Annotated in this window: 41 protein-coding genes, 1 tRNA gene and 1 pseudogene (1 of these 43 running past the window's edge); 25 read left to right on the top strand and 18 right to left on the bottom strand. The window is 63.4% G+C overall.

All coding sequences use genetic code 11. The features are described from left to right. From EWM57_RS01940 to EWM57_RS01930, 3 genes are all read left to right on the top strand, one after another. Window positions 1-1,532: the 3' portion of an ATP-binding protein gene (locus EWM57_RS01940; protein ID WP_129919444.1), read on the top strand. The gene continues 382 nt to the left of window position 1, outside the view; 1,532 of the gene's 1,914 nt are visible here — the last part of the coding sequence; its start codon lies off the left edge, out of view; the stop codon is at window positions 1,530-1,532. A gap of 71 nt (window positions 1,533-1,603) precedes the next feature. After that, window positions 1,604-2,374 carry an alpha/beta fold hydrolase gene (locus EWM57_RS01935; RefSeq protein WP_129919443.1) on the top strand — a complete coding sequence of 257 codons (771 nt, stop codon included), beginning with the start codon at window positions 1,604-1,606 and terminating at the stop codon, window positions 2,372-2,374. 77 nt (window positions 2,375-2,451) lie between these two features. Further along, on the top strand, window positions 2,452-3,156 hold the full coding sequence (locus tag EWM57_RS01930; protein ID WP_129919442.1) for an SAM-dependent methyltransferase: 705 nt from the start codon (window positions 2,452-2,454) through the stop codon (window positions 3,154-3,156). Window positions 3,157-3,226: 70 nt separating this feature from the next. Here EWM57_RS01930 and feoB read toward each other — a convergent pair whose 3' ends face one another. Next, window positions 3,227-5,419: a ferrous iron transport protein B gene (gene feoB, locus EWM57_RS01925; protein ID WP_129919441.1), complete on the bottom strand. Its 2,193-nt coding sequence runs from the start codon at window positions 5,417-5,419 to the stop codon at window positions 3,227-3,229. Between the two features lie 10 nt (window positions 5,420-5,429). Continuing rightward, entirely contained in the window at window positions 5,430-5,693 is a 264-nt protein-coding gene (locus tag EWM57_RS01920) for a FeoA family protein (RefSeq protein WP_129919440.1), read from the bottom strand. Between the two features lie 218 nt (window positions 5,694-5,911). Between EWM57_RS01920 and EWM57_RS01915 the strand changes: the two genes are divergently transcribed. Next, window positions 5,912-6,814 (top strand): carboxypeptidase-like regulatory domain-containing protein, encoded by a 903-nt coding sequence (locus EWM57_RS01915; RefSeq protein WP_129919439.1) that lies wholly within the window; start codon window positions 5,912-5,914, stop codon window positions 6,812-6,814. Between the two features lie 104 nt (window positions 6,815-6,918). On the opposite strand, the gene EWM57_RS01910 is transcribed toward EWM57_RS01915, so the two are convergent. The 3 genes from EWM57_RS01910 to EWM57_RS01900 all read right to left on the bottom strand — a co-directional run bounded on the left by EWM57_RS01910 (window position 6,919) and on the right by EWM57_RS01900 (window position 11,622). Further along, window positions 6,919-7,518, bottom strand: coding sequence for an OmpA family protein (locus EWM57_RS01910; protein ID WP_129919438.1), 600 nt, complete (start codon window positions 7,516-7,518; stop codon window positions 6,919-6,921). 74 nt (window positions 7,519-7,592) lie between these two features. Next, window positions 7,593-8,987, bottom strand: coding sequence for an alpha/beta hydrolase family protein (locus tag EWM57_RS01905; RefSeq protein WP_165370379.1), 1,395 nt, complete (start codon window positions 8,985-8,987; stop codon window positions 7,593-7,595). Between the two features lie 139 nt (window positions 8,988-9,126). Then, window positions 9,127-11,622 carry a bifunctional UDP-N-acetylmuramoyl-tripeptide:D-alanyl-D-alanine ligase/alanine racemase gene (locus EWM57_RS01900; protein ID WP_129919436.1) on the bottom strand — a complete coding sequence of 832 codons (2,496 nt, stop codon included), beginning with the start codon at window positions 11,620-11,622 and terminating at the stop codon, window positions 9,127-9,129. A gap of 369 nt (window positions 11,623-11,991) precedes the next feature. Between EWM57_RS01900 and EWM57_RS01895 the strand changes: the two genes are divergently transcribed. From EWM57_RS01895 to EWM57_RS01885, 3 genes are all read left to right on the top strand, one after another. Then, window positions 11,992-14,547, top strand: a complete 2,556-nt coding sequence (locus tag EWM57_RS01895; RefSeq protein WP_129919435.1) for a YfhO family protein — start codon at window positions 11,992-11,994, stop codon at window positions 14,545-14,547. Between the two features lie 154 nt (window positions 14,548-14,701). Further along, the gene (locus EWM57_RS01890; protein ID WP_129919434.1) at window positions 14,702-15,652 is read left to right on the top strand and encodes a 1-aminocyclopropane-1-carboxylate deaminase/D-cysteine desulfhydrase; all 951 of its coding nucleotides are present in this window, start codon (window positions 14,702-14,704) and stop codon (window positions 15,650-15,652) included. A gap of 62 nt (window positions 15,653-15,714) precedes the next feature. Then, the gene (locus tag EWM57_RS01885) at window positions 15,715-16,344 is read left to right on the top strand and encodes a DUF4230 domain-containing protein (RefSeq protein ID WP_129919433.1); all 630 of its coding nucleotides are present in this window, start codon (window positions 15,715-15,717) and stop codon (window positions 16,342-16,344) included. Here EWM57_RS01885 and EWM57_RS01880 read toward each other — a convergent pair. Continuing rightward, window positions 16,341-16,841, bottom strand: a complete 501-nt coding sequence (locus tag EWM57_RS01880; RefSeq protein WP_129919432.1) for a regulatory protein RecX — start codon at window positions 16,839-16,841, stop codon at window positions 16,341-16,343. The two genes, EWM57_RS01885 and EWM57_RS01880, sit on opposite strands and share 4 nt — an antisense overlap. 169 nt (window positions 16,842-17,010) lie before the next feature. On the opposite strand from EWM57_RS01880, the gene EWM57_RS01875 reads away from it, so the two are divergent. Beyond that, on the top strand, window positions 17,011-17,892 hold the full coding sequence (locus EWM57_RS01875) for a DMT family transporter (RefSeq protein WP_242509949.1): 882 nt from the start codon (window positions 17,011-17,013) through the stop codon (window positions 17,890-17,892). Between the two features lie 86 nt (window positions 17,893-17,978). Next, window positions 17,979-20,609 (top strand): DUF5686 and carboxypeptidase regulatory-like domain-containing protein, encoded by a 2,631-nt coding sequence (locus EWM57_RS01870; RefSeq protein ID WP_129919431.1) that lies wholly within the window; start codon window positions 17,979-17,981, stop codon window positions 20,607-20,609. A gap of 76 nt (window positions 20,610-20,685) precedes the next feature. On the opposite strand, the gene EWM57_RS01865 is transcribed toward EWM57_RS01870, so the two are convergent. From EWM57_RS01865 to EWM57_RS01850, 4 genes are read right to left on the bottom strand one after another with little or no spacing between them, the layout of a single operon-like run. Then, window positions 20,686-20,976 (bottom strand): DUF4834 family protein, encoded by a 291-nt coding sequence (locus EWM57_RS01865; protein WP_129919430.1) that lies wholly within the window; start codon window positions 20,974-20,976, stop codon window positions 20,686-20,688. 15 nt (window positions 20,977-20,991) lie between these two features. Continuing rightward, window positions 20,992-21,756 carry an FkbM family methyltransferase gene (locus EWM57_RS01860; RefSeq protein WP_129919429.1) on the bottom strand — a complete coding sequence of 255 codons (765 nt, stop codon included), beginning with the start codon at window positions 21,754-21,756 and terminating at the stop codon, window positions 20,992-20,994. A 32-nt stretch (window positions 21,757-21,788) separates the two neighbouring features. Beyond that, on the bottom strand, window positions 21,789-22,613 hold the full coding sequence (locus tag EWM57_RS01855) for a hypothetical protein (protein WP_129919428.1): 825 nt from the start codon (window positions 22,611-22,613) through the stop codon (window positions 21,789-21,791). Between the two features lie 28 nt (window positions 22,614-22,641). Further along, window positions 22,642-23,106: a hypothetical protein gene (locus EWM57_RS01850; RefSeq protein ID WP_129919427.1), complete on the bottom strand. Its 465-nt coding sequence runs from the start codon at window positions 23,104-23,106 to the stop codon at window positions 22,642-22,644. 172 nt (window positions 23,107-23,278) lie between these two features. Here EWM57_RS01850 and EWM57_RS01845 point away from each other — a divergent pair. After that, window positions 23,279-23,351: transfer RNA gene (locus tag EWM57_RS01845), tRNA-Thr, on the top strand. A gap of 69 nt (window positions 23,352-23,420) precedes the next feature. Here the strand turns inward: EWM57_RS01845 and nhaA are convergent. Next, window positions 23,421-24,737 carry a Na+/H+ antiporter NhaA gene (gene nhaA / locus EWM57_RS01840; protein ID WP_129919426.1) on the bottom strand — a complete coding sequence of 439 codons (1,317 nt, stop codon included), beginning with the start codon at window positions 24,735-24,737 and terminating at the stop codon, window positions 23,421-23,423. 222 nt (window positions 24,738-24,959) lie between these two features. On the opposite strand from nhaA, the gene EWM57_RS01835 reads away from it, so the two are divergent. The 6 genes from EWM57_RS01835 (at window position 24,960) to EWM57_RS01810 (ending at window position 31,938) form a co-directional block, all read left to right on the top strand. Beyond that, window positions 24,960-25,514, top strand: coding sequence for a hypothetical protein (locus tag EWM57_RS01835; protein ID WP_129919425.1), 555 nt, complete (start codon window positions 24,960-24,962; stop codon window positions 25,512-25,514). 237 nt (window positions 25,515-25,751) lie between these two features. Continuing rightward, complete coding sequence (locus tag EWM57_RS01830) at window positions 25,752-28,088, top strand: TonB-dependent receptor (protein ID WP_165370378.1); 2,337 nt, start codon at window positions 25,752-25,754, stop codon at window positions 28,086-28,088. A 151-nt stretch (window positions 28,089-28,239) separates the two neighbouring features. Next, window positions 28,240-29,115, top strand: a complete 876-nt coding sequence (locus tag EWM57_RS01825) for a heme/hemin ABC transporter substrate-binding protein (protein WP_129919423.1) — start codon at window positions 28,240-28,242, stop codon at window positions 29,113-29,115. Further along, a complete protein-coding gene (locus EWM57_RS01820; protein ID WP_129919422.1) occupies window positions 29,115-30,191 on the top strand; it encodes a FecCD family ABC transporter permease in 1,077 nt (358 codons plus the stop codon). The genes EWM57_RS01825 and EWM57_RS01820 overlap by 1 nt, the downstream gene beginning before the upstream one ends. A gap of 5 nt (window positions 30,192-30,196) precedes the next feature. Beyond that, window positions 30,197-30,994, top strand: coding sequence for a heme ABC transporter ATP-binding protein (locus EWM57_RS01815; RefSeq protein WP_129919421.1), 798 nt, complete (start codon window positions 30,197-30,199; stop codon window positions 30,992-30,994). 125 nt (window positions 30,995-31,119) lie between these two features. Then, a complete protein-coding gene (locus tag EWM57_RS01810; RefSeq protein ID WP_129919420.1) occupies window positions 31,120-31,938 on the top strand; it encodes a phosphatase PAP2 family protein in 819 nt (272 codons plus the stop codon). Between the two features lie 86 nt (window positions 31,939-32,024). On the opposite strand, the gene EWM57_RS01805 is transcribed toward EWM57_RS01810, so the two are convergent. After that, entirely contained in the window at window positions 32,025-32,840 is an 816-nt protein-coding gene (locus EWM57_RS01805) for a hypothetical protein (RefSeq protein ID WP_129919419.1), read from the bottom strand. Window positions 32,841-33,087: 247 nt separating this feature from the next. Between EWM57_RS01805 and EWM57_RS01800 the strand changes: the two genes are divergently transcribed. Next, window positions 33,088-33,822 carry an SDR family NAD(P)-dependent oxidoreductase gene (locus EWM57_RS01800; RefSeq protein WP_242509948.1) on the top strand — a complete coding sequence of 245 codons (735 nt, stop codon included), beginning with the start codon at window positions 33,088-33,090 and terminating at the stop codon, window positions 33,820-33,822. Between the two features lie 268 nt (window positions 33,823-34,090). Here the strand turns inward: EWM57_RS01800 and EWM57_RS01795 are convergent, their stop codons facing one another. After that, window positions 34,091-34,480 (bottom strand): hypothetical protein, encoded by a 390-nt coding sequence (locus EWM57_RS01795; RefSeq protein WP_242509947.1) that lies wholly within the window; start codon window positions 34,478-34,480, stop codon window positions 34,091-34,093. 293 nt (window positions 34,481-34,773) lie between these two features. On the opposite strand from EWM57_RS01795, the gene EWM57_RS01790 reads away from it, so the two are divergent. Together EWM57_RS01790 and EWM57_RS21815 are read left to right on the top strand one after the other, a co-directional pair. After that, window positions 34,774-35,385, top strand: a complete 612-nt coding sequence (locus EWM57_RS01790) for a C40 family peptidase (protein WP_129919418.1) — start codon at window positions 34,774-34,776, stop codon at window positions 35,383-35,385. Between the two features lie 204 nt (window positions 35,386-35,589). Beyond that, window positions 35,590-35,943, top strand: a pseudogene (locus EWM57_RS21815) (YkvA family protein); the annotation flags it as partial. A gap of 511 nt (window positions 35,944-36,454) precedes the next feature. On the opposite strand, the gene EWM57_RS01780 reads toward EWM57_RS21815, so the two are convergent. The 5 genes from EWM57_RS01780 to EWM57_RS01760 all read right to left on the bottom strand — a co-directional run bounded on the left by EWM57_RS01780 (window position 36,455) and on the right by EWM57_RS01760 (window position 43,875). Continuing rightward, window positions 36,455-36,733: an acyl carrier protein gene (locus EWM57_RS01780; protein ID WP_129919417.1), complete on the bottom strand. Its 279-nt coding sequence runs from the start codon at window positions 36,731-36,733 to the stop codon at window positions 36,455-36,457. A gap of 123 nt (window positions 36,734-36,856) precedes the next feature. Then, window positions 36,857-40,327, bottom strand: a complete 3,471-nt coding sequence (locus EWM57_RS01775) for an efflux RND transporter permease subunit (RefSeq protein WP_129919416.1) — start codon at window positions 40,325-40,327, stop codon at window positions 36,857-36,859. Between the two features lie 39 nt (window positions 40,328-40,366). Further along, window positions 40,367-41,509, bottom strand: a complete 1,143-nt coding sequence (locus EWM57_RS01770) for an efflux RND transporter periplasmic adaptor subunit (protein WP_129919415.1) — start codon at window positions 41,507-41,509, stop codon at window positions 40,367-40,369. 44 nt (window positions 41,510-41,553) lie between these two features. Next, on the bottom strand, window positions 41,554-43,236 hold the full coding sequence (locus EWM57_RS01765; protein ID WP_129919414.1) for a TolC family protein: 1,683 nt from the start codon (window positions 43,234-43,236) through the stop codon (window positions 41,554-41,556). Between the two features lie 24 nt (window positions 43,237-43,260). After that, window positions 43,261-43,875 (bottom strand): TetR/AcrR family transcriptional regulator, encoded by a 615-nt coding sequence (locus tag EWM57_RS01760; RefSeq protein ID WP_129919413.1) that lies wholly within the window; start codon window positions 43,873-43,875, stop codon window positions 43,261-43,263. A 246-nt stretch (window positions 43,876-44,121) separates the two neighbouring features. Between EWM57_RS01760 and ispF the strand changes: the two genes are divergently transcribed. The 6 genes from ispF to EWM57_RS01730 form a co-directional block, all read left to right on the top strand. Continuing rightward, the gene (gene ispF, locus EWM57_RS01755) at window positions 44,122-44,601 is read left to right on the top strand and encodes a 2-C-methyl-D-erythritol 2,4-cyclodiphosphate synthase (RefSeq protein WP_129919412.1); all 480 of its coding nucleotides are present in this window, start codon (window positions 44,122-44,124) and stop codon (window positions 44,599-44,601) included. Between the two features lie 81 nt (window positions 44,602-44,682). Continuing rightward, window positions 44,683-46,371 carry a M28 family peptidase gene (locus EWM57_RS01750; RefSeq protein WP_129919411.1) on the top strand — a complete coding sequence of 563 codons (1,689 nt, stop codon included), beginning with the start codon at window positions 44,683-44,685 and terminating at the stop codon, window positions 46,369-46,371. A 189-nt stretch (window positions 46,372-46,560) separates the two neighbouring features. Then, window positions 46,561-48,234, top strand: a complete 1,674-nt coding sequence (locus EWM57_RS01745; RefSeq protein ID WP_129919410.1) for a M28 family peptidase — start codon at window positions 46,561-46,563, stop codon at window positions 48,232-48,234. Window positions 48,235-48,327: 93 nt separating this feature from the next. Beyond that, window positions 48,328-49,704: a LutB/LldF family L-lactate oxidation iron-sulfur protein gene (locus EWM57_RS01740; RefSeq protein WP_129919409.1), complete on the top strand. Its 1,377-nt coding sequence runs from the start codon at window positions 48,328-48,330 to the stop codon at window positions 49,702-49,704. An 86-nt stretch (window positions 49,705-49,790) separates the two neighbouring features. Beyond that, entirely contained in the window at window positions 49,791-50,852 is a 1,062-nt protein-coding gene (locus EWM57_RS01735) for a hypothetical protein (protein WP_129919408.1), read from the top strand. A 537-nt stretch (window positions 50,853-51,389) separates the two neighbouring features. Further along, window positions 51,390-57,671, top strand: a 6,282-nt coding sequence (locus tag EWM57_RS01730; protein ID WP_129919407.1) for a beta strand repeat-containing protein, incomplete at its 3' end; no start/stop codon positions are given.

The raw sequence follows: 57,671 nt of genomic DNA, 5'->3' as shown, positions 1-57,671 counted from the left end.
CCATGGCCGGCGTCCACCACGAGCGGGGCGACACCACCATTGCCTGGCGCAACTACAAGGAAGCCCTGCGGCTGGTAAACCGCCCCGGCGTGAGTGAGCACACCCAGCTGATTCTGTACGGCAACCTGTCGAGCTTCTACTTTTACCTGGAGCGCCACCCCGAAGCCCTGCGCTACATGCACAAGGCCCTGTACCTGGCCCGCCGCAACCACGACCGGTCGGGAGAGGCCCTGCACCTGGCCAACCTGGGCACCTACTACTGGCAGAAAGGCCGCGTGGAAATGGCCGAGGGGCTGATCCGGCGGGCCCTGGAAATAACCCAGGACCTGCACGAGCCCCGCTACGAAGCCGGCAACCTGGAATTGCTGAGTTTGATTCTGCTCCAAAGCCACCGCACCGACGAAGCCGCCGACTACGCCCAGCAGGCCTTGCAGAAATCCCGACAGAGCCACTATCTGGAGCGGGTGCTCGATGCCTACAACGTGCTGGCCCAGGTGAACACCCAGCAACAAAATTTCAAGCAGGCCTACCAGTGGCAGGAACGCTACCTGGCCCTGAACGATACGCTCAACAACCGTCAGCGCCTGAACACCCTCATGGCCCTGCAAACCCGCTACGACCTGCTCGACAAAGAGCACCAAATCCGGCTGCTGACCGAGCGGGCCCACCTGGAGCAGCTTCGCAACCGCACGCTGTGGGCCGTGGTGGCTTTTCTGGTGCTGCTGGTGGCCGGCGTGGGCGTGCTGTACTGGCAGCTGCGCCGCAACCGGGCCGCGCTGCGCGTCAACAACCGGGCCCTGCAGGAAACCACCGCCGAGCTACGCCGGGTGGCGGCCTCCAAAGACCGGCTGTACGCCATTGTAGCCCACGACCTGCGCGGCCCCGTTACCTCGTTTGTGGGCGTCACGGAGCTGATTGGCTTCTACCTTTCCCGCCGCGACGAGGACGGCCTGCGCCGTCTGCCCGAGTTGGTGCGGCAATCAGCCCATAGCCTCAACGGCCTGCTCGACAACCTGCTGAACTGGGCCGTGAGTCAGACCGGGGAGCTGGCCTTCCGCCCCGAGAAGCTGGAAGTGGCCGAGCTGTTTGCCGAAAACGCCCAGCTCTACCAAACCACGGCCGAAGCCAAGCAGATCCGCTTCGAGACCATGCACGACCCCAACCTGCGCCTGTGGGCCGACCACAACATGACCCGGACCATTCTGCGCAACCTGGTCGGTAATGCCCTGAAGTTTACGCCCCCCGGCGGCCGGATTCTGTTTTGCGCCGCCGCCAACCCCGACAACGGCACCATCACGCTCACCATTTCCGATTCGGGCCACGGCATGGCGCCGGCCCTGGTGGCCGAGGTGCTGCACTCCCAGGAAATGCCCCAGATGCCCGGCCCTGCCCACGGGCCGCGGGCCGGCACGGGGCTGGGTTTGCTGCTGTGCCGGGCCTTTGTGAAGCGCCAGGGCGGCTCGTTGAGCATTCAGAGTACGCTCGGGGCCGGCACCACGGTGCAGGTGCAGCTGCCGGGCGTGCGGGCCTAAAGCAGGTCCATTTCGCAGGCATCCGGGCCGGGTTGGTGGCAATTGCTGCCTTCTTCCGACCTTTGCCCGCTATGCAACTACACTTCCGCGAACTAGGCCAGGGCACGCCGCTGGTTATCCTGCACGGGCTCTTCGGCACTTCCGACAACTGGCAGACCCTGGCCAAGCGCTGGGCGGAGCACTTCCGCGTTATCGTGGTGGACCTGCGCAACCACGGCCGCAGCCCCCACTCGGCCGAGCATTCCTACGAGCTCATGAGCCAGGACGTGCTGGAACTTCTCGACCAGCTTCAGCTGCCCACCGTTACGCTCCTGGGCCACAGCATGGGCGGCAAGGTGGCTATGCGCTTCGCCCTCGACCACCCCGAGCGCCTCACCCGCCTCATCGTGCTCGACATTGCCCCCCGCCTCTCCGATATGCGCCACCAAGACGATATTCTGGCCGGGCTCAACGCCGTGGATTTGGCCGCGCTGGAAAGCCGGCAGCAGGCCGACGAGGCCCTGGCCCGCACGATTCCCCAGCTGGGCGTGCGGCAGTTTCTGCTCAAAAACCTGTACCGGCGCGAAGACAACTCCTTTGCCTGGCGCCAGAACCTGGCGGCCCTCACCGCCCAGATGCCCGCCATCGGCGCCGAAATCACTGGTCAGCACCCCTTCCTCAAGCCGGCTCTGTTCGTGCGCGGCGGCAAGTCGGACTACATCAGCACCGAAGACAAACTCTACGGCATCCCGGCCCTGTTTCCCAACTCCCAGGTCGAAACCGTGGTGGATGCCGGCCACTGGCTGCACGCCGAAAAGCCCGATGAGATATTCGCCCTGGTCGAGGCCTTTATGAATAGTTAGGCACTTGTTGGTAGGTATCCGTTTGTCGTTGAGCGACCTAGCAATTACCACCTGACAATTATTAACGAACAACGAAAATGAAGGGTACGCTTTACCTTATTCCTACCGTGCTGGCCGAAGCCACCGCCGCGCAGGTGCTTCCGGCCCAGGTGGCGGCCCGGGTAGCGGACCTCACCTACTTTCTAGTGGAAAATGCCCGCACGGCCCGCCGCTTTATCAAGAGCGTAGCCCCCCAGCACGTCATCGAGGAGCTGGCCATTACCGTTATCGACAAAGATTCCCCGGAATCCGACATCAAGGCGGCGCTGAAGCTGGTGACGGCCGGGCAGGACGCGGGCATTATTTCCGAAGCCGGCTGCCCCGGCGTGGCCGACCCCGGCGCCGAAATCGTGCGTCTCGGGCACCAGCTCGGCATCCGGGTGGTACCGCTGGTCGGGCCCTCCTCCCTGCTGCTGGCGCTGATGGGCTCGGGCATGAACGGGCAGAGCTTCGCCTTTCACGGCTACCTGCCCATCGAGAAGGCCCCGCGGGCCGCGGCCATCAAAAATCTGGAGCGGCTGGCCCTGACCCAGCACCAGACCCAGCTGTTTATCGAGACACCCTACCGTAACATGCCGCTGCTGGAGGATTTGTTAACCCAGCTCAGCCCCGGTACCCGCCTCTGCATTGCCGCCAACCTCACCGCCCCCGACGAATATGTCCGCACCGACACGGTAGCCGGCTGGAAAGGCAAGCTCCCCCAGATTCACAAGCAGCCGGCGGTATTTCTGATTGGACGGTAGTCCTTAGTTGTTCGTTGTTCGTTGTTAGGTCGTCCAACGATGCTAACAACTGACAACGAACAACCGACAACTACTTAAACACTTGGTACACGACTAGGGAGGACACGTAGGCCAGGCCGGTCATGTAGAGCAGCTGCAGCAGCGGCCATTTCCAGCCCTTGGTTTCGCGGTAGACCACGGCCAAGGTGCTCATGCACTGCATGGCAAACACGTAGAATACCAGCAGAGAAAACGCTCGGGCGGGGGTGAAAAACGGCTGACCGTTGTCGTCCTTCTCGGCGGCCAGCTTCTGCTGTACCGTGCGCATGTCGGCGTCCTGACCCACGCTGTAGATGGTGGAAATTGTGCCCACGAATACTTCCCGGGCCGCAAACGAGGTAATCAGGGCAATGCCGATTTTCCAGTCGAAGCCCAGGGGGCGGATGGCCGGCTCCAGGGTGCGACCAAACAGGCCGGCGTAGGAGTTTTCGAGCTTTTCGGAGGCCACCCGGGTTTCGGTTTCCCGCTGGCTGAGTTGCTGGGCGGCCGCCGTAGCCCGAACCCGAGCTTCGGCCTGCTCCAGGGCGTTGCCCGGCCCATACGAAGCCAGCACCCACAGAATCACAGAAATGGCCACGATAACCTTGCCGGCCTGAAACACGAAGGTCTTGACCTTCTCCACGATGGTAATGCCCACGTTTTTCCAGCGCGGCCAGCGGTACACCGGAAACTCCATGATAAAGTAACTCCGCTCCTGGGTGCGCAGTAGCAGTTTCAGCGCCAAAGCCGAGAAGATGGCCGCGAAGAAGCCCAGTAGGTACAGGCCCATCAGGGCAATACCGCGCAGGTTGAAAATGCCCAGCACCGGCACGTCGGGCACGACCAGGCCGATAAGCACCGTGTAGACCGGAATCCGGGCCGAGCAGCTCATCAGCGGGGTCACGAAGATGGTGATGATGCGGTCCTTCCAGTTTTCGATGGTGCGCGCGCTCATGATGGCCGGCACAGCGCAGGCCACGCCCGAAATCAGGGGCACCACGCTCTTGCCGTTGAGCCCGAACTTGCGCATGATCCGGTCCATCATAAACGTGACCCGGGCCATGTAGCCGGTTTCCTCGAGCACGGCAATGAAGGCGAAGAGCAGGGCAATCTGCGGAATGAAAATCAGCACGCCCCCGAGTCCGGCCAAGATGCCTTCGGTGAGCAGGTTGATGAGCGGCCCGTGGAAGTTGGTTTGAATCAGCCCGTTGATCCAGGCCACGCCCTGGTCGATGAGCTCCATGGGGTAGCTGGCCCAGGCGAAGACGGCCTGGAACATCAAGAACAGCACCCCGAAGAAAATCAGGTAGCCCCACACCGTGTGGGTGAGAACCTTATCGAGCCGGTTGCTGTAGGGCTCGTTCTTCTCGGTGCGCGTCACGGTCACGGCATTCAGCAGAATGGCGTTGATGCGGGCGTAGCGGGCAATGGTTTCCTGGGCCTGCTGGGGCGTGGGCTGGAAGTCGTACTGCTGCACCAGCTCCCCGATGTAGGCCCGGTCGTCGGCGGTCAGGAAGTTGATCTGCCGAAACTGGTGGGCGTAGTGCAGCGCCAGGTAGTCGTTGTGCAGGTTGAAGTAGTAGCGGATCTGCCGGATCATGGGCAGCAGCGCCTCGGTGGGCTCGTAGAACCGCTCCGTGGACGCACTCATCTGCTGGGCCATGACGATTTTGAGCGCCGCCACCCCGATGCCCTTGCGGGCATTCATCGGAATAACCGGTACGCCCAGCTCCTGCTGCAGGGCCGGCACGTCAATCTTGACGCCGTGCTGCTCGGCCACGTCCATCATGTTCAGGGCCAGCACGATGGGCAAGCCCAGGTCGGCCAGCTGAGTGAACAGTAGCAGATTGCGGCGCAGGTTGGAGCTGTCCACCGTCACGACCACGAAGTCCGGGAACTGCTCGGAGGCCCGGTCGTAGAGCAAATCGGTGATTACCTTCTCGTCGAGGCTCTTGGGGTAGAGCGAGTAGGTGCCGGGCAGGTCAATGATTTCGGCCCGGTGCTGGGGCGTGAGCTGACTGATGCCGGTTTTGCGGTCCACCGTCACGCCGGGGAAGTTGCCGACCTTCTGGTTGAGGCCGGTCAGCTGGTTGAACAGCGAGGACTTGCCCGAGTTGGGGTTGCCAATCAGGGCAATGCGCGTCAGCTCCCGCGGACCCCGGGGCGGAAAGTCGCCGCGTGATTCGAGGGCTACTGCGGAAGCAGCCGTACCAGCGGGGTCGGTAATCAGAGCAACGCGGGCCATGCGGCAGCGGCTAAGCTTTCAGAAGAATAGTGGCCGCCTCGCTCACGCGCAACGACAACGTGTAGTCATCATCCCCGAGCACCAGCGTAATGGGGCAGCCCAGCGGGGCCCGGCTGTTGAGGCGCACCTGCGTGCCGGGAATGCACCCCATTTCTAACAGCTTCAGGGCCATTTCCGGGTCCTCGAGGCAGCAAATTGTTCCACTTTCGCCGAGGCGCAGGTCTTTCACGCTGCGGGGCGCATCGGACGGGAGATGGGTGGAACGATTGGACACGGGCGGGGGTGGTTATTTAGATTCTGTTCAAACAAAGGTACAACCGATTTAGTTTTCGGCCAAAACCCTTACCCAGCAAACGCCCGGCCCTACGGAAGGGTAACCCGCTGGTTTTGAATTATTCCCCCTTGCAATTGCATATTTATAAATATTCGGAGAGGACTTGCAAAAATCACTGCAATTGATTGTAATTTTGAGGTAGAATAATCTGCCTAACTATGCTCAAACGCGTACTTGCCCTGCTCACCTTCGTGACGCTGTTTCCAGTTCTGGGCTTCGCTCAGGAAACCAATAAGCTTTCCGGGCGAATTGTCGACTCCAAAACCAAGGAACCGATTCCGTTTGCCTCTATTCAGCTGAAAGAAGAGTCCACCGGCGCTCTGACCAACGAGTACGGCTTCTTCCAGATGGCCATGCCCGAAAAGAACGCCCAGGACTCCCTGCTCGTGCTGGCGCTGGGCTATTTCCGCAAGGCGGTAGTCATTAAAAAAGGCGGCAACCTCACCGACCTCATCATTGAAGTGCCGAAGCGTGTAGTAGAGCTGGGCAACGTAACGGTAAAAGGCGGCAAGGTGAAAGACCTGTCGCTGGGCTCCAAGACGACTACCCCCGGCGAAGGCATGATTCAGGGCATGCCCGGCCAGCAGTACGCTTTCTACGTGAAAAACGAGAAGGGCAAGAAGCTCGGCAACATCCGCTCGGCCTCGTTCTACATTGGTGAAAACGGTTTCCCGCGGGAGCCGTTCCGCGTCCGGATCTACAAAGCTGATGGCAACTACAACTCGCCCAACACCGACCTGCTCACCGAAAACGTGGTGGTTTCGGCCCCGGGCGGCGGGCAGTGGTACACCGTCGACTTGACGCCCTACAACATCGAAGCCCCGGCCGAGGGCTTCTACGTGGCCATGGAGTGGATTGTGAGCGGCGACAAGTTTTACACCACTAACTTCATGGACACCTACACGCCCTACGGACAGATCATGCGCCCCACCTTCGAGTTCAAGGAAAGCCGCACCTGGTCGTACTCCCTGGGCAAAGGCTGGAGCCTGATTACGCTGGCCAACAACGGCATGCGCTACAACGCCATGATCAAGGCCGAAGTAGACATGATTAAAGACTAACTGAGCGCCTCTTTTTAACAGGCAACTCAGACGCAAAAAAGGCTGCCCCGCATCGGGGGCAGCCTTTTTTGTTGGCTCTAAGCGTAGCTAAATTGGAGGGTCGGCTACTTGGTGCGCACGGCAATTTCCACCCGGCGGTTCTGCTGACGGCCGGCGGCGGTGGCGTTGGAAGCAACCGGCTGGCTTTCGCCCATCGGCTCCAGACTCACGCGGCTGGCGTCAATTTTACCATTCTTAGTCAGCCAGTTTTTCACGGCTTCGGCGCGCTGGGCGCTCAACTCCTTGTTGTAGTTCTTGTCGCCGCGGGAGTCGGCGAAGCCCATGATGCGGACGGGGCCAGTGGCGTAGCGCTGCCCGATGGAGGCCGCAATCTGCTCCAGAGCCTTGCTGGCGCTGGCTTTGATGTCAGCCTTGTCGGTGTCGAACAGCACGGCTTCTTCCAGGCCATACACGCTGTACTCGTCGTTGCCGCGCACGGTCACGTCCGAAACGCTTACCTCGGGGTATTTCACGTCCGAGAGCTTGGCCTTGGTCATGTCCCAGCCGTTATCGATGGCATCGGCGGCCGTTTTACCGTCGCGGTACACTACGGCCGTATCCTGAGTAGCTTCCTGGGGCTGGTCTTTGGTTTCGGGGTTCTTCAGGTTGTCGCAGGCCGAGAGCAGCGCGACCAGGGCCACGATTGAAAGCAGTTGTTTTTTCATGGTTGTGGAAAGGAGGATGGGGAACAGGTAGCCCCTTTACGCACAACTCATCGGGAAGTTGGTAACCGCTCCGGCTACTTAAGCGAGCGGGCCATTATCCAGGCCCGGATGGTTTCCTGGGCCGCGGGTGAGAAGGTAGGCCGGGGCTCCCCGCCCACCAGGGCCCACTCCCCGGGCGGGGCCTGAAACAGGTGGTTGACGCCCGGCAGCTTCTTGCTGGTCAGGTCGCGGGAGTTGCGCAGGGCCTTGGCCAGCACGGTCATGTTAGCGTCGGCGGCCACGTCGAGGTCGGCGGCACCGTTGAGCAGCAGCACCGGGCACTTCACTTCCGAGAGGTGCTCCAGCGGGTTGTAGCCCAGAAAATACCGGTAGCGGAATGACGTCAGCTTAGCGGCGCTATCCTGGGCGGCGGCCGGCGTCAGCGCGGGGCTGTTCTGGCGCAGCATGTTGGCCACCATCGCCTGGGCCTGACTTTCGTCGGGGGTCTGGCGGATGACTTCGAAGAGGGCCTGCTGCTGCTTGAGGGCCGCCTCCACCTGCGGGGCCGCCACGCCTTTGGCGCGCAGCAGCGCGGCGTGCTGCTGGGTAGCCAGCACCGGACCGGGCAGGCCGGCCGCGCCCATGGCCACCACAAACGCCGGGGGCAAGGCCTGGGCGGCGGCCAGCAGCGCCACGTTGCCGCCTTCCCCGTGCCCGACGATGCCGATGTGGGAGAAGTCGATTTCGGGGCGGGTACGCAGGTAGTTCATGCCGGCCTGCACGTCGGTCACGAGGGCTTCGGTAGTCGTCGCGGTGAAGTCGCCGGTGGAGCCCGCCACGCCCCGGTCGTCGAAGCGCAGCACGGCAATACCGCGGCGGGTCAAATAGTCCGCCAGGGTACCCAGCAGCCGGTACTCACCGGTGGTGGCATCCCGGTCATGGGCGCCGGCATCCGACACCAGCACCACGGCCGCGAAGGGCCCCGGGCCAGCCGGCACGGTCAGCATCCCGTTCAGGCGCAGATTAGCAGTAATGTTGGTATACGTCACTTCCTCCTCGCGGTAGGGCGGCGTCAGGCGCACCTTGGCCCCAGCCGGGGCTGTCGGCGGGGGCGAAAACGTGAGTGTGAGCGGGGCATCGAGGCCGGGCTGGTGCCAGGCCCCGACGATCTGCTTGCCGTCGGCCGTGATCTGGCCCGTGAAGCGGCTGCCGGCTTCGGCGGCGGCCAGCAGCACCGTGTCGCCGTGCAGCTCGGCTTTTACAGCCATGCGGCTCACCTTCTGCAGGGGCACATCCAGGGTGGCGAAGTAAGTGCCATCGGCGAGACCGACCAGCCGGAAAATGATTTCCAGCTCCCCGCCGGGCATTTTCAATGGGCCTTTCCAGAGGCCGTCGAGCTTAGGCGCGGCCGGGGCCGAAAAGGAAGCCAGTCCGAGGCAAAGCAGCAGCACCCAGTAGCGGGCGGCGCTAACGTAACGAATTGTTTTCATGTGCAATAAGGGCGCGGTCAGAGGAGCAAACCAACCGTCCGTCGCCGCCCAGTGGCAACCGGGGATGGTTGGGGGCATAAAGATACGGCTATTCTTTTGCTCGGCATGCCGACTTTTTTTTGCCAGCCCACCCCGGCCTTTATTCGGCGAAAAACACGCGCTTTACCCGCTCACTCACGTTGGTCAGCAGCTCGTAGGGAATGGTGCCGATGCGGCCGGCCAGCTCCACCAGCGGCACCTCCTCCCCGAAGACCACCACCGAGTCGCCGGCCCGGCAGGCGGGAATGTGGGTCACGTCGGCCATGCACATGTCCATGCACACGTTGCCGATGATGGGGGCCCGCTGCCCGCGGATGACGACCTCGCCCCCGCCGTTGCCGAAGCGCCGGTCGTAGCCGTCAGCATAGCCAATGGCCAGCGTGGCAATGCGCCGCTCGTAGTCGGTGGCCTGGCCGCGGCGGCCGTAGCCCACGGTTTCGCCCGGGGCCAGGGTTTTGATCTGGGAAATGGTGGTGTGCAGGCTGCTGACCGGCCGCAGGGCCCGGGGTTCCTGCCCGCTGGCTTCCACCCCGTAGAGGCCGATGCCGAGGCGCACCATGTCGAAGTGGGCCTCGGGGAAGCGCACGATACCGGCCGAGTTCAGGGCGTGCTTGAGAATGGGGTAGCTCAGAGCGGCTTCCACCAGGGGCGTCATGCGCTGGAAGGCGGCCAGCTGGCGGCGCGAGAAGTCGTTGTGCTGCTCTTCGTCGGCGCCGGCCAGGTGGGTCAGGGCGCTGGCCACGCGCAGGTGGGCGGCATTCTCGCGCAACAGGGCGCACAGCTCGGGCAAATCTTCTTCGGCGAAGCCCAGGCGGCGCATGCCGGTGTCGAGCTTGAGGTGGATGGCGGGCAAAGGCTGCTCCCCAGCGGCCCGCAGGTAGTCGCGCAGGCGCTCGAAGGAGTAGATTTCAGGCTCCAGGTGGTACTGCCGCAGCTTCTGAAACGAGTCCGGCGACGGGTTCATCACCATGATGGGCAGGCTGATGCCGTGCTGGCGCAAATCCACGCCCTCATCGGCGTAAGCCACGGCGAGGTAGTCGGCGCGGTGGAATTGGAGCATGTTGGCTACCTCGTAAGAGCCGCTGCCGTAGGCGAAGGCCTTGACCATCACCATGAGCTTGGTGCCGGGCTGGAGGCGGGCGCGGTAGAAGTTCAGGTTGTGAACCAGCGCGTCGAGGTTGACTTCGAGCACCGTGCCGTGAATCTTCTGCTGGAAGGCCGTCACGATCCGCTCGAACTCGTAGCGCCGGGCGCCTTTCACCAAGATGGTTTCGTGCTGAAACTGGTCGGGGCGGAAGTCGCGCAGGAAGGCTTCGGTATCGGTAAAGAACTCCTTGGCGCCGAGGTCGAAAGCCTGCTGAAACTGGCTGATTTCGGGCCCGACGCCAATCAGGCGCTCCACGCCGTGGGCGGGTAGCAGGGCCGCCACCCGGGCGTAGAGCTCAGCCGCGGGCAGCCCGGATTCGAGCACGTCGGACAAAATCAGGGTGCGGCGGCCGCGGCGGGGCTGGCGGGCCAGCGCGTCGAGGGCCAGGCTCAGGCCGGCCAGGTCGTTGTTGTAGGTGTCGTCCAGCACGTAGCAGTCGTTGAGGGCCTGCTTCATTTCCAGGCGCATGGCCACGGGCTGGAGCCGGTCGAGGCGGCGCTGGATTTCGGGGGCCGCGACCTGCCGCCAGAGCAGCACGCAAAGGCAGTGCAGGGCATTTTCCACCGAGGGCTCGTCGGCGAAGGGCACCGTGAAGGTATGCTCCTGGGGCAGGGGCTTATCGACAACGATGCGGACCAGGGTGCGGTCGGCCAGGGCTTCGAGCACGGTCACGGCCACGTTGGCATCGTGGGGATACTGCCGGCTCCAGGTGAAGCGGCGGTGGGTGGGCAGCAAAACTTCGGCAGCCTGGTGCACCAGGGCCTGGTCGCGGCAATAGAATAAGGTGTCGACGTCGGCAAAGAGCGCCATCTTCTCCCCTACTTTCTCCTCGGGCGAGGCAAAGCCGGCATCGTGGGCGGTGCCCAGGGTGGTAAAGAGGCCCAGCGTGGGCTGAATGACCCGGGCCAGGCGCGGCATTTCGCCCCGCTCCGAAATGCCGGCCTCGAAGATGCCCAGCGTGTGCGTCGGGTTCAGCTCCCACACGCTCAGCGGCACGCCCACCTGGGAGTTGAAGCTGCGCGGGCTTTTGCACACCAGCTCGTCGGGGCTCAGCAGCTGGGCCAGCCACTCCTTGACGATGGTCTTGCCGTTGGAGCCGGTAATGCCAAAGACGGGCAGATGAAACTGCCGGCGGTGGTGGGCCGCCAGCGCCTGCAGGGCCGCCAGGCTGTTTGGCACCAGCAGCACGCCAGCTTCGGGAAAAGCAACCAGCCCGCCGGGAATTTCGGCCTCGTCTTCCACCACGAACAGGCGCACGCCCTTGGCGTAAAGCTCGGGCAGGTAGCGGTGGCCGTTGTGCTGGGGACCGCGCAGGGCAAAGAACAGCGAGCCGGCCGGCTGACCCACCCGGCGGCTGTCGAGCAGCAGGTGGTGGACCGGCGCCGGGACGGCCGGAGCTTGCAGAAGAGTGCCGCCGAGCAGGGCGGGCAGGTCGGGGAAGTGCGGCATGGCAAGGAGGATAACCCGCGCAAAGGTACTGGGGTTTGGCCGGGCTAGCGGCGGAGTGCCGGCTGCCAATAGCCACCCACCCTGGTTTTATACTATTTACGCTATCTGCTACCTGGCAGCCAGTCCCTGGCCAGCCGAGAAGCTTCCGAGAACCCACAGAGCAGGGCCCCCGAAAGCAGAGCATCGGAATTATCCACTTATCCGCCTCCTACTGCCCCGTCTGGCGACAAACCGACCAGTACCGAGTCAACGGGCCGCGCGGATCCAGGGCTCGGTGGGCTTCGTGGTGCCGGGGAAAACGGCTACCTTCGGGCTGCTTTGCTGCGCCTCGGGGCGGAGCGAGCCATTTTCCGATTCTTTCCCCGTCTGATGACTACTGTTTCCCCTGCGGCCGTGCCGCTCTGGCGCCGGGCTTTGCCCCACCTGCTGGCCATCGTGTTTTTCGTGGCCCTGGCTTCGGTGTACTTCTCCCCCATCGTGTTCGACCACAAAACGCTGGCCCAGCACGACGTGGTGCAGTTCAACGGCGGGGCCCACGAGGCCCAGGTGTACCGGGAGCAAACCGGCAAGGAGGCCCTGTGGACCAACTCCATGTTCTCGGGCATGCCGACCTACCTGATCAGCACCCACTTCACCGGCGACCTGTCCATCTACCTGCACCAGCTCTTCACGCTGAATTTGCCGGCGGTGGTGGCCAACATGTTTCTGGCCCTGCTCTGCGGCTACATTCTCTTTATTGCCCTCGGGGTCAGGCCGCTGATTGCGGTGGTGGGGGCCGTGGCGCTGGGCTTTACCAGCTACAACCTCGCCATCCTGGCCGCCGGGCACAACACCAAGTCATTGGCGTTGGCTTACGCCCCGCTGGTGCTGGGCGGGCTGCTGGTCACGTTCCGGCGCAACAAGTGGCTGGGTGCGGCCCTGTTTGCCCTGGGCCTGGCCATGAACGTGCGCTCCAACCACCTGCAGATTACCTACTACCTGATGCTGCTGGTGGCGGTGTTCGGTATCGTGGAGCTGGTGGCGGCCGTGCGCGAAAACCGCCTCAAGGACTTCTTCGGCCGCACCGCCCTGCTGCTGCTGGCCGCCGCGCTGGCCGTGGGCGTGAGCTTCGGCCGCCTCTACGTCACGGCCGAATACAGCAAATACTCCAACCGGGGTAAGTCGGAGCTGAAGCCCCTGCCGGCCCAGCCCGGGCAGACGGCTCCCTCCACCGACGCCGACGGCCACGACCCGGACTACGCCTTCCACTGGAGCTACGGGGTGGGCGAAACCATCACCCTGCTGATTCCCAACTATTTCGGCGGCGCTTCCTCGGGTAAGCTCAGCGAAACCTCGGCCACGGCCAAAGCCCTGGAGGGGCTGGGCGTGCCGCCGGTGCAGATGCGCGACTACCTGCAAAACATGCCGACCTACTGGGGCAATCAGCCCATTGTGAGCGGGCCGGTGTACGTGGGCGCGGTGGTGTGCCTGCTGTTCGTGTTGGGCTTGTTTGTGGCCGACCGCCGCACCCGCACCTGGCTGCTGGTGGGTACGCTGCTTTCCATCGTGCTGGCCTGGGGCAAGAACTTCGAGTCGTTCAACCTGCTCATGTTTAACTACTTCCCGGGCTACAACAAGTTCCGCTCGGTAAGCATGGCCCTGGTTATTGCCCAGCTGGCCATGCCCCTGTTGGCGGTGCTGGCCCTGGCCCGGGTGCTGCGCACCCGCCCCGCCGCGGTGCCGGCCGCTGGCGCCAGCACCCACCCAAGCCTGGCGGCGCTGGCGGCGCCCCAGCCCCTGGACTCGGCGGAAACGGCCGATGTGAAGCGCAAGCTGCTCTACGCCGTGGGCATCACGGTGGGCATCTGCGTGCTGGCATTCGTGGCCGGCCTGGGAGCCGACTTCGCCTCGCCGATTGACGCCCAGATGCAGCAGCAGGGCTTCCCCGTAGACGCCATCCGCAGTGACCGGGCCTCGCTGATGCACGCCGACGTGCTGCGCTCCATCGTCTTTATCCTGCTGGCCGGGGGCGTGCTCTACTTCTATTTGCAGCGCAAGCTCAGCGTCGCGCTGGCTGCCGGGCTGATCGGGGTGCTCACGCTGGTGGACCTGTGGAGCGTGGACAAGCGCTACCTCAACGACAACAACTTCCAGCGCGAAACCATTGCCCAACAGTTTCAGCCCAGCCCCGCCGACCAGCAGATTCTGCAGGACAAGGACCTGAGTTACCGGGTGCTGAACCTGGCGGCCGGGGACCCGTTCAGCGAGGCCAACACCTCCTACTTCCACAAGAGCATCGGGGGCTACCACGGGGCCAAGCTGCACCGCTACCTGGATTTGATCGAGCGCCAGATTTCGCAGAACAACCTGCAGGTGCTCAACATGCTCAACACCCGCTACATCATCCCGCAGGACCCCAAGCTCCCCGTGCAGCGCAACCCCGGCGCGCTGGGCAACGCCTGGTTTGTGAGCAAGGTGGAGAAGGCCCAGAGCCCGGACCAGGAAATGGCCGCCCTGAGCACGCTCAACCCCGCCACTACCGCCGTGGTCGACGTGACCAAGTTTCCGCTGACCAAGACCGACTACAACGCGGCCGGCTCCACCATCACGCTCACCAAGTACTCGCCCGACGAGCTCACCTACCAGGCCAAGGCCGCCCAGGATGGCTTGGCCGTCTTCTCCGAAATCTATTATGCCGACGGCTGGAACGCCTACATCGACGGCAAGCTGACGCCCCACCTGCGGGCCAACTACGTGCTGCGGGCCCTGCCCATCCCGGCCGGCACCCACACCGTCGAGTTCAAGATTGAGCCCAAGGAGTACGCCATCGGCAACACCATCTCGCTCATCTCGTCCGTGCTGCTGATTGTGGCGCTGCTGGGCGCCATCTTCTACGCCCTCAAGCGCCGGCCCGCGGCGGTGGAGGAAGCCCAGCTGGTGGCCTAGCGGCACCTTTGGTAGCTTTAACGCCGGGCTAGACCTTTTTCAGCTGCCCTGCCAACCTTCCCGCACAGCCCTTCACCGCCCCGGTGAAGGGCTGTGCGCATTTAAGCGAACTTTGCCGGGGGTGAAAAGCAAAGTCCTTCGCCCGCAACCCAGGATGACAGACGAACAAGACGCCCCCCGCCCCCTGCTGCTCCAGGAGCTGTCGGAGCCCGTGGCCGCCCGGCACGGCGTGCGCCTGCTGCTGCTCCGCGACGACCTGACTAATCCCGAGCTGCCCGGCAACAAGTGGCGCAAGCTCAAGTACAACCTGCAGGCCGCCCACCAGCAGGGCCACGATACGCTGCTGACCTTCGGCGGGGCCTTTTCCAACCACGTGGCCGCCGTGGCCGCCGCGGGCCGGCTGCGGGGTTTTCGCACCATCGGCCTGATTCGGGGCGAAGAAACCCTGCCCCTGAATCCGACTCTCGCCCAGGCCGCCGCCGACGGGATGCAACTGCGCTACCTTGACCGGGAAGCCTACCGCCGCCGGGCGGAGCCGGCTTTTCTGGCCGACCTGCTCACTCAAACCGGCCCGGCCTACGTGCTGCCCGAAGGCGGCACCAACGCCCTGGCCCTGCCGGGCTGCGCCGAACTCATAACCGAGCTGCGCACCCTGACCAGCTTCGACGTGGTAGCCGTGGCCTGCGGCACGGGCGGCACGCTGGCCGGGCTGCTGACGGGGCTGGCCGGCCAGCAAGAGGCTATTGGCGTGGCTGCGCTGAAAAACGGGGGTTTTCTGCGCGAGGAAGTCAACGCGCTGACCCGGGCCGCGGCGGGGCAGGAGTACGCCAACTGGAGCCTGCACCTCGATTACCACTTTGGCGGTTACGCCAAATTCTCAGCCGAGCTGCTGGGCTTTATCAGCGCCTTTCAGGCCCGGCACGGCGTGCTGCTCGACCCGGTATACACCGGCAAACTACTCTGGGGCGTGCTGGACTTGGTGGCCAAGGGACATTTCCGGCCCGGCAGCACGGTGGTGGCGGTGCACACCGGCGGCCTGCAGGGCTGGGCGGGATTCCGGCAGCGTTTCGGGCACCGGAGCGCCGCGTGGCCCGCGCTGCCGTAAAAGGCCCGGGACAGCCAAAACCCAAGCTGAGCCGTATTTGCTTAAACTCCCTGTCCGTTCGTATGCCGCTTACCCGTTTGCTCCGTCGTCTGCTCCCGCTGCTGTTTCTGGTGGGCCTGGGCTGGTTTCTGTGGAAGAAAGTGCAGCCCGCGCTGTTTGAGAACCCGCTCAACCCCACCCCGCGCATCACCGTGACCCACAACACGGTGCTGCAGAAAGTGGAGTCCCTGGGCCGGCTCGAGCTGGTGCGCTACCATTTCAAGGACGTGGTGGAGTACAAAAAGAGCACCTACCGTTTTCTGCCCGACGCCAAGGTGGCCCTCATCGTGGCCGGCGACGCGGTGGGCTGCCTCGATTTGCGCAAGATGCAGCCCCAGGACGTAGTATTTGAAGGCGACTCCGTGGTGCGCATTGCTCTGCCGGCCGCGGAAATCTGCACCTGGCAGGTCGACCACAGCCAGAGCCGGGTGTACAGCGTCGAAAATGGTTTTTTCCAGGACGCCGAGCTCGTTGATGCCGGCTACAAGTACGCCGAGAAGAACGTACGTGCGGCCGCCCTGCAGTCGGGTATTCTGGCCCAGACCGAGCAGAACGCCGAGAAAATTCTGCGGCCCATGCTCGAAACCATGACCGGCCGCCGGGTGGTGCTCACCCGGCAGATGGCGCTGCCCCAGCTGCCCGGCCGGCGCTAGTCCTCGCCTTCCTCCGCTTCCTTGCCCAAATCGTCAAGGGCCATGCGGATGAGGTCGTTTTCGTATCCTTTTACGGTCAGAAACATCGTCAGCTTCTGGCGGCGCAGGCGCTGGTTGCGCTCCTTTTCGACGCGGTTGCGCTTTTCGAGCGTGTCGAGCAGGTTCTGGTAGTACTCGTCGCCGTCAATTTCCTTCATCCCGACCTTGATGCAGTAGTCGGAAATACCCTTTTGCTTGAGCTCCTGGGTGATGCGGCGGCGGCCCCACTTCTTGATGTGCACCTTGCCCCGCACGAAGGCCTTGGCAAACCGCTCTTCATCGAGCAGCTTTTCCCGGCTCAGACGGATGATAATTTCGCCGGCTTCGTCTTCGTTGAGGCCGTACTCGCGCAGCTTGGCTTCCACTTCCTTCTGGTTGCGCTCCTGGTAGGCGCAGAAGGCGGCAATTTTGGGCAGGGCTTCGGAGGGAGTATAAAACTTGCGCTTGGGCTGATCCATGGGGGAAAAATACGGCGGATTGAGAAAGGGTAGCTTATGCTAACGCCGAAAACAGCCGAGTCGTTCGGCCCTCCGGAGCCGGACAAACCTCCCGGCCGGCGCGGCGGTTAGCCCTTCGAAGCCGACCTTTGCGCCGCGTCCCGACTGCCCCACCTGCCTTTCCCGCCCGATGCCCCTGACCCGCGGTGCCCGCTACATGCTGCTTGCCACGCTGCTGTTTGCCCTCATGAACGTGTGCGTGAAGCTGCTGCCCCACCTGCCGGCCCTCGAAATCATCTTGTTTCGCTCGGCGCTGTCGGTACTCGTGAGTTACCTCACGCTGAAAGCCCTGGGCATCCGGCCCTGGGGCTCCAACCACTTCTTTCTTATTGCCCGGGGCATCACCGGGGCCGCGTCCCTGATTCTGTACTTCTTCACCATCCAGCACATGCCCCTGGCCACGGCCGTGACGGTGCAGTACCTGGCGCCCATTTTCACGGCCGTGCTGGGCATCTTTATCGTGCGCGAAAAAGTGCAGCCCTGGCAGTGGCTGTTTTTCCTGGTTTCCTTCGCCGGCGTGCTCGTGGTGGAAGGCGTCGATACCCGCGTCGACCCGCTGTATCTGGCCTGCGGGGTGGCCTCGGCGCTGTTTGCGGGCTTTTCCTACAACTCCATTCGCCGCCTCAAGGGCAAGGAGGACCCGCTCGTAGTCGTGTTCTACTTCCCGATGGTGGCCCTGCCCATTGCCGGGGTGTATTGCCTGTTTCACTGGGTGACGCCCCAGGGGCTCGACTGGCTCTGGCTGCTGCTCACGGGCCTGCTCAGCCAGGGCGCCCAGGTGTGCATGACCAAGGCCTACCAGGCCGAAAAGCTCTCCAGCGTGGCCAATCTCAACTACATCGGTATTCTGTACGCGGTGGGCTTCGGCCTGCTGATCTTCAACGAAACCTTCGACTCAGGCTCCTACGTGGGCATGGCCCTGGTGCTGCTGGGCGTGGGGCTCAACACCTGGTACACGGCCCGCCAGCCCCGCGCCGTGCCCGTGGCGCCTACCGAGGAAGTGGTGGCCTGACGAAGAAAACCACCTTTTGGCGGCGGCGGACAACTTTTGCCGACCGGTTTCTATCTACCTTCACAACGTCCGTGAACTGTGCCGCTATGCCCCGCTATCTACTCGTTCTACTGCTGATTGTCCTCTCTGCTGGCGCCCGCGCGGGCATCGTCCGCGGCCACATCACCGATCCGCAAGGCGCGGCTCTGCCTTTCGCCAACATTGCCGTGCGGGGCTCGGCCACCAGCACGGCCTCCAACGAGCAGGGCAACTACCAACTGCGCCTCGAGCCCGGCCGCTACGAGCTCGTATTTCAGTACGTGGGCTACCGGCCGCGCATCGAAAACGTGCGCGTGGCCGGCGCCGACTCAGCCACGGTGCTGAACGTGACGCTGACGCCCGAAAACTACAAGCTGGGCGAGGTGGTGGTGCGCGGCTCCGACCGGGACCCGGCCTACGCCATCGTGCAGCAGGCTATCAACTGGCGCCCCTACCACCAGCGCGAGGTGGCCGCCTTCAAGGCCCGCAGCTACATCAAGGCCCTGGGCCGGCTGATTGACGTGCCGGGTCGGGTGCTGGGCTTGATGAAAATCGGGCCCGACATCAAGCCGGGTATCTTTTACCTGTCGGAATCGGTGTCGGAAATGACGTTTCGCCAGCCCGACGTGATTCGGGAGCGGATGATTTCGTCGCGCATCAGCGGCGACGCGAAGGGCATCAGCTTCAACTCAGCCAACTCCGGCAAGGGCCTCAACTTCTACAACAACCTGCTCAAAAGCGGCTTTTCGGAGCGCGGGTTCGTCTCGCCCATTGCCAGCAATGCCATGCTCTTCTACAAGTATGAGCTGGAGGGCAGCACCCGGCAGGGCAACCTAACCATTCATAAAATCAGGGTGACGGGCCGCCGCCGCAACGACCCGGTGTTCTCCTCGGGCCACATCTACATCGTGGACGGCACCTGGCGCCTGCACTCCGTGTCGCTGGATTTGACCGCCGACGCCCAGCTCAAGTACCTCGACCGCCTCCACATCGAGCAGCAGTTTGCCCCCGCTCCCGGCCCTTCCGACGTGTGGGTGATGCAGTCCCAGAAAGTGACCATGGGCTTCGAGAAGTTTGGCTTCAAGGGCAACGGCTACATCACGGCCATTCTGTCGAATTACCAGGTGACGCCGACTTACCCCAACCGCCCGGTGGCCACCGCGCCGGCCGCCAACCCAGCTTCGACGGCCGCGCCCGCGCCAGTGGGCCGCGAAACGGTGGCGGAAGTTAAAAAGCAGAAACCGTCCTTCAGCGGCCTGGCCCGGCAGGTGCGCCAGCGCGTGAAGCGCGCCACCGTGGACTCCCTCACCGGCCAGCCTATCGAGCGGGTGCCGAAGGGCGAGGTACTGCTGGTGGATAAGAGCGCCAACGAGCGGGATTCGAGCTATTGGGCCGAAGTGCGCCCGATTCCGCTCACCGACGAAGAAAAAAAGGACTACCAGGTCAAGGACAGCACCGAGGTCATCCGCAAGTCGCGCCCCTACCAGGACTCGCTGGACCACGTGCGTAACAAGCCCGACCCGAAAAGTATGCTGCTGCTGGGCTACACCCACTCCAACACGTTCGAGAAGCGCCGCCTCTACGTGGCGCCGGTGTTCAACATCGTGCAGTACAACACGGTGGAGGGCGCAGTGGTGAATGCCTACGCCACCTACACCCAGGACACCGACGACCGGCGCTTTTACAGCCTGACGCCCACGCTCCGCTACGGCTTTGCCAATAAGCTGCTCAGCCCGAGCCTGACCGGCTCCTGGCAGCACGACCCGGTGCGGCTGGCGCGGGTGGGTTTCACCGTGGGGCAAACCATCGAAAACTTCGACCGCAACACCCAGCTCACGCCCTTCATCAACTCGGCCTATACCCTGCTCGACAACCGCAACCTGGCCAAGTACTACCGCCGCACCGGGGCCGAGGTGAGCTACCTGCGTGAACTGTTCAACGGCTTCACCCTGCGCACGGCCCTGGGCTACGACGACCGGCGGGAGCTGCAAAATGCCACCACCGAGCTGCTGCGCGACGTGCCGGGCCGCGCCTTTACGCCCAACCGCCCGCTCAACGACGAGACGCCCGACCCCGGCTTCGGACGCAACCAGGCCCTGACCTTCGAGTTGAACGCCTCCTTCCGGCCCGGGCAGCGCTACATCACCCGCCCCGACGGCAAGTACAACCTGAGCACTGCCGCGCCCACGTTTCGCGCCACCTACCGCCAGGGCGTGCCCACTTTGCTCGGCTCCGACGTGCGCTACACCCTGCTGGCCGTGGGCATCAACCAGACCATCAGCATGGGGCTGCTGGGCACGGGCACCTACAACGTGGCCGCGGGCCGGTTTCTGGGCACGCCGCGCCTCTCGTTTATGGACTACCGCCACTTCTCGGGCAACCGCACCCTACTCACTGGCAACTTCGCCCAGTTCCAGCTGCTCGACTATTACCAGTTCAGCACCCGGGACCGGTACGTAGAGGCCCACTACAACCAGCATTTCAACGGCTTCTTCGTGAACAAGCTCCCGCTGCTGCGCCGGCTGAAGTGGCAGGAAGTGGCCTCGTTCAACTACCTGCACACGCCCCAGGCCGGCCACTACGTGGAGCTGGGCGTGGGCATCGAGCACATCTTCGGAGCCCTGCGCGTCGATTTCTACTCCGCCTTACAATCGGGACGGCAGCTGGGCACGGGGGTGCGGATCGGGTTAGGGCTGTAGGGCCGGCGCGGTGCTTACGTAGAAAATGCAAAAGGCCTTCTGCCGGGAGCAGAAGGCCATTTGCATTGAGTTGAATCTATTTCACTTCTTCAAAATCCACGTACTCACCGCCCTTGAATTCCTGGGGCTTGCGGGGCTTTTCCTTGGGCGGAATAAAGTCGACGTGGACCTGGCCGGCGGGGCCGCGGCCGGGACCAGAGCCGGGCGGCGGGCCGAACGGGGCCTCAAACGGGGCGCCGCCAAACTGCTCGGTGTACTTGCGGGCCTGCTTCTGCACGAAGCTGGCCACGAAAAAACGCAGTATCGCCGGCAGTACGTAGCGCACGACGAAGGTGATGATAAGGAGAGTGAGAACGAACTTGACCATCGGGAAGCTGCGGTTTTAAGCAGCTGGGGGGGCAGTGGGTTGAAAGTAAAAGTCGGCCGTGACGTGGCTTTCGAGCTGGGCGGCCGAGCAGGGTTCGAGCTCAAAACGCGCCGAGAGCACAAATGGTTTGTAGCCCAGCTCGGCCAGCAGTGCCACCACGGCCCGGCGGTTGGCGAGGCCATTGAGCTCGGTCTGAATTAGGGGGCGGAAGCGGCGCAGCGTGGCCTGCATGTTCTCGAATACCACCGACTCAAAGCCTTCCACGTCGCACTTCACGAAATCGAGCCGGGGCAAGTCGGCCAGCAGTTCGTCGGGGCGGCGCATGGGCACGTCGTAGGTGCGGGCGTAGGTTTCGGTGCTGGAGCTGGCCGCTACCTTGGTCATGCCGTGGTGGAGCAGGCCGTCGCGCTCCGGGGTGCCCATCTGCACCGTGGTGTTTTCGCTGCCCAGGGCGTAGGGCAAGAGCGTCAGGTTGTCGACGCCGCTGAGCTTGACGTTGTCCTGCCAGATGGCCTGAAACTGCGGAATGGGCTCCACGGCCAGCACCTTGCCCGTGGGCCCGGCCAGCCGCGACAACGCCACGGAGTAGTAGCCCAGGTTGGCGCCAATGTCGAGGCAGATAAAGCCGGGGCGGATGATTTTCTGCAGAAAAAACAGCTCCGGGTACTTCTCCCGGCCCCAGCCGGCGCCCACCAGCCGCAGGTACACGCGGCTCACGAAACGGATGTAGCGCTCAAAGCCAAGCGTGCGGACCAGAAGTTTGCGGAGCTGTTTCATCATACTGCCCGCAAAGATGCTGGAAAGCGGGGAATTCAGCCGGCTGGTTCTTCCACGTCGGCGGCCGCGTAGCGCTGCTGGTTTAGCTTCACGGCCAGCACGCCCACGGCCCAGCCCAGCATTCCATACCCCAGCAGCGTGGCCACAAACTGGCCCCACGACGCCAGTTCCGCGCCTTCTCCCAGCGACGAAAACACTGATGTCAGGCTAAGCAGGAAACTAAAAACGGCTTCCAGCGCCGGGGCCAGCAGCCACTGCCGGGGCTCGTGCCAGTCGAGGCGCCAGTGGCGCTGGGCCTGCTCCAGCACCAGCCACCACACGGCGAAGGAAAGCAGTAGGCTGATGGCCCACCACACCCAGCTCAGGCCACCGCTAACAAAAACAGCAGGGCCCACCACGCTCCAGAGCAGCGTCCGCAGCAGTGGGCTTAGCAGCATTTGCGCCCCAAAGACGGCCGCCGCCACCCACACCACCCGGCGCCTGGGCCGCATTTCGCGCCGGGCCAGCGTGACGCCGCCCAGCCACAGCGCCAGCGGAACCGCCGCGCCCAGGAAAGGATTGAAGCCCCCAAAGAGGTTTGACGAAGTCGAAGAGTTGAAAACCTGGTCCCAGAGCAGGCCCAACAGCAAACTCAGGCAAAACCCGATGCCATTCAATAGTTGCAGCACCCGCGACTCCGGTCGGAAGTAAGCCAGTAAGGTCAGGACCACGCCGAACAACGCCAAGCCCGCCACCACGGCCAGGATTTCAAACATGAGCATGGCGCCGTCCAAGGCATCGGCCCGGGCCAGTAAGGGAGTCAGCAGGAGTAGCAGAAAGACCCCGAACCGGCGTCCGAACGCGGAAAATGAAGGCATCATAGGCGGCTAAGATAGCCGTTTTGCGCTTTTAGCCCTTCCGGGCCCGGCGCCAGGCCCGGGAGGTACCGGCCGCCACGAGGCCGCCGACCAGGTACCAGGCCACGGTCATGAGCTTGGTCTGGGGGGTGCGGGCGCTGGGAGCCTCGCCTAGCCCCAGCGGCCCCGGCAGCACCACGCCGCCCACGCCCGCCGCCAGCCCCAGCACGGCCCCGCGCTGCCAGGCCTTTTTGCCGCTGCCCACCAGACTGTAGTACAAGCCATTGGACAGCACGTCGCCGGCCATCGTCAGGTTGAAAAGCGTGTCGTCGTTGGGCTGCGGGGCTTCGGCCTGGTGCAGGAGCTTGCGCAGGGCGCGCATTCCGAGCACGTCCATGCGCGGGGCATTTTCGGGACGCAGGCGGCGGGCCGTTTCGTGGAGCAGCGTCAGGGCCAGGGCGCCGGCGAGGCCGCTGCCGAGGGCTTGCAGCAGGGAGTCAGATTTTTTGCGTTTCATAGGCAGTCAGAAAAAGGAGGCCCGGCGCGGAAGAGTCCGCCACGGCCTTCTTTTTCCAACGCCGGGCGGCCGTGGCAGGTTGCGTCACAAAAATTTCCCGGGGGGGCTTGCGCGTTGTTTCCTAGTCTGTCTATCTTTGCAGCCCCGGCGGACGAACGGTTCAGCGGGAAATGCCTCTTTAGCTCAGTTGGTAGAGCAGCTCATTCGTAATGAGCAGGTCGTTGGTTCGAGTCCAATAAGAGGCTCACTTTATTTTCAAAAGGCCCGAAAGGTTGCTGATGCGCAGGCACAAGCTCTTTTCGGGCCTTTTTGCGTTATCGGGCTTCCGCCGGCTTGGTAGTGCGCAGCAGCAGGTAGCCCACCGTGCCCGCCACGAGCGAGGCCAGCAGAATGGCCAGCTTGGCCACGGCTTCGCCCGCCGAGTGCTCCCCCAGCGCCAGCAAGGTGATAAAGAGGGACATGGTAAACCCAATGCCGCCCAGGATGCCCGCGCCCCAGAGCTGCCGCCACGACACGCCCGGGGGCAGCGCGGCCCAGCCCAGCCGCACCGTAATCCAGGCCAGCAGCCCGATACCCAGGGGCTTGCCCAGCACCAGCCCGGCCAGAATGCCCAGCCCCAGCGGCGAGGTCAGTTGCCCAAACACCGACGCGTCGAGAGCGAGGCTGGTGTTGGCAAAGGCAAATAGGGGAATGATGCCAAAGGCAACGACTGAGTGCAGGCGCTGCTCCAGCTTCTGGGCCGGGGAGCTGATCAGGTCAGAAAGGTGCTCGAGCTCCTCGCTGATGGTGCGCGGGTCGGCGTCGGCGCCGTGCGCTTCGTCGCGGATAAACAGCAGCCGCTCTTCCAGCAGGCGCAGCAGCACCGGCCGCGCGTGCCCGATGCGGGCCGGAATTGCCACGGCTAGCAGCACCCCGGCCAGCGTCGCGTGCACTCCCGATTCGAGCGTGAAATACCACAGCAACACGCCCAGGGCCAGGTACGGAATCAGGCTGCGGACCCCCAGCCAGTTTAGCGCCAGCAGCCCGGCCCAGGTGCCGAGGGCCAGGTACAGAAAAGGCAGGTGCAGCTCCCGGGTGTAGAAACCGGCAATAACGAGCACCGCGCCCAAATCGTCGACGATGGCCAGGGCCGTCAGGAATACTTTCAGGCCCAGCGGCACCCGCGGGCCGAGCAGCTGGAGCACGGCCAGGGCAAAGGCAATGTCGGTAGCCATCGGGATGCCCCAGCCCCCGGACGTGGGCGTGCCGCGGTTGAAGAGCGTGAACAGCAGCGCCGGCACCACCATGCCGCCCACGGCCCCGGCAATGGGCAGCGCCGCCTGCCGCAGCGTGGCCAGCTCCCCGTCGAGGACTTCGCGCTTGATTTCCAGCCCCACAATCAGGAAAAACACCGTCATCAGCCCGTCGTTGATCCAGTGCAGCAGGCTTTTGTCGAGCACCAGCCCGTTGAAGGCCACGCGCAGGTGCTGGTCCCAGAGCCCGGGGAAATACCGGGCCGGGCCCCAGTTGGTGTTGGCCAGCAGCAGGGCCAGCGCGGCGCTGACCAGCAGCACAATGCCCCCGGCCGCTTCCCGCCGGAAAAACTCGGCAAAGGGCTGCACCAAGGGACGAATGAGTTGAGCTACGGCCATCAGGGTAAGGGGCGGGGTTTGGGGGAGTCGGCGCGCTATCCGCCGAAGCCGGGCCAATATCGGCAATTGGCGGGGGCTACACCCGGCCGGCCCGGGCTTTCTACGGCCTAGGGGTTGCCGGGGGCTACGGTTGAGCCAGGATTTAAAAGCCCGGCACCATGGCCGCGAATTGGCGGCAGCGCCTTATTTTTACCGTAGTTTTACCTGGTCAAATCCGTTTCATTGAAGCATCTCGGCGTCTTTCTGCTGCTCACCGTTTTCCTCTACAATCTGGTAGGGGTGTATCCGGTGGCTATGTGGCAGCAGCACGAGCTGCGGCGGACGGCCGAGAAGCTACGGCGCTCCTCCCTGCCCGATGCGGCGCTGGTCCGTATCACCGTGGCCCGGCACCCTGCCGGTGCGGCGCCCTTGCAGTGGCACGAGCCGCACGAGTTTTCTTACCGCGGCCAGCGCTACGACATCGTGCGGCAGCGCGCCACCGCCGACTCCGTCACCTATTTCTGCTGGCACGACCGGGGCGAGGAAAAGCTGCTGGCCGGCCTCGTCAAGCACGTGCGCGAGTACGCCCACCCCGAGGCCGGGGCCCGCAAGTCGGCTAAAAAGGCCTTCAGCGACCTGTCTAAGCTCAGCTTCCTGCTCCCCGCTGTCCGCCTGGCCGGCAGTTCCGGGGGACGGGTGGTGAAGCCGAAGTACGCATTCTACGCGGCGGCGCTGAGCTCCTTGCCCGCCGAAGTGCCCTTCGCCCCGCCCCGGCGCCCGGCCTGCTTTCAGGCTTAACCAGCTCCCGTTTTTCTACTGCCAGGTAGCGCGCCGATGGTTTTTACCGGCGGCTTCGCGCGGCGCGTTGGGCGGGCACGGGCCTTCCTAGCTTTTGGCCGCCGCCCAGTTCCTATGGGCGCGGCTGGCGCGGCCTTGGTGGCCCTTTTCCTCATTTCGACATTTCGATATTCTCCGCTCCCCTTTCTGGGAGCCGGACTCCTCATCCTGACCCTTTCAGGTCACACCTCTTTCCGTATGAAATCATTGTTTACCACGTTCCTGCTGTTGGCCGGAATGCTGCTGAGCGCCCCAGCCTGGGCGCAGTTTACCGTAACGGGCACCGTGCTCGACCAACAGAGCCGCCAGCCCCTAGTGGGCGCCGCCGTAGTAGTGGCAGGCCAGACCACCTCCGTCGCTACTGACGCGCAGGGCCGCTTTTCGCTGAGCGCGGCCGAAGAATTCCGCGCCGTGCGGGTGCAGTCCCTGGGCTACGTGCCCCAGGAAATTGCCATCAAGAATGCTAACGCGCCCCTAACCATCGGCCTGGCCCCCTCCAACACGGGGTTGAGCGAGGTACAGGTGATTGGCTACGGCACGGGCACGGACCGCAAGCTGCTCGAAACCCCGGCCGCGCTGACCATCGTGACCGAGAAAGATTTGCAGCGCAACAACACCATCTTCCTGCAAAACACCCTCAACCAGGTGCCCGGCGTGCGCATGAACGTGCGCAGCGCGGCCTCGCAGTCGAACCTCGTGATTCGGGGCATCGGCGGCACCTACGGGCGCTTCAGCATCCGGGGCGTGAAGCTCTACCAGAACGGCATTCCGCTGTCGGAAGCGGACGGCACGACTTCCCTCGACGACCTCGACTACACCACCATCGGCCGCATCGACGTGGTGAAGGGCCCCGCCTCCACGATTTACGGCGCCACGCTCGGTGGCGTCGTGTCGTTCCAGACCCGCAAAGCCGCGCCCGGCACCAGCATCAATCTGGGCACCACGGTGGGTAAATACGGCCTGCTACGCACCAACACCGGCCTGGGCATCGGCACCGACAAGGTGAACCTGCTCGTGAACTACGGCCACCAGGAAACCCAGGGCTTCCGCGACGCCCACTCCAACAGCCGCAAGGACTACGTGACCGTGGCCGGCGACTTCTACGTGAGCGACAAGCAGACCGTGAGCGTGCTGGGCACCTACACCAACCAGCACGACAACTACGCCGGGGAGCTCGACAGCACCGACTTTTTCACCAGCTACCTCAAAACGGCCCCGGCCTACACCAACCGCGACATCGGCGTGGACGCCGAAATCACCCGCCTGGGCCTGACCCATACCTACCGCTTCACCGACAAGTTCGCCAACTCAACGACGCTGTTTACTTCGAACTCCAACTCGCTCAGCCCGGTGGAGCCCGGCTACACCCACGCCCAGCGCGCCAAGCGCGGCGTGCGCAGCGTGTTTACCTACTCGCCCACGCTGGGCAGCATTGCCACCCGCTTCGCCGTGGGCACCGAGTACATGGCCACCCAGGACGTGAACAAGCGCTACGCCTTCCTGACGACCGTGGGCAAGGAAACCGGCGCCATCAGCATGGACCAGGAAGTGAAGTCGATTCAGACCAACACTTTTGCCCAGGCCGAAGCCTCCGTGACCGAGCACACCACCGTGACGGCCGGCGTGAGCTACAACGTGGTGTCGTACACCATCATGGACCTGATTCCGAAGGTGAAGCCCGCGGTAAGCTCCTCGGGCTACCGGCAGTTCGACCCCACCTTCACGCCCCGCGTGGCCGTGCTGCACTCCTTCAACGATAAGTTTTCGGTGTTTGCCCAGTATAGCACGGGTTTCTCGCCGCCCGTCAGCAGCCAGATTTCCCTGACGGCCGCCGCGCCCATCGGCAGTGGCCCGATTAACCCCGACGTGAAGCCCGAAACCAACCAGAACGTGGAGTTGGGCTCCCGCGGCACCATCCTGGGCAACCACCTGAACTACGACGTGACGCTGTTCCGGATGCAGGTCAAAAACGGCCTCGTGAGCCAGGTGACGCCCGACCGGGTAACCTACTTCGTGAACTCCGGCAAGTCGGAATACAAGGGCGTGGAGCTGGCTTTGTCGGGCAACCTAATTGACCCCGCCAAGCCCGGCGTGCTGACCCAGGTGCGGCCCTTCGTGAGCTACACCTACACCGACGCCGAGTTCAAGGACTACAAGGCGCCCTCCGGCGACTTCAGCGGCAAGCAAGTGACGGGCTCGTTCAAGAACCTGTTTACCGGCGGCCTCGACGTGGAAACCCAGCCCGGCATTTACCTGAACCTGACCTCCCAGTTCACGGACCGCACGCCCATGTCGGACAACAACGCCCGCTACGCTGCCTCCTACTGGCTGCTCAACAGCCGCCTGGGCATCCGCAACAAGCTGGCCGGGCACCTGGGCTACGACGTGTTCGGGGGCCTCGACAACATCACCGATAAGCGCTACGTGGCCTCGGTGGCCCTGAACCAGACGACGCCCGTGGGCAAGCCCACGTTCTACAACCCCGGCATGCCCCGCAACTGGTACGCCGGCGTTAATCTGAACTATACCTTTTAAGCTGACTGAAAACCTTTGAAGTCGTCATGCTGAGCCGGTCGAAGCATCTCTCCCGTTTCGTTGGACTACTATTCAAACGAAGCAGTAGGGTTGCTTCGGCTTCGCTCAGCATGACGTTCTGGGTTATCGGTTTATTTCTGAAGAACCTCTCATGAAAAAAATAGTGTACGCTGCCGTTTTGCTGGCTTCCGTGGCCTGCAACCGGTTCCGCAACGAAGAAAAAGCGGCCACCGAGCCTCAGCAGGAGCGCATCGTGTCGGTATCGAAGCAGCTCACGGAAATGATTTACGCCCTGGGCGCGGAAAGCCGCCTCGTGGGCGTAGACTTATCGAGCACCTACCCGCCGGCGGCCAAGAAGCTGCCCACCGTGGGCTACCACCGCCTGCTCAACGCCGAGGGCATCATCTCGCTCAAGCCCACGGTGGTGTACTCCGACGGCAACATTGCGCCCGCCGCCGTGATGACCCAGGTGCAGAACGTGGGCATCCCCATCAAGGAATTTTCGGCCAGCAAAACGATTCCCGAAACCTGCCAGCTGCTCCAGCAGCTTGGCGACGGGTTCGGGCAGCGGGCCAAGGCCGATGAGCTGGCCAAGCAGCTTACCGCCGACATGGCCCAGGCCGCCGAAAACGTCAAGCAGTACCCCGACCATCCCAAGGTGGTTATCATTCACTACGGCCTGCAGAAGAACATCTACTTGGCCATGGGGCAGAAAAGCACCGGCACGCAGATGGTGGCCTGGGCCGGCGGGGTCAACTCCCTCAACGCCGCTGAGGGCATGAAGCCCATCAGCCCCGAGCTTATTGCCGAGGCCCAGCCCGACGTGATTCTGGCCACCGACTTCGGCTACGACCGGCAGGGCGGGCTGGAGAAGTTCAAGCAACTGCCCGGCGTGGCCCTCACCCCGGCGGCCAAAAACAACCGCATCTACCGCGTCGAGGAGCACGACATGGTGTACCTGGGTCCGCGCACCGGCCAGAACGTGCTCATGCTCCAGAAGCTTATTCACCAGCAGCCCGCCCAGTAGTGACTCTTTCCCCACGGCGCGTGCGCCTGTACTTTGGGTTGCTGACGGCCGTGCTGCTATTGGTGCTGGTCCTGTCGGCCCGCCTCGGCGCCATGGCCCTCACCTACCCTGAGTTGGGCGGCTTTTTGGGCGAAGCTTTCGGCCTGACGCCGCCCAACCCCGACCCCATGGCCACGCTGCACCGGGGCGTGTTTTTCCAGATTCGGCTGCCGCGGGTGCTGCTCTGCGCCTGCGTGGGCGCCGCTTTGTCGATGTCGGGCACGCTGATGCAGGCATTGTTTCGCAACCCCATCGTGGAGCCGGGCCTGATTGGTACTTCGGCCGGGGCGGCCCTGGGCGCGGCCATTATTTTCGTGCTCGGCAACTCCCTGAGCTGGGCCAATGTGCCGGTGCTGGGGGCCCTGGTGCTGCCGGCGGCGGCTTTCGTGGGGGCCCTGGCCGCCACGGCCCTGGTCTACCGGCTGTCGGCCGCCCAGGGGCGGGTCACGGTGGCTTCGATGCTGCTGGCCGGCATTGCCGTTAATGCTCTGGCGGCCGGCGGCACGGGCTTTCTGTCCTACATTGCCCGCGACCCGCAGGCCCGCTCCATCACCTTCTGGAGCCTGGGCTCCTTTTCCAGCGCCGACTGGCCCTCGTTTTACTTAGTGGGCTTGGTCACGGTTCTGGGCGGACTAGTGGCGCTGCGCTACGCTAAGTCGTTGAATGCCCTGCAGCTGGGCGAAACCGAGGCACAGTACTTGGGCATCGACGTGCGGAAGCTGCAAAACCGCATTCTGCTGCTCAACACCCTGCTGGTGGCCGTGGCGACGGCCACGGTCGGCGTCATCGGGTTCGTGGGCCTGATTGTGCCCCACCTGCTGCGCTTGGCCGGCTTTTCCGACAACCGTCTGCTGATTCTGGGTTCGGCCCTGCTGGGCGCTATTCTGATGATTGTATCCGACACGGTGGCCCGCACCATCATTGCCCCGGCCGAGCTGCCCATCGGTGTGCTCACGGCCTTTATCGGGGCGCCGGTATTTCTCTGGCTGCTGTCGAAATACCGGCAGCTCAACTCCCGGGGCGGGTTTTACGCCTAACCATTATGCTGACAGCCGACCATGCTTCCTTTGCCGTGCCGGGCAAAACCCTGCTCCACGACGCCACGCTGGAATGCCGGCCGGGCGAAGTCACGGTGCTGCTGGGTCCCAACGGCGCCGGCAAAACGACGCTGCTCCGCCTGTTGGCCGGCCTCTACCCGCCCAGCGCCGGCCGCATCCTGCTCGACGGCCAGGATTTGCGCACCCTGGCCAGCCCCGAGTTGGCGCGACGACGGGCGGTATTGTCGCAGGAAATTCACTTGGCTTTTCCGTTGAGCGTGGAGGATGTGGTGCTGATGGGCCGCTACCCTCACTTTCAGCGCCGCCCCACCCTGCTCGACCAGCAGATCGGGCGCCAGGCCCTGGCCGACATGGGCATGAGCAGCTTTGCCGGGCGCGACTATTCCACGCTCAGCGGCGGCGAGGCCCAGAAGGTGCAGATGGCCCGGGTGCTGGCCCAAATCTGGGAAGCCCCGGCCGCCGGCAGCCGGGTGCTGCTGCTCGATGAGCCCGTTTCGAGCCTCGACATTCAGTACCAGCACCAACTGCTGCGCCGGGCCCGGCAGCTGGCCCGGGAGCAGGCCGTGGTCGTCACGGTGCTGCACGACCTGAACCTGGCCCTAACCTACGCCGACCGGCTGGTGCTGCTCAAAGACGGCCACATTCACGCCACCCTGCCCGACCCGGCCGCGCTGACCGACCAGCTGCTGGGGGAAGTGTTCGGCGTGCGCATGGCCCTTATTACCAACCCGGTTACCCAAAAGCCCCTGGTGATTTACGCGGAAAGCGAAGAGGAAAAATAAGCACATCGGCCGGTGGCGGAAGTCCGTATGAGCCATTCTACCGCGAAAATTGGAGTCGGGCGCTACGGCGCAGCTTCCGGATCCGGGCTTACTTTTGCGGCCTCCCCACTCTTTTCTCCTTCTGCATGCGCACTTCGCTTACCACTTTCTTCGCCGCCCTGCTGCTGGCCGCGGCCCCACTGGCCCCGGCTGCCGCTCAGGTCACGGCCCCAGCCGACACGACCCACAAGTACGAAAACCCGGCGGGCGTTTCTCCGGTGCGGCCGAATAAGCCGTTTTTCCAAAAGAAGCTCGTCAAAGCCAGCATCGTGCCGGCCATTCTGATTGGCTACGGGGCCTACACCTTCAACGGGGGCGGCTTTTATACCAACCAGCAGGCCAACCGCGACATTCACAAGCTCTTTCCTACCTACCGCACCAAGCTCGACAACATCCTCATTGTTGCCCCCTACGCCGAGCTGGGCCTCGTGGCTCTGGCCGGCGTGGAGTCGCGCGACGACCGAATCAACACGGGCCTGATTATTCTGAAAGGTGAAGCCCTGATGCTGGCGTCAGTGTTTGCCATCAAAAACCTGAGCCACGAAACCCGGCCCGACGGCTCCGACAACCTCTCATTTCCTTCCGGCCACACCGCCCAGGCCTTTCTGGCAGCCAGCATCGTGCACAACGAGTTTCGTGACAAAAGCCAGTGGTACGGCATCGGCGCTTATACCATTGCCACCAGCGTAGCCGCCCTGCGCATGATTAACACCAAGCACTGGCAGTCCGACGTGGTGGCCGGGGCCGGCATCGGCATCCTGTCGGCTCACCTGGCTTACCTGTCGCACCGCAACCGCTGGGGCCGCAAGCCTCGCCTGCTCGAAGGCACGAGCTTTTCGCCGATGTGGCAGCCCGGCCCCAGCGGCGGCATGGGCCTGAGCTTCACCTGGCACCCCACCAAGTAGCAATTCAGGTCCGAAAGCTGAGTCCATAAAAAAAGGCCGGCTGCGTAATGCAGCCGGCCTTTTCACTTATCTATTACAACTACGGCCTACAGGTCGCTGCTGTAATCGTCCTCGCCGAAGCCGGAGGTGCTGGCCGAGTCGGGGCGGGTGCTGCCGCTGCGGTAGCCCGAATCGGAACTGCCGGAGGTGGACTTAGTAGGGTAGTCGTCGGAAATGCCGCGCGAAGGCGAATTGCCATACGGACCCTGGAATTTCTGGTCGGCCGTGGTGCCCGATCCGTAGGCAGGACGGCTCTGGCCGTAGTCGGTGTTGTAATCGGCGCCGCCGGAGCGGTAGGTGGTGCTGGAGCGGTAATCAGTTTTACGGCTCTTGGGCTGGGGCTGGCTCTTCGAGCGCAGGGCCAGCCAGCTCAAACCGCTCACAAGCAGGGCGCCGCCCACAATTTTCTGGGTGTTGCTAAGCTTGTTGAACTGGTCTGTAGCCTTAGTGCCCAGATCTTTTACCGACTGCGGAAGCTGATTGGTGCCATCGAGCCACGACGACACGTTCATCCACGACTGCTGGCCGCTTTGCTTGGTGCGGTCCTGGTTCTGGTCGTTGCTCTGCAGACCCTGCTGGCTGCGGCTTTGCGACTGGTCCTGATTCTGGCGACCGGTCTGGCCCGAGGTCGGGGACGAAGAATCGGTGGTGGAAGAGGCAGGCGAAGTCGAAGTATTGGTATTGGTAGCTGACCCGGCGCCGGCGGCGTTAGCCGAAGCAGCGGCCGACGTACGGTTGCGGTCAGAAGGATTTTGCGACGAAGTGCTACCAGCCTGGGACGAGGCGCCCGAAGGGTTGGTTTTGCCGGCACCAGTAGATTGCGAAGAAGAACCGGAGGTGGGTTGATTGGGCTTGTTTTCCATGGCAAATACGTGGTTAGTAAGACGAAGACAAACGCGCCGGCAAACCTGCCGGGCGTTTTCCCTATTCGTAAAGCGTCGGGCTGGGGTTGCGAATGGGGGCGGGTTTTTGCCAAACGCCCACCCCGGCCCGCCTCGGGGCCCCACCCTAACCATGCCGCGGCCGGGCCGTAAACCATGAATTCGTGGTCGGGGCGACCGGTCGGCTTTGGCCGGGTGCCCCCCTTTTCCCAGATATTTGTCGTCAGCTATGAGCATGCGTTTTCAGGATAAAGTTTGCCTCGTCACCGGGGCCACATCGGGTATCGGGCGCGCGGCGGCCGTGCAGCTGGGCCGCGAAGGCGGCATTGTGGTGGCGCTGGGGCGCAATGCCGCGGAAGGCCGCGAAGTAGTACAGGAAATCAAGGCGGCCGGGGGCCAGGCTATGTTTATCCGCACCGACGTGGGCAAGGACGCCCAGCTCCAGAACGCCGTGGCCAAAACCCTGGCCAAGTTGCAGCGCATCGACGTGCTCATCAACGACGCGGCCATGATGACCTTCGAGCCTATTCTCAAGCTCGACCCCAAGGAGTGGGACCAGCTGATGAACGTGAACCTGCGGGCCCTGTTTCGCCTTTGCCAACTTTGCCTGCCCCATATGAAGGGTGGCACCATCGTGACAGTCAGCTCGGTGCACGCCCACCAGACCACGCCCAACGTGGTGTCGTACGCGGCCAGCAAGGGCGCCATGGAAGCCTTCGTGCGCGGGCTGAGCCTGGAAATTCCCTACACCCAGGCCCGCATCAATGCCGTGGCGCCCGGCGCCGTGGACACGCCCATGCTGTGGAGCAACCCCAACGTGAAGAGCGGCAAGGAGAAAATCACCGGCCAGGTCGGCAAGCCCGAAGAGCTGGCCGCCGCCATCTGCTTTCTGGCCTCGTCGGAAGCCAACTTCATCAATGGTTCCACCCTGGCCGTCGACGGTGGCCGCCTGGCGGCGCTGTAAGTGGTGAAATGGGGAAGTGGTGCACGGGTGAGTTTTTGTTCGGCTGACGCTTGCGGCCCATCTGTACTTGCCAAACGTAAGCCGGAGCAATTCGTACTCTGAAGTGCCTACAGCTTCTTTTCAGCAAAAAGCCCTGACGTTAGCTAACGTCAGGGCTTTCTAGTGTAAGGCAACTCGGCTCATTACCCCAGTACGGCTTGATGCCGCTTAATGCGCGAAGGTCGTGCCTCCTCGCGCCGGTCGAACAAAAGCTCACCCGTGCAGCACTTCACAATTTCACCTTCGGCGTAGGGTGGCGCAGCTCGGGTGGGGGCAGCACGCCGTTGGCGGCGTAGAGCAGTGCGTCCCGCTCCCCGGCTTCGCGGGCGGCCACCTCGAAGGGAATGTGGTAGTAGCCGTGCCGGGCCCACCCCACTAGGTAGCGCCACAGAAAGCCAAAGCGGCCATATTCCTCAAACTGCCGGATGTGCTCCATCTCGTGGGCCACCCAGTGCGGGTCGCTTAAAAACTGCTCCCGCGTGACTCCGCTCAGGTGGATGCTCCGCCCCAACACCATGGCCACGCTGCCGGCCTTGAGCTTGAGCCGGGCGAGCTTGGCCCAAGGAGAATTTTCGATGATGCGCGGGACAGCCATGGCACGGGTTTTTAAGGTGCGCATATACGACATGATTTTAGTAGGGGTTGCAAGCTCAACCTTAAATTTTCGAGCAAATCATTGAATTTTACCAGGAATCTTTACCGATTTCGGGTTAAAAGTTAGGACCCTTGGCTTTTCCGGACTTAGCTTTAACCAACGGCCAGAATAGAAAACTTCGAATTTTGGTCGAAAACACTGGTTTTCAACAGTCTTTTTTTTCGCGCTCAGGTTAGCCCAAACCTATCGAAGAACAATAGCTTGCTCCGGTCCTGTGGCCACTGCCGACGACCGATTTTGCCACCTTACGACGGACAATGAACAACAGCCTTCTGTATTGCCTCGCCGCCTCTTCGCTGGCCCTCTCCTTTTTCTTTGAGCACACCCCCGCTTCGCCTGCCGTTACCACCGCAGCACCCGTAGCCGCCGAAGCCTCTCTCTTTTCCGCCTTCAGCGGCGACGACGAAGACAAGCCCGCCACCGTGGCCTCCTCCCGCGACTCGCTGGCTTACAACTACTACTCGCAGACCCTGGGCCTCAAGCTGGCCTTCAACGAGGACAAAAACCTGCTCCAGACCGTTACCGACTGGATTGGCACTCCTTATAGCTACGGCAACAACTCCAAGAAAGGCACCGACTGCTCCGGCTTCGTGACCCGCGTGTTCAAGGAAGTGTACGGCATCACGCTGCAGCGCAGCTCCCGCTCCATGTTCCAGAACGTGAAGCATGTGGCCAAAACCGAAATGCAGAGCGGTGACCTGGTGTTCTTCCGCCGCGGCCCCGGCCAGCCCATCTACCACGTGGGCATCTACCTACAGGATGGCAAGTTTGCCCACTCGGCCTGCAATGGCGGCGTGATGGTTAGCTCGCTCAACCAGCCGTATTACCACCGCAATTTCTACGCCGCCGGCCGCGTGGCGACCAACTAGCCCGCCGCCGACCGTTTGCCTTATCAAAAGCCCCGCTCCTGCTGAGCGGGGCTTTTTTGTGCCCGCCCCAACTGGTTTGCCCGGCTACGCGGCCAGCCTAGTATAGTCCAAAACCTATTTTACCGGGAAGCAGTATAGCACTGGCAGCCGCCGACCGTATCTTGCGGGCGCAATGGCCCATTTGTCTTAATTCCTTTCCTCCGTATGGATACTCAAAACCCTAAAGGTGAGAGCGTAGCCGCCTCGGCTATCTTCAAAAAGTTTCTCGGCCGCGCTGAAGAATACATCAAAAAGCCGACCCGCCTCAAGCAGCTGCTGACCGACGCCTACCAGAAGGCCAGCGACAAAAAGGACGTGGGCAGCATGGCCCACGAGGCTTGGGAAACCATGCAGACCCTGTTCCGCCTGATTCGCTCTTCGGCCTCGGGTGAGTACACCGGGCTGCCCACCCCCACCATCATTGCCGCCGTGGCCGTGGTTATCTACTTCCTGAGCCCGATTGACCTGATTCCGGACTTCATTCCGGTCCTGGGTTTGCTCGACGACGTGGCCCTGGTAGCCTGGTTTTCCTCGACGCTGAAGGATGAGCTGGAGAAGTTTGCCGAGTGGGAAAAAACTCACGTTACGGTAGTAGGCAGCGCTGGCGGCTCTTTCTCGGGCCCCGGCACCAGCCAGGATGCCAGCGCCAAAACCACCGCGCCCGCCGACCGCCACCCCATTGCCGCCGACCAGCCCCGCGAAACGACTCAGTCGGCCAAACACGCGGGCACCAATGACTTCCACTCGCCCGTAGCGAAGGAGTCAGATACGGATTCTGGGATTTCCTCGCCCGACAGCAGCAACCCCAAGCCCAGCCAGACGAGCGAAACCGACCCGGCCCCCAAGACCGACGTGACACCCCGGGCCGACGCCACCGCCAACACCACCGACGCCAGCCGGACCCGCAACGACGGCGCAGCCGATACCGGCGGCAACGTCCGCTAAAACCTGGCTACCACTTCAACATAAAAAGGCCCGCAACTCACGTTGCGGGCCTTTTTATGTTTTTCAGACTTAGCTGCGAAGCTTACTAGGCAGCGCGCACGTGCTCGTGCTCGGGCGTGTGCAAGGACACGTAGTTGACAAAGTCACCTACGGTGCTGAGCGGTACTTCATCCGGAATGGTAATGTGGAAGCTGCGTTCCAGTTCCAGGATGATGTCTACTACGTCCAGGGTATCGAAGCCCAGTTCCCGGCTCAGGCTGCTGCCGACACGCAGGCGCGCCGCCTTGATGGCTTTACGCTTGCTGATGATGCGCACTACTTGTTGCGCGATTGATTTAGGAGCGGAAGTCGTCGAGGAAATCATACAAGTAAACGACAGGAAAAAAGAAAAAAGTGTGTCGGCAGGCAGCGCAGCAGCAAACGTTCGTGCCCGTTCGGGCAGAGGAGCCTCTAAGTGTGGGAGACGGTTGCAAGCCGACGAAAAAAATTATGCTTCCGCCAGAATCGGGGGCGTGGCCGCTTCCCGCTCAGTGTCGGTGGGCTCGTCGGGCTTGCGCTGCAGACGCAGCTTCAGGCTTTCACTGAGCAGGTACATTACCGGTACCACCAGCAGGGTGATACCCGTCGCAAACACCAGACCGAAGATGATGGTCCAGGCCAGCGGGCCCCAGAACGTTACCGACTCGCCGCCGATGAAGAAATGGGCGTTGCCGGAGGCAAACAGCTCGTAGAAGTCGATGTTCAGACCGATGGCCAGCGGAATCAGGCCCAGCGTGGCGGCCGTAGCCGTCAGAATCACGGGGTTGAGACGAGTACGGCCGGCCAGCACAATGGCCTCGCGCAGGGGCATGCCCTGAGCCCGGAGGATGTCGGTGAACTCGACCAGCAGAATCCCGTTTTTCACCACGATACCGGCCAGGGCAATAATGCCCACGCCCGTCATCACGATGCTGATGTTCATGCCGGTGATGGCCAAGCCCCAGAAAACGCCCGCAATGGAGAACAGCACCTCCGACAGGATGATGATGGGCTTGCTCAGGGAGTTGAATTGGGCCACCAAAATCAGGAAGATGAGGGCCAGGGCGCCGAGGCCGGCCATGGGCAGGAAGTCGGTGGTTTCCTTCTGGTCTTCCTCAGCCCCACCCATCTTGATGGTGTAGCCGTTGGGCACGGGGTAGGATTTGAGGGCCTGCTTGACCTGGGCGGCCACGTCGGGGCCGGTGAAGCCGTTGAGCACGTTCGAGCTGATGGTAATCACGCGCTTGGTGTCCTTGCGCTTGATGCCGCCGTAGGTCGAGCCGTAGCTCACGTCGGCAATGGCCGAAATGGGCACCTGACGCACGGCGCCGGTAGCGTCGCGGAAGGTGAGCGGGGCATTCACGATGGCGTCCACGTCGGAGCGGTAGGGCTGGGCGTAGCGCACCTGAATGGGATACTCATCGTCGGAGGTCTTGAATTTGCTGGCTTCCGAGCCGTAGATGGCCGTGCGCACTTCGAGGCCAATCTGGCCGGTGCTGATGCCTTCGCGGTTGGCCCGTACCCGGTCGATGTTGACGGCAATTTCGGGGTTGCGGTCTTCCAGGTTCGAGCGCAAATCTTCGATACCGGCAATGTGCAGGGAGTCGACGTAGCGCTCCACGTTTTTGGAGAGCTTGGCCAGGGCGGGGTAGTCGTCACCGATAACCTCGATGGCAATGGGCTTCTGCTGGGGCGGGCCGCTGGCCTCCTGGTCGACGGATATCTCAGCGCCAGGAATGCCTTTCACCACTTCCCGGATTTTGTTCATATAGGTGCTCGTGGCCGGGCCTTTCCGGTCACTCATTTCCTTGAAGGCCACGCCGACCTTGCCCATGTGCGACTGCGACACGCCCGAGGCCGTGGCTTCGGAAGGGTCGCCGGCGCCGATGGCCACGTTGGTAATGACCGATTCCACGTCGGGGTTGTTTTCGCCGATAACGCCGTAGATGCGCTTTTCAAGCACTTTGGTGATGGAGTCCGTTACCTCCACCCGGGTGCCGACGGGCATGCGCAGGTAGGTGTAGATAAACTTAGGGTCACCCTTGGGGAAGAAGTCGACTTTGGGGCCACGGATACCGATGGCCACGAACGAGCCGACGAAGATGACCAGCACGCCGAGCATCACCAGCACCGGGTGGCCGATAGACCAGCGCACGAGGTTGGCGTAGCCGTTCTGGAACCGGGGCAGGGCGCGGGTCTGAAACCAGGCAATCATCTTCACCAGCACGAACTTGTCGAGGGCGATGAAGGCGGCCAGGGTCAGGCAGAGGTTGCCAAGGAAGTGGCCGAGCAAGCCGCTGGCTACGCCGTCGGGGCCGACTTCCGGGGTTTTGCCCAGGGCCATCAGATTAAACAGAATGCCGAAGCCGATCAGCACGGCCATCGTGATGATAAAGCCGCGGGTGAACTTGGGCTTGCCGTGCAAATCTTCCTCAAAGTGCTCCTCGCGTTCCATGAAGCTCACGGCAAACACCGGGTTCATGATAAAGGCCACCACCAGCGACGACATCAGGGTGATGATGAGCGTGACGGGCAGGTAGTACATAAACGAGCCCACGATGCCGGGCCAGAACAGCAGGGGCACGAACGGGGCCACCGTAGTCAGCGTACCGGCCAGCACGGGAATGAATACTTCGCCGGCGGCAAACTTGGCGGCCTTTTCGGTGCTCAGGTTGGGATGCTCGTGCAGCAGGCGGTGGGTGTTTTCAATTACCACAATAGCGTCGTCCACCACGATACCCAGCGCCAGCAGGAAGGCGAAGAGCACAATCATGTTGAGCGAGAAGTGGAAGCCCGGGATGATGAGGAAGGCCAGGAACATCGAAATCGGCACCGACAAACCCACGAACATGGCGTTGGTGGTGCCCATGAAGAACATCAGGATGAACGTCACGAGCAAAAAGCCGATGATGATGGTGTTGATCAGGTCGTGGAGCGTGACGCGGGTGTCGTTGGAGGTGTCACCGGTGATGGTGATTTTGAGCTCCTTGGGCAGGGTCTTCTCCGATTCCTTCACCAGGGCCTTGATCTTGTCGGAGGCGTCGATGAGGTTTTCGCCCTGGCGCTTCACCACGTTCAGGGTAATGGCGGGCTTGCCGTCGAGGCGGGCGTAGCTTTCCCGGTCCTTGAAGCCGTCCTGCACGGTGGCAATGTCGCCGAGGCGCACGGCCGCGCCGTTCAGGTTTTTCACCTGGATGTCGGCAATGTCCTCGGCCCGGGCATACTGGCCGGCCACGCGCACGGCGCGCTTCTGATTGCCCACGTCGATGGAGCCGCCCGAAATGGTCAGGTTTTCGCCGCCGATGGCGCGGGTGATGTCGGAGAAGCCCAGGCGCGAGGCGCGGAGCTTGTTCAGGTCCACGTCCACGTTTACCTGCTGGTCGAGGGCGCCGATGATATCCACGCGGGTGATTTCGGGCAGGGCCTCAATCTTGTCCTGGAAGTCGTCGGCGAACTTTTTGAGCTGCACGGCGGGCAGGTTGCCGCTCAGGTTGACGTACATGATGGGCTGCTCGGAGATGTTAATCTCCTTCACGGTGGGGGCCGTGGGCAGGTCATTGGGCAGTTCGGTAGCGGCCTTATCGACGGCGTCCTTGATGAGCTGCTTGGCGTACTGCACATCGACGCCGGAGTTGAACTCCACGTCCACGATGCAATAGTCCTGGTTGGAGGTGGAGTTGATTTTCTTCACCCCGTTCACGCCCTTGATTTCCTTCTCGAGCTGGCGCGTAACCAGGTTCTCGATGTCGGCCGGCGAGGTGCCGGGGTACACCGTGGCCACGATGATGCGGGGAATGACGATGTCGGGGAATTTCTCCTTGCCCAGCTTGATGTAGGCAAAAATCCCCGCCACGCACAGCAGCACCGTGATGATGTAGATGCTGGTTTTGTTGTTGATGGACCAACTGGTTGGGCCAAATTCCTTTTCTATATCCTGCATGACTTTTTCATTAAGCTGAAAAACTTAGAAGCGGCGGGCTTAGCTGGCGGCGTTAGCCACGGCCACGGCCTGTCCTTCGTTCAGGTTCTGGTAACCGGCCGAAATAACCTGGTCGGCGGCGGTCAGGCCGCTGGTGACTTCCACCTTGCCGTTGTAGGTGTTGCCGGTTTTGATGATGCGCTTCTTGGCCACGCTCTTGCCGCCTTCCTGGCCCACCACGTACACGTAGCTGTTCTGCTCATCGTGCTGCACGAGGTCGACGGGAATGACGGTGGCGTTGGCGGCGGCGTAGTTCTGGATGCGAACCGTGGCCACCATGTTGGGGCGCAGGTCGGCCGATTTGGCGTTCTTCAGGCGCAGCTCCACGGTGAAGGTCCGGCTGGTAGCGTTGATGCTGCGGCTGACCACGCGCACGGTGGCGGGCAGTTCCTCCCCGCCCAGGTCGGGAATGGTCACCACTGCGTCGTCGCCGGCCTTGATGCTATTGCCGTAGGCTTCCGACACGTCGGCCAGAATCTTGCCGCCCGAGCCGCTGGTCAGACGCACCACCGGCGCACCGGGGGCTGTGATTTCGCCCAGCTTGGGCAGTACCTCGTCCACGGTGCCGCTGAAGGGTGCCACCACGTTATATAGGGCGCGCTGCTGGTTCAGCGTGGCCAGGTTGCGCTGCAGGGCCTGGTAGTTGTTCTTGGCCTGCAGGTACTGGATTTCGGTTCCGATCTGCTGAGCCCAGAGGCCTTTCTGCTTTTCGTACACCGTCTTGGCCAAATCCATGCGGGTGCGCAGCTCGGCGGCGTTGGCGTCCAGGATGCTGGCGTCGATGGTGGCCAGCACCTGGCCCTTGCTGACCCGGTCGCCGCGCTGCACGCGGATGCTGGTCAGGGAGCCGGCGGCGCGGGCGCCCACGGTGGCATTCTGATCGAAATCAACGCGGCCCTGCACCTCGAGGTAGCTCTTGAAGCTCTCGGGCTTGGCGTTTATCACCGATACGGGCGTAGCAGCCACGGTGGCGGGGCCACCGGTTTTGGCCTCCAGCTCGGTAATCTTGGCCTGGGTGGCGGCCTGCTCTTTTTTCAGCTTGGCCAGTTCAGCCGTGGGGTCTTTTTCGGAAGAGCCGCAGGAGGCGAGCAGCAGGGAACCGGTCAGGAGCAGAGCGGCGGATGGAGTGTTATAAAAGCGCATGGGAAGCGGGGTTGTCGGGGGAAAGGGTAACTGCGGGCAGCCCGCTATTTTTTGGCCTGATTGTACAGCTCGCCGGTGGCCTTGTCGCGGTCTACCTTGGCTACCAGCACGTCGTAGACGGCACCGTAGTAGTTGGTCTGGGCGGAGCGCAGCTCGGTTTCGGCCGTAATGACTTCCAGGTTGGAGCCTACGCCGGCGTTGAACTTGATGCGGGTCACGCGGGCCACGTCGGCGGCCAGGTCGAGGTTGGCCTTCTGGTTGTCGAGCACGTCGAGGGCGTTGATGAGCGTCGTGCGGCTCTGGGCGTCCTGCAGATCAATGCTCTGGCGCAGGGTTTCGAAGCCCCGCTCCAGGGTTTGCTGCTGCACGCGGGCCTGCTGCACTTGGTAGCGGCGGCGGAAGCCGTCGAATACCGGCACCTGCAGGCTCAGTCCCACGTTGCCGAAGCCAAACCAGTTCTGGTTAGGAAAGCCGTTGGCAGCACGCGAGTCGGGGCCGCGGAAGGCCATCAGGTCACCGAAGTTCTTGGCCGAGCCCGAGAAGCCGTAGGCGGCCGTGGCCAGCAAGCGGGGGTAGGCGCCAGCCCGGCGGTTGGCCAGGTCCAGACCAGCCAGGGCCTGCTGGGTTTCGAGGGTGCTGAACTCAATGCGGTTGTTGTAGTTAAACGCCGCGTTGATCTGGTCGGTGCGGCCGCCGCTGAGGGCCGTCTGCTGGTCCTGGCGGTTCTGGTCGGGCGTGGTGCCGGCCGGCGTGGGTGCGGCCGGTACGGCGCCGAGGCCATTCACACCCCCGCCGTTGGCGAAGTTGGCCCCGCCCAGGCGCTGGCGCAGAGCACCGGCATCCACCACGGCGGCCCCGAGCGAATCGGAGAGCTGCACGGCTTGGCTCTGGGGCAGGCCCATCTGGAACTTCAGCAGCGCCACGCTCAGCTCGGTCAGGCGCTGGGCTTTCTGCTGCTCCACCACCAGGTTGTTGCGCTGCACGCGCAGGCGGTCCACGTCGAGCTTTTCGGCAAAGCCGGCCTTAAACGTCTGGTTCGTCTGGTAAAGCACCGTGTCGAGGCGCTGCACGTTGCGGGCCAGTAGCGCCAGGCGGGCGCGGGCCACGAGCGTGCTGTAGTAGGCTTTGCTGACCTGCTCCACCACGTCGATTTCGGCCTGCTGGGTTTGCTTTTTGGCCAGCTCGGTGTACACCTTGGCCGCTTTCAGACCAATGAGGTAGGAGCCGTCGAAGAGCAGCTGCGACACTGAGGCGCTGGTGTTGCCGGCGTACTGCAGGCCGAAGGCGAAGGCCTGGGGCGGCACCGGGTCGGAAGCCACGGTCACGGTTTTCAGGTTTACCGTCTGCCCGTTCTGGGCCGCGTTGATGTCGGCGGCGCTGAGCTGGGTGGCCGACGAGCCGCCGCCGAGGGCGCCGAAGTCAACCAGACTCTTCTGGAGCTTGAAGTTGTCGGCCAGGTTGGCCGCCACGTTCACCTGCGGCAGGCCCGCAGCGCGGATTTCACCCACCCGGGCCGCGGCCGTCTGCTCGCCCAGGCGCGTGGCCAGCAGCGACGACTTGTTCTTGATGGCGTACTCAATGGCTTGCTGCAGCGTCAGCGGCATGGTGCCGGTTGTCTGCGTGACCAGCTCGGCGCGCGGGGCGGAAGTCTGCGCTAGTGCGGTGCCCGCGGGGGCCAGCAGGCCCGGCCCGGCGGCCAGCAGCAAAACGCGGAGGTAATTCTTCATAGGTAATCGGCTTGGGCGAAGGGGTTATTCTTCTTCCGTCACGTGACGGTACTCGTTTATTAGCTTGTGGCCTTTCAGGGTTACCATGCCCAGCAGGAAGTGCTCGTTGCAGGCCATCTGCACCCGGGGCTGGTCGAACTGGTCGTGGGGAAAAACGTCGGGGTCAAACAGGATGTCGATCTGGGCCAGGCGCAGGCGGGAGAGCACCTCCACGTCGAGGTCGGCGCGGTACAGGCCCTCGGATACCCCCCGGCGCAGGTTGGCCTGAATCTGACTCAGGATGTAGTTGCTCTTGTGGGCGTGAAACAGGCTCCAGGCGGCGGGGTAGTACTTGCGCAGGTCGTGAATGGCGTTGGGGTTGATGTTGGCAAACTGGCGCTTGGCCCAGTCCATCATCTGCACCATCTCGTCCACGGCGTTGCGGGTGCGGCTGATGAGGTTTTCGCACTCGCCCTGCACCCCGTTCAAATGATTGGTGATGACGGCCGACACGATCTGGTCCTTGTTTTCGAACCATTTGTAGAGCGTCTTCTTCGAGATGCCCAGGTGGGCGGCAATGTCGTCCATCGACACGCTGCGAATGCCGTTGCGGGTGAATAGGCCGACGGCCGCCTGTAAAATCCGATCCTTTATTTCCATGACTTCGCGACAAAGATACGGCGGAAACTTTTAACGATTCCAAAGTTTCCATTATCTTTTTGCTAGCACTTTTTTCAACCCGATAGTTCCCTGCCCCCACTGACGGTCAGCTCCGCCCGATACTTTATTAGCCAACCACTATTTTTTTGCGGACCGCTTTCCCGGCCCAGCGCTACCCAACCAGTGCCGGCCGTTCGTCGTACCTTGGCGGCCGTTCCGTATTGCTTCACCCCAGTTCCTGTTCGTATGAAAATCCGCGTTGGCTTCGGCTACGACGTGCACCAGCTCCGCGAGGGCCTGCCTTTCTGGCTCGGCGGCATCCAGGTACCCCACACCCACGGCGCCCTCGGCCACTCCGATGCCGACGTACTCATCCACGTCATCTGCGACGCGCTGCTGGGCGCGGCCAACCTGCGCGACATCGGCTTCCACTTCCCCGACACCGACCCGCAGTACAAGGGCATCGACAGCAAGCGGCTGCTGGGCGAGGTGATGCGCCTGCTGCGTGAGAAAGGCTACGCCGTGGCCAACATCGACTCCACGGTTTGCCTGGAAGCGCCCAAGGTGAACCCCCACATTGCCGAGATGCAGCGGGTGCTGGCCGAGGTAATGGACATTCCCGCCGACGATATTTCCATCAAGGCCACCACCACCGAAAAGTTGGGCTTCGTGGGTCGCCGAGAAGGCGTGGCCGCCTACGCCACGGTGCTCATCACCCAGGGCTAAGCCGGCTTCCGGCCCGGCGGTGCAGCCTTTCCGTGGGCGCCCGTCTTTAGCTTCACCCTCATCCTCCCTATTTTTAGCTTCATGCAGAAAAACACGCTTTTTGCCCTGCTGCTGGCCGCTACCTGCGCCACCTCGGCCGTGGCCCAGCAGGCGCCGGAGAAAACCAAAGTCAAGGTTAAGCGCGGCAAAACCGAAAAGGTGAGCCCCACCCTGCCCGACGGCTCCCCGCCCGTTAAGCAGCCCCCGCTGGAAACCGACATGGCCGCCGAGTACGGCGCCACCATCCTCGAGAAAGACCTGCGCGAGCACCTGACCATTTTGGCTTCGGATGCCTACGAAGGCCGCGAAACCGGCGAGAAAGGCCAGAAAATGGCCGCCGACTACCTGGCCAAGCAGTTTGCCAGCCTCGACCTGACCGGGCCCGTGAAGGAGTCCGACAATCCCTACGTGCAGCACTTCACCATGGAGCGCAGCACCTGGGCCGAGGGCGCCACGCTGAAAGTGGGCGGCAAAACCTACGGCTGGCTCACCGATTTCTACGGCATGGGCAGCTCGCCCTTCCAGTCGGAGACGACCGTAAAGCCGGTGTTTGTGGGCTACGGCATCGAGCAGGCCGGCTATTCCGACTACGCCGGCCAGAACGTGCAGGGCAAGGACCTGATTATCCTGCTCGGCGAGCCCACCGACGCCCAGGGCAAGGCCGTGCTCAGCGCCGACGGCACGCCCACCAAGTGGGGCACCGACTTCCGGGCCAAGGCCGCCAAAGCCGCCGAAAAAGGCGCCCGCAGCGTGTTCTTCGTCAACCTCGACCCCAAGAATAACTTCGACAAAACGGCGGCCCGCATGGCGCCCTACATCAGCCGGCCCAGCATGCGCTTCGCCGACAGCCAGGAGCCCGGCCGCTCGTCCTTCTTCGTCTCGCCGGCCCTGGGCTACAAGCTGCTCGGCACCACGGCCGCGGCCCTGACAACCTACCAGCAGGCTTCGGCCAAGGCCAAAAAGCCGGCCGCGGCAGCCTTTAAGCCCGCTACCATCACCATCAAGGCGCCCAAGAAAAAGGAGAACTTCACCACCGAAAACGTGATGGGCTTCCTCGAGGGCACCGACAAGAAAGACGAAGTGCTGGTCGTGTCGGCCCACTACGACCACATCGGCATCACCAACGGCCAGGTCAACAACGGCGCCGACGACGACGGCTCGGGCACGGTCTCGGTGCTCGAAATTGCCCAGGCCTTCGCCAAGGCCAAGAAGGAAGGCTACGGTCCCCGCCGCAGCATCCTGTTTCTGACCGTGACGGGCGAAGAAAAGGGCCTGCTGGGCTCGGAATACTACACCGACCACCCCGTGTTTCCGCTCGAAAACACCATTGCCGACCTCAACATCGACATGGTGGGCCGCACCGACAAGGAGCACGAAGGCAAGCCGGACTACATCTACGTTATCGGCTCCGACAAGCTTTCCTCGGAGCTGCACGCCATTGATGAGGAGGCCAACAAGAAGTACGTCAACCTCGACCTTGACTACAAGTTCAACGACCCCGAGGATCCGAACCGCTTCTACTACCGCTCCGACCACTACAACTTCGCCAAGCACAAAATCCCGGTGGCGTTTTACTTCAACGGCGTGCACGACGACTACCACGGCGCCGGCGACGAGGTGGAAAAAATCGAGTTTCCGAAGATGGAAAAGCGCGCCCGGCTGGTGTTTTATACGGCCTGGGAGCTGGCCAACCGGCCCAACCGCATCGTGGTGGACTCGAACAAGCCCTAACGTACGGACCTGATTTGCGCAGTCTTACAAAGGCGCGAAGCTTGACGGGGAAACCATCCGCGTCCGGCTTCGCGCCTTTTGCGTGGCGGGTTGGGGCTTACTTTTTCGGCTGCTTTGCGTTAGACTACCTCGGCCGAAACCGGACTGCCCGCCGCGGTCCGGCTCGGGTCCGTTACCGTCTGCCCCGCTATGAAAAAACTGCTCCTCTATAGTTTACTGGTTTTGACTGCCGGGCCGGCGGCCTGGGCCCAGAAGCCGCTCAGCAAAGCGGCCCCGGCTACCGCCACCCAGTCGGCCTCCGCTGCCCCTGATCCGGCCGTCACGTACGCGGGCACCATCCGGCAAACCGACTTGCGGGAGCACCTGACCACGCTGGCTTCCGATGCCTTTGCGGGCCGCGAAACCGGGCAGGCCGGCCAGAAAAAAGCGGCTGACTACCTCGTCCGGCAATTTGCGGCCCTGGGCCTGCAGGGGCCCGTAAAGGGTAGCGCCACGCCCTATCTGCAGCCGTTTCAGGTGACGCGCGGCACTCCGCAGCCCGGCGGCTACCTAAAAGTAAACGGGCAGAACTACGCTTGGCTGCGCGACTTTTTCAGCTACGGCCCCCTGCTTTCACCGTTCCCGACCGAAACCGCCGGCCAGCCCGTGTTTGCCGGCTTCGGCATCGATGACCCCAAGTATTCGGACTACGCGGGCCTCGACGTGCGGGGCAAGGATGTGCTGGTGCTGATGGGCGAGCCCCAGGATGCCAAGGGGCGCAGCCTGCTCACGGGCACCAAGGAGGACGGCGAGTGGGCCTCCGGCATTCGAAAAATAGCCCTGGCCAAGCGCAAAGGCGCCCGCAGCATCTTCTTTCTGACCTTCGGCTCCACCGCCGACTTCCAGGCCCAGGCCACCCAACTCGGACCGGCTTTGCAGGAACCGGCCTGGGCCCTCACCGACCCCGTGCCCGCCTCCGCTACCGCCGCCGACCACGACGAGATGCCGGCCGGCATCGGGGTGTACCTGGTGTCGCCGGAGGTGGGGCCGCAGCTGGCCGGGACCACCGAAGCCAACCTGCGCGCCTACCTCGGGGCCATTGCCAAGCAGAAAAAGCCGGTGCCCCTGAACTTTCAGCCCCCGGCCTTCACGGCCTTCGTGCCCCAGCAGCAGGAAAAGCTGACCACTGAAAACGTGCTGGGCTTCCTGGAAGGCTCCGACAAGAAAGACGAGGTGCTCGTGATATCGGCCCACTACGACCACCTGGGCACCAAGCACGACACGATTTACAACGGCGCCGACGATGACGGCTCGGGCACGGTATCGGTGCTTGAAATTGCCCAGGCGTTTGCCCAAGCCAAGAAGGAAGGGCACGGCCCGCGCCGCAGCATCCTGTTTGTGCTCATGACCGGCGAGGAAGAAGGACTGTTCGGTTCGGAATACTACACCACCCACCCCGTGCTGCCGCTGGCCGCCACCGTCACCGACCTCAATATTGATATGGTGGGCCGCACCGACCAGGCCCACGCCGGCAAGCCCGACTTCGTGTACCTGGTCGGCGACGACAAGCTGTCCTGGGAATTGCACACCGCCGTGGAGGCCGCCAACGCCAAGTACAGCCGTCTGGCTCTCGACTACGCCTACAATGCCGACAACGACCCCGAGCAGCTCTACTACCGCTCCGACCATTACAACTTCGCCAAGCACAACATCCCGGTGGTCTTCTTTACTAGTGGCCTGCACGCCGACTACCACAAGGCCACCGACGACGTGGAGCGCATCGAGTTTGAGCCCCTGGAAAAGCGCGCCCGGCTAGTGTTTTACACCGCCTGGGAGCTGGCCAACCGCGACGCCCGGGTACTGCTGGACGCCAGCAAGCCCTAGGGTCAGCGGGAAGGATTGCGGGAAAAAGCCGCGGGTTTCGCCTTTCCCGCCGTTATATTTGTTTATATCCCGCGCCGCCAACTCCCTCTTGCCATGACGACCAAAGCTGCTCAGTTTCTCGCCGACTCCGATGCCAAAGCCTTTGACCTGGAGCACCGGCGCAAGATCCGCTTCAACATCGGCAAGTACAACGCGGCCGTGCAGACTGGCCTGGGTTGGTACTACAACCACGAGTTGGCCCGGGAGCGGGCATCCTACCTCAAGGCCAAGGTTATCAACCACCTCGACGAGTACCTGCTCGAGTTTGAGCGCAACTTCACGGCCCGGGGCGGCAAGGTTATCTGGGCCCGGGACGCCCAGGAGGCCCTGACCGAAATCGGCAAGATCATGGCCCGCAAGCACGCCCGCACCGTGGTGAAGGCCAAGAGCATGACCACCGAGGAAATTCACCTCAACGATTACCTCGGCAAAAACGGCATCGACTCCATTGAAACCGACCTGGGCGAGTTTATCGTGCAGCTCAACGGCGAGCGGCCCTACCACATCGTGACGCCGGCCATGCACCTGAGCAAGCAGGACATTGCCAATATCTTCGTCAAGCACCTCGGCATTGAGCCCACCGACGACGCCCAGAAGCTGGTGCTCACGGCCCGCCACCTGCTGCGCGGCAAATACACCCAGGCCGAGGTCGGCATCACCGGCGGCAACTTTCTGCTGGCCGATATCGGCGGGGTGGCCGTGACCGAAAACGAGGGCAACGCCCGCCTGTCGGCCACCTTCCCCAAAACCCACATTGCCATCGTGGGCATTGAAAAGCTGATTCCCAGCGTCCACGACCTGGATTTGTTCTGGCCCCTGCTCAGCACCAGCGGTACCGGGCAGCAGGTCACGGTCTACAACACCATCTACACCGGGCCCCGCCAGCCCCTGGAAAAGGACGGGCCCGACGAAATGTACGTGGTGCTGCTCGACAACGGCCGCACCACCCTGCTGGCCCAGGCCGATAAGCGCGAAGCCCTGCATTGCATCCGCTGCGGGGCCTGCCTGAACGTATGCCCGGTGTACAAGAACATCGGTGGCCACACCTACGAAACGACGTATTCTGGTCCCATTGGCTCGGTGATTTCGCCCCACCTGAGCGGGCTGGCCGAAAACAAGCACCTGAGCTACGCTTCCTCGTTGTGCGGGGCCTGCACCTCGGTGTGCCCGGTGAAAATCAACATTCATAACCTGCTACTCAAAAACCGCCAGCAGGTGGTGCAGGAGGGCCTTACCGACCAGGAAGAGCGCACCGCCATCCGGCTCTGGTTGCTGAGCATGAAGAACCGCCGCCTGCTGAACCTGCTGCCGGCCCGGGCCAAAAACTGGGTGCTGCTGCGCATGCTCAGCCAGGTGGGCTGGAACAAGCGGCGCGAGGCCCTGGAAGTGGCCCCCAAGTCGTTCAATAAGCTGTGGCGGGAGCGGAAGTAGCGCGGCCGGGCCCGAAACCCAACCATTCCGGACGGCAGCAGTAAAAAGATGGCCCGGGCACCCTGCCTGACGCTGAGCTGGTTCCTATGCCCGATTTGTTGTTGCGCGTGCTGGCCTTCGCCGCCGGCACGTTCCTTATCTTCAGCACCGTGCTGGCCGCTATCCGCTCGTTTGTGCTGCCCCGCAACGAGTCGGTGCTCATCAACAACTGGGTGTTCATGACCATCCGGCGGCTGTTCAGCCTGCTGGCGGCCCGTAAGAAAACCTACGGGGGCCGCGACAAGGTGATGGCCATGTACGCGCCGGTAGGGCTGGTGATGCTGCCCATTGCCTGGCTGATTCTGCTTTCGGTGGGCTACACGGGCATCTACTGGGCCCTGGGCGAGGGCGACATTTGGATCAGCTACCTGCTCAGCTCCTCTTCCCTGCTCACGCTGGGCTCGGTGGAAGCGTCCACGGTGCTCATCAGCGTGTTCACGTACTCCGAGGCCACGTTCGGGCTGCTGCTCATCACCCTGCTGATTTCCTACCTGCCCACCATGTACCAGGCCTTCACCCGGCGGGAGCTGGTGGTGGCCCGGCTGGAGCTGCGCTGCGGCACCAATCGGACGGCCACGGAGCTCATTATCTGGCTCAACCGGACCGGCTCTTTGCTCGACGACGGCCCGCATTGGGAGCGGTGGGAAGAATGGTTCGTGGAAATCGAGGAAACCCACACGTCCCTGCCCATCCTGTCGTTTTTCCGCTCCCCCCAGCCCGGCCGCTCCTGGGTGACGGCGGCCAGCATCATCCTCGACTCGGCCGCCGTCATCATCTCGGCCGTCGACCAGCGCCGTGACCCGCAGATTGAGCTCTGCTTTAAGGCTGGCTGCGTGGCCATCAACCGCATTGAGCGGTATTTTCAGCAGCGCGCCCACGCCGAGCCCAACGACCTGATTACCGACGACAATCCGGTGGAAGACCCCACCCGTCGGGATTTTTTCCGCACCTGCGAGCAGCTCGCCGAGGCTCAGGTGCCCCTCAAGGCCGACCGGGAGGCGGCTTGGCAGGAATACCAGGAGATGCACGCCCGCTACGCCGATGCCGTGCAGTACCTAGCCAAGCTCACCATGGCCCCCGATCTGAAGGCCATCGGCGGCAACCGGTAGCGGCCCCCGAAGCCGCGGGCCCGCCCCCGCAAACAGGCGTTTTTAGCCGTCTATCCGTCCGGTTACCGGGCTGAACCGCATTTTTTTGGGTTTCACCTAAAATAAAGCTGCTATCTGCTTTCTATCAGTTACTTTGGACAATTATTACAGAATAGGTATTTACCAGCATTACCCCGGTCGTTGTCTTATTCGTTCCGGGCCCAGTGCAGTTTTGCCTTTGGGTTAAATTTCGGCATGCGCCAGCAGTATTCGCTCCTTATTCAGCCGCCATGCCGAGCCAAGGGCAGCCCCGCCGGGTCTGCCCCACCCATCTGCTGATTAGAATTTAGTCACGCTTCTTTTTGCCGCCAGGCTTGGTCCGGGCTGGCTGTGGGCCCAAGGGCCCCGGCTGGTCGGGCTGCTTCTTTTTCACTTTTTCCCAACCCCTTTTCCTTTTCTATGCAACAATCTTTACGCTCCGGGCCCCGGCCCACATCGGCAGCGACCCACTCCCCCGGCAGTACAGCGGCCCGGCGCCGCTGGCGGCCCGGGTTGCTTGTGCTGCTCCTGCTGCTGAGCAGTCAGCTCGGCTGGGCCCAGGTCACCAAAACCCTGCCCGGCGACTACGCGTCCTTCGCGGCGGCTTTCACCGACCTGAACACCAACGGCGTGCCGGCGGGTGGGGTCACCATCAACGTGGCGGCGGGCTACGCCGAAACCCTGGCGGCTCCCTTGCTGCTCACGGCCACGGGCACGGCGGCTAACCCCGTCGTCTTTCAGAAATCGGGCAGCGGGGCCAACCCCAAAATCACGGCCGGCGTGGGCACAACCACCGGCCTCGACGCCATCATTGGCCTGTCGGGCGCCGACTACGTGACCTTCGACGGGCTGGAGCTGGCGGAAAATGCGGCCAACACCACCCCTACCCAGCAGATGGAATTCGGCTTTGCCCTGTTCCGCCCCTCTCCCACCGACGGCTGCCAGTTCAACGTTATCCGCAACTGCGTGGTGACGCTCAACAAAGCCAACACGGGCACCTTTGGCATCTACGGGGCGGCCACCACGGCGGCGGCTACCACGTCGGTGGCGGCTACTTCGCCGGCCGGCGCCAACTCCAACAACCGCATCTACGGCAACACGGTCAGTAATGCTGTGTCGGGCATGTACCTGACGGGCAACAGCTCGACGGCCGCGGCCAACTTCGACCAGAACAACGAAATCGGGGTAACGGCGGGCAACACCGTCACCAACTTCGGGGGCGCCGCCACTTCGGGCTGGGGCATCGGGGTGAACGTGCAGAACGGGGCCAAGATTGCCAACAACATCGTGAACAGCACCGGCGGCACCGCGGGTACGTCCACGCTGCGGGGCATCTACGGCAACTCGGGCACGTCTGCGAACATCGACATCACCAACAATACCATTACGCTCGTCAGCGGGGCCACCACCTCCACGACCAGCGGCATCGACAACGGCATCGGCTCGACGGCGGCTTCCAACACGGTCAACATCACCGGCAACACGGTGAACGTCAGCAGCGCCACCGTCACGACCGGCACCACGACGGGCATCACCAACTCGGCCTCGGCCGCCACGGTAAACGTCACCGGCAACACAGTAACCGGCAGCCTGACGGCCTCCACGACGGCCGCCTTGACGGGCATTTCCAACTCGGGCTCCGGCACCACCGTCAACCTGTCGGGCAACACGGTCAACGGCTGCAGCCTGCCTACGGCTACCACCGGCGTGTTTACGGGCGTAGTCAACTCGGGCTCCGGCACCACCGTCAACCTGAACAACAACATCGTCACCAACAACACCGCCTTCGGCACGGGCTCCATGCTGCTCGTTTCGGGCGGCTCGCCGACCACGCTGAACATGAACGGCAACACGGTGACGGGCAACAGCAAGACGCCCGCCGCCCCGTCGGCCTCCATCACCATGCAGGCCCTGACGGCCGGCTCGGCGGCGGTAACGGCCTCCAACAACACGGTCAGCAACAACACCATCACCATTTCGGGCACTTCCAGCTCGGCGGGCGTTATCTACGGCTACTACCAAAACAGCAGCCCGACTTCGGAAACCCTGACCTCGAACACGTTCAGCAACCTGACCGTCGGTGGCACCTCCACGTCGGCGGCCCACATCGTGGCCGGTATCCGCACGTTCCCGACTGCCACGACCGTGCACGTGTTCACCCTCAACACCATTGCGACGCTGTCGGTGACGGGTAGCGGCAGCGGGGCAGTCAGCGGCATGCTGTTCTCCTCGGGCGGCGGCACGGCTTCCAACTACGCCCGCAACAAAATCTACGACCTGAGCGCCGTGGGGGCCAGCGCCACCGTCAACGGCATCAACATCTCCGGCGGCGGCACTTTCCCGCTCAACAACAACCTCATCGGCGACCTGCGCGCCCCGGCCGCGACGAGCCTGGTGGCCGTCAACGGCCTGCAGATTGGTGCCGCCACGGCCGCCAACGTCTACTACAACACCATCAGCCTGGCCGCCACGAGCTCGGGAGCTACGTTTGGCACCTCGGGCCTGTACCTATCGAGCACGACGCCGACGGTGGACGTGCGCAACAACATCGTGGTCAACAAGTCTACGGCCGCAGGCACGGGAGGCTTCACCGCCGCCCTGCGCCGGACCAGCGCCGCCTTCACCGGCTACGCCACCAACTCCAACAACAACGCCTACTACGCCGGCACGCCCAGCGCCACGCAGGTGCTGTACTACGACGGCACCACCGGCTACCCGACCCTGGCCGCCTTTAAAACGGCCGTCACTCCCCGCGAATCCAACTCGGTAACTGAGGACGTGTCCTTCCTGAGCACTACGGGTTCGGCCGCCACCTTCCTGCACATCAATCCCGCCGTGCCCACCCAGGTGGAAGGCAACGCCACGCCCGTGGCCAGCGTCACGGTTGACTTCGACGGGCAGACCCGCAACGCCACCACGCCGGACATCGGCGCCGACGAGGGCACCTTCACGCCCCAGGACCTGACCGGCCCCGTCATTGTGTACACGCCCCTGGGCAACACCAACAGCACCGCCAACCGCACCCTGACGGCCACCATCACCGACGCCAGCGGCATCGGCACGGGCACCAACGCCCCGCGGCTGTACTACCGCAAGGGTACCAGCGGCGCCTTCGTCTTCGTGACGCCCACCAGCGTCAGCGGCAACGACTACACCTTTACCTTCGACTTCGCCGCCATCGGTGGGGTCACGGGCTTCGACGTGGTGCAGTACTACGTGGCGGCCCAAGACAACGCGCCGGCCCAGAACGTCAGCTCCACGCCGGTGGGTGCCTCGGGCAACAACCCGCCCGGCACGGCCTTCAGCGGCACCCCCAACCAGTTCAGCATTCAGGGCGTGCTCAGCGGTACCTACTACGTGGGCACCAGCACTTCCCCCGACCCGGCCCGCACCTACGCCAGCCTCACGGCGGCCGTGGCAGCCTACAACAATAACAACCTGGGCGGGGCCGTGACCTTCCTGCTTCTGGACGCGGCCTACTCGGCGGCCACGGGCGAAACGTTCCCCCTGGTTATCAACGCCAACGCCGACGCCAGCGCCACCAACACGCTGACCATTAAGCCTAACAGCGGCGTAACGGCGGCTATTTCGGGCAGCGTGGCAACCGGGGCAGCCTTCAAGCTCAACGGCGCCGACTACGTGACCATCGACGGCGCTAACTCGGCCGGTGGGACCACCCAGAACCTGACCATCGAAAACACCAGCGCCACGGGCAGCGGCAACGCCGTGCTGTGGCTGGCGGCCGCCTCGGCTACCGACGGCGCCACCTTCAACACGGTGAAAAACTCGGTTATCCGGGGTACTTCCGCTACGGGCACGCCGCAGTTTACGGTGTTTCTGGGCGGCGGCGGTGTGGGTGTCGCCTCCCCGACCACCAGCACGCCCGCCGCTAACTCCAACAACACCATCACCAACAACCAGATCCTGAAGGGCTACTACGGCCTGTTCATGTTCGGCGTGTCGGCAACGGTGCTGGATCAGAGCAACGTGGTCAGTGGCAACCAACTGGGCCTGGGTGCCGGCAACGGCTTCGGGCAGGAAGGCATTCGCGCCGTGTACCAGCAGAACCTGCTGCTCGAAGGCAACGAAATCCAGAATATCACCAACGGCACGACTACCTCGAACCTGTACGGCATTTTCCTAGCCGACTCGCGCAGCGCCACGCTGAGCCGCAACTCGGTACACAACGTGTCCTACACGGGCACCAGCACCACCAAGGTCTGGGGCATCTTTACCTCGAACACGGCCTTCAATACGGCGGCCACGCCCAGCACGACCTTGCTCGCCAACAACCTCGTGTACGGCCTCAATTCCACGGCCACCAGCTCGACCTGGAACACGGTGGGCATCAACAACGGCGGCGGCTACGGCGACAAGTACTACTTCAACACGGTGTATTTGAGCGGGCAGCTGAGCGCAGCTACCGGCACGGCGGGCTCGGCGGCATTTGCCAACGGCAACCCCAGCGTGACTACCTCGGCCACCAACATTGACGTGCGCAACAACATCTTCAGCATCATCGGCGGCACCGGTGGCTCGACCACCACGCCCCTGTACGCGCACTACACCCAGGCCACGACCTACTCCGGCAGCCTGCTCGACAACAACGACCTGTACGTGACGGCCGGCAGCACGGGCCTGGCCCGCATCGGCCGCCTCAACGCCGTGGACGCCGTGGACTTGGCCGCCTGGCGCACTGCCACGGCCCAGGAAGCCAACTCGGTGAGCGTGGATCCGCTCTTTACGCAGGTGACGGGAGTTCCTTACAACCTGAAGCCCGCCAACCTGGCCCTGAACAGCGCCGGCGCTACCGGCACCGGCATCACGGTTGACTACCTGAACGCCACCCGCAGCAATCCGCCCGACATCGGCGCCATTGAGTTTACCCCGCCGCCGTTCGACCTGGCCGCTACGGCCCTGGTGAGCCCGACGGCTACGGCCGGCTGCTACGGCGCCGCGGAAGCCATTGTAGTGGCCGTGCGCAACCAAGGCTCTTCCGCCCTTGACTTCAGTGCCAACAATGCCACCGTTACGGCCGTGGTAACGCTGCCCGGCGGCGGCACCCAGACCCTGACGGCGGCCCTGACTTCGGGCACGCTGGCCGTGGGCGCCACCCAAAACGTGACGCTGAGCCCTACGCTCGACATGACGGCCGCGGGTACCTACTCCTTCGCCATTACGGCCACGGTGGCCGGCGACGGCAACACCAGCAACGACGCGCTGACTCCTACCCCAGTTCGCACGGTAGTGGCTCCAGTGGCTGGCACGTTGAGCGCTTCTAACGCTACCATCTGCCTGAGCGGCACCACGGCCCTGACCCTGGCCGGCTCGGCCAACGGCAGCATCCAGCTCCAGCAGAGCACCGATAACGTGACGTTTACGGACATTGCCGGCGCAACCAGCGCGACTTTCACCACGCCGGTCCTCACGGGCACCACCTACTTCCGCGCCCGCACGACGTGCGGCACCAACGTGGCAACCAGCAACGTAGTGACGGTGACCGTCAACAACCCGCAGATTACTTCCACCAACTCCCCCGTAGCTATCTGCGAAGGCGGCACGGCTACCCTCACGGCTACTGCCGCCACGGGTACCACCATCCGCTTCTATGATGCCGCTACCGGGGGCAACCTGCTCGCCACGGCGGCCAGCTACACCACGCCCGTCCTGACGGCTTCGCAGCAGTACTTCGTGGAAGCCAGCCTCCCGGGCAGCACAGTAGCGGGCCTGACCAGCAACGCGGCGTCCAATGGCACCTTCACGCAGTCGACGCTCACGGACTACCCCTTGGGCTTTGCCGTAACCCAGGCCGGCACGCTGACCTCGGTTGACGTGTATCCGACTGCGGCGGGCACGCTCACCATCCGCCTCTACAGCGTGGCTGGCACCCAGCCCGGCGGCACGACCACGGCCGTAGCTGGCTCCGACGTGACGATTACCGTTACGGCCGCGCAGGTCGGCACCAAGGTGACGGTTCCGTTGAACTACGCCCTGACGCCCGGCGACTACAAGCTCTCCAACTTCGCGGGTGGGCTGGGTCGTTACAGTACCTATACCGGCACCTACCCGCTGACTTCGGCCGACGGCATTCTGACGGTGAAGGGCTCCTACACGCTGTTTAGCTCCACGAGCTACTCGAATACGACCTACAACAGCTTCTTCAACCTGACGTTCTCCAACGTCTGCGCTGCGGCGGCCCGCACCCCGATTCAGGTGAACGTCTCGGCCCTGCCGACGGCCAGCCTGGCTTCGGCTACGGATCAACTCTGCGCCGGCACCAGCTACCAGCTGGCTGGCACCGTGGGCGGCTCGGCAACGGGCGGCACCTTCACCAGCAGCGGCTCGGGCTCGTTCTCGCCCAACGCCACGGCCCTGAACGCCACCTACTCGCCGTCGGCCGCCGACATCAGCGCTGGCTCGGTGGTCATTACCCTGACCACCACGGGTCCTGCCGCCTGCGCGCCAGCCACGGCTACCACGACGCTGACCATCAACCCCGCCGCCGTGGCCACGCTGACGGCGGGCGGAGCCACCACGTTCTGCCAGGGCGGGTCGGTGACGCTGACAGCTCCGGCCGTTACGGGCAGCACCTACCAGTTCCTGCTCAACGGCTCGGCCATCAGCGGCGCTACGACCAATACCTACTCGGCTTCGGCCAGCGGCAGCTACTCGGTAACCGTAACCACGGCCCAAGGCTGCACAGCCACGTCGACGGCCACGGTCGTGACGGTGAATCCGCTGACGACGGCTACGTTCTCGTATCCGGCCGCCACGTATTGCCAGAACGATACGAACCCCACG

Origin of the sequence: Hymenobacter persicinus (genome assembly GCF_004167665.1) — a bacterium.
Taxonomy (GTDB): Bacteria; Bacteroidota; Bacteroidia; order Cytophagales; family Hymenobacteraceae; genus Hymenobacter; species Hymenobacter persicinus.
This window is presented reverse-complemented; position numbering and strand designations above follow the sequence as displayed.

What these genes read in the sequence shown, in the direction of transcription:
- EWM57_RS01895 (WP_129919435.1), top strand. Translation starts at nt 11,992, where the DNA reads ATGACTACTGTTTCCCCTGCGGCCGTGCCGCTCTGGCGCCGGGCTTTG.
- EWM57_RS01825 (WP_129919423.1), top strand. Translation starts at nt 28,240, where the DNA reads ATGAAAAAAATAGTGTACGCTGCCGTTTTGCTGGCTTCCGTGGCCTGC.
- EWM57_RS01750 (WP_129919411.1), top strand. Translation starts at nt 44,683, where the DNA reads ATGCAGAAAAACACGCTTTTTGCCCTGCTGCTGGCCGCTACCTGCGCC.
- EWM57_RS01865 (WP_129919430.1), bottom strand. Translation starts at nt 20,976, where the DNA reads ATGGTCAAGTTCGTTCTCACTCTCCTTATCATCACCTTCGTCGTGCGC.
- EWM57_RS01745 (WP_129919410.1), top strand. Translation starts at nt 46,561, where the DNA reads ATGAAAAAACTGCTCCTCTATAGTTTACTGGTTTTGACTGCCGGGCCG.
- EWM57_RS01910 (WP_129919438.1), bottom strand. Translation starts at nt 7,518, where the DNA reads ATGAAAAAACAACTGCTTTCAATCGTGGCCCTGGTCGCGCTGCTCTCG.
- EWM57_RS01855 (WP_129919428.1), bottom strand. Translation starts at nt 22,613, where the DNA reads ATGATGCCTTCATTTTCCGCGTTCGGACGCCGGTTCGGGGTCTTTCTG.
- EWM57_RS01735 (WP_129919408.1), top strand. Translation starts at nt 49,791, where the DNA reads ATGCCCGATTTGTTGTTGCGCGTGCTGGCCTTCGCCGCCGGCACGTTC.
- EWM57_RS01870 (WP_129919431.1), top strand. Translation starts at nt 17,979, where the DNA reads ATGCCCCGCTATCTACTCGTTCTACTGCTGATTGTCCTCTCTGCTGGC.
- EWM57_RS01830 (WP_165370378.1), top strand. Translation starts at nt 25,752, where the DNA reads ATGAAATCATTGTTTACCACGTTCCTGCTGTTGGCCGGAATGCTGCTG.
- EWM57_RS01860 (WP_129919429.1), bottom strand. Translation starts at nt 21,756, where the DNA reads ATGATGAAACAGCTCCGCAAACTTCTGGTCCGCACGCTTGGCTTTGAG.
- EWM57_RS01795 (WP_242509947.1), bottom strand. Translation starts at nt 34,480, where the DNA reads ATGCGCACCTTAAAAACCCGTGCCATGGCTGTCCCGCGCATCATCGAA.
- EWM57_RS01935 (WP_129919443.1), top strand. Translation starts at nt 1,604, where the DNA reads ATGCAACTACACTTCCGCGAACTAGGCCAGGGCACGCCGCTGGTTATC.
- EWM57_RS01900 (WP_129919436.1), bottom strand. Translation starts at nt 11,622, where the DNA reads ATGCCGCACTTCCCCGACCTGCCCGCCCTGCTCGGCGGCACTCTTCTG.
- EWM57_RS01850 (WP_129919427.1), bottom strand. Translation starts at nt 23,106, where the DNA reads ATGAAACGCAAAAAATCTGACTCCCTGCTGCAAGCCCTCGGCAGCGGC.
- feoB (WP_129919441.1), bottom strand. Translation starts at nt 5,419, where the DNA reads ATGGCCCGCGTTGCTCTGATTACCGACCCCGCTGGTACGGCTGCTTCC.
- EWM57_RS01880 (WP_129919432.1), bottom strand. Translation starts at nt 16,841, where the DNA reads ATGGATCAGCCCAAGCGCAAGTTTTATACTCCCTCCGAAGCCCTGCCC.
- EWM57_RS01740 (WP_129919409.1), top strand. Translation starts at nt 48,328, where the DNA reads ATGACGACCAAAGCTGCTCAGTTTCTCGCCGACTCCGATGCCAAAGCC.
- nhaA (WP_129919426.1), bottom strand. Translation starts at nt 24,737, where the DNA reads ATGGCCGTAGCTCAACTCATTCGTCCCTTGGTGCAGCCCTTTGCCGAG.
- EWM57_RS01790 (WP_129919418.1), top strand. Translation starts at nt 34,774, where the DNA reads ATGAACAACAGCCTTCTGTATTGCCTCGCCGCCTCTTCGCTGGCCCTC.
- EWM57_RS01775 (WP_129919416.1), bottom strand. Translation starts at nt 40,327, where the DNA reads ATGCAGGATATAGAAAAGGAATTTGGCCCAACCAGTTGGTCCATCAAC.
- EWM57_RS01805 (WP_129919419.1), bottom strand. Translation starts at nt 32,840, where the DNA reads ATGGAAAACAAGCCCAATCAACCCACCTCCGGTTCTTCTTCGCAATCT.
- EWM57_RS01770 (WP_129919415.1), bottom strand. Translation starts at nt 41,509, where the DNA reads ATGCGCTTTTATAACACTCCATCCGCCGCTCTGCTCCTGACCGGTTCC.
- EWM57_RS01815 (WP_129919421.1), top strand. Translation starts at nt 30,197, where the DNA reads ATGCTGACAGCCGACCATGCTTCCTTTGCCGTGCCGGGCAAAACCCTG.
- EWM57_RS01810 (WP_129919420.1), top strand. Translation starts at nt 31,120, where the DNA reads ATGCGCACTTCGCTTACCACTTTCTTCGCCGCCCTGCTGCTGGCCGCG.
- EWM57_RS01780 (WP_129919417.1), bottom strand. Translation starts at nt 36,733, where the DNA reads ATGATTTCCTCGACGACTTCCGCTCCTAAATCAATCGCGCAACAAGTA.
- EWM57_RS01885 (WP_129919433.1), top strand. Translation starts at nt 15,715, where the DNA reads ATGCCGCTTACCCGTTTGCTCCGTCGTCTGCTCCCGCTGCTGTTTCTG.
- EWM57_RS01905 (WP_165370379.1), bottom strand. Translation starts at nt 8,987, where the DNA reads ATGAAAACAATTCGTTACGTTAGCGCCGCCCGCTACTGGGTGCTGCTG.
- EWM57_RS01930 (WP_129919442.1), top strand. Translation starts at nt 2,452, where the DNA reads ATGAAGGGTACGCTTTACCTTATTCCTACCGTGCTGGCCGAAGCCACC.
- EWM57_RS01760 (WP_129919413.1), bottom strand. Translation starts at nt 43,875, where the DNA reads ATGGAAATAAAGGATCGGATTTTACAGGCGGCCGTCGGCCTATTCACC.
- EWM57_RS01890 (WP_129919434.1), top strand. Translation starts at nt 14,702, where the DNA reads ATGACAGACGAACAAGACGCCCCCCGCCCCCTGCTGCTCCAGGAGCTG.
- EWM57_RS01800 (WP_242509948.1), top strand. Translation starts at nt 33,088, where the DNA reads ATGAGCATGCGTTTTCAGGATAAAGTTTGCCTCGTCACCGGGGCCACA.
- ispF (WP_129919412.1), top strand. Translation starts at nt 44,122, where the DNA reads ATGAAAATCCGCGTTGGCTTCGGCTACGACGTGCACCAGCTCCGCGAG.
- EWM57_RS01765 (WP_129919414.1), bottom strand. Translation starts at nt 43,236, where the DNA reads ATGAAGAATTACCTCCGCGTTTTGCTGCTGGCCGCCGGGCCGGGCCTG.
- EWM57_RS01875 (WP_242509949.1), top strand. Translation starts at nt 17,011, where the DNA reads ATGCCCCTGACCCGCGGTGCCCGCTACATGCTGCTTGCCACGCTGCTG.
- EWM57_RS01915 (WP_129919439.1), top strand. Translation starts at nt 5,912, where the DNA reads ATGCTCAAACGCGTACTTGCCCTGCTCACCTTCGTGACGCTGTTTCCA.